The sequence below is a fragment of the Emergencia sp. JLR.KK010 genome, from assembly GCF_037018265.1.
In the GTDB taxonomy this organism is placed as follows: domain Bacteria; phylum Bacillota; class Clostridia; order Peptostreptococcales; family Anaerovoracaceae; genus Senimuribacter; species Senimuribacter intestinalis.
This window is the reverse complement of record NZ_CP143550.1, coordinates 2,472,725-2,530,395: the sequence shown is the minus strand read 5'-3', so window position 1 is coordinate 2,530,395 and position 57,671 is coordinate 2,472,725. Positions and strand designations below refer to the sequence as shown.

Here is a 57,671-nt window from a genome sequence, read left to right as displayed (position 1 = left end):
CGCTGATGTATAGAACGGCGCGAGGTGCATTTGAATCCTTCGATGAAAATTTGGCATATGCGGGCAGAACCTTAGGGCTGACGGATACGTATGTTTTTTGGCATATTCGTATGGCGGAATGCAGACAGGGAATTCTTGCAGGAACGGTTTTGACTTTTGCAAGAGGTCTTGGCGAATATGGAGCAACCAGTATGGTGTCAGGGTACATGCCGGGAAAAACCGCTACAATTTCAACGACAGTTTACCAACTGTGGCAGACCGGACAGGACGGGCTAGCGGGCAGGTGGGTACTTGTCAATTTGGGTATTTCCTTTATTGTACTTTTAGCTGTGAATCTGCTGGAAAGAAAGCAGGAAAGGGGAAAGAAAAGTGGCCGTAGAAGTAGATATTGAAAAGAGACTTGGGAATTTTCAGCTGTCAGTACAATTTCAGGCAGGTGAAGAAACGTTGGCAATATTAGGCTCTTCAGGGTGCGGAAAGACTATGACGCTGAAATGCATTGCAGGAATTGAAAAACCGGATTGTGGCCGGATTGTACTGAATCAAAAGGTGCTATTTGATTCGGCAAAGGGTATCGACTTGCCGCCGCAGCAGAGGCATACGGGGCTTTTGTTTCAGGATTATGCCTTGTTTTCCTCAATGACGGTACTGGAAAATATTATGGCAGGCGCTTATCGCAGAAAAAAATCCCTTCGGAAAAGCTTAGCTTTGGATATGATTGAACGAATGGGATTAAAGAATTTGATGAATCACTATCCTGCGCAGCTTTCCGGTGGACAAAGACAGCGAACTTCCCTCGCCCGAATGTTGCTTTCAGCTCCGGAAATACTGCTTTTGGACGAACCCTTTTCGGCGCTTGATTCTCATCTTCGTCAGAGGATGGAGCAGGAGATTAAGCTGCTTTTGAAAGACTTTGGAAAAACTGCCATTTTGGTTTCCCACGATATAGAGGAGAGTTATCGTATGGCAAGTCGTATTGCAGTTATGGGTGAAGGCGTTATAGAGAACATCGGAGAAAAGACAGAGCTTTATCGCAATCCCAAAACGAAAAAAGGCGCACAGCTTTTAGGCTGCAGAAATTTTTCTCGGGCAATATGTCAATCGGGCGGATGGGTATATGCGCAGGACTGGAATCTAAAGCTTTGGGCGAAGAAGGCGCAGGACAGAGCCGGCGCAGCCTGCTATGTTGGAATCAGAGAAGGGGATCTCAGACTGGCAAGACCAGAGGATCCAAGGGAAAATCGTTGCAAATGTACAGTAGAAGGGTATTTGGAAAATCCGGACTGCTTCATTCTTTTGCTTAGACCCCATGGGGCAAAAGCAGAAACGATTCTGCGCTGCCAGCTGCCTTTTGGACTAGATGGGATGCAGAAGAAGGACTGTACAGAGGTCGAGCTTTATTTGCCGCCTGCTGCCATCATGCTGCTGACAGAGTAAATAAGGAAGGAAAATGGAAAATGAAAAAAATCAGAGTAGAAGATGCCGTCGGACAAAGATTATGTCACGATATTACCGCCATGAGAGACGGATTTAAAGGTGCGGCATTTCGCCGCGGACATGTGATTTCTAAGAAGGATATAGAAGCTTTATTGGCAATCGGTAAGAAACATATTTTTATTTGGGAAGATAAGGCTGGGGAAATACATGAAGAGGAGGCGGCACAGCGCCTTGCTGCTATGGCATCGTTGCAGGATGCACATTACGAGGGACCATCTGAAGGAAAAATGGTATTGAAAGCAGATACCTCCGGAATGTTTCGGGTAAACCGCAGACTTCTTTCGGAAATAAATCGAATAGGTGACATTACTATAACGACTTTGCCGGATCATTATCCCGTTCAGAAAGGAGACAGACTGGCTTCTATGAGAATCATACCGCTGGTGACAACGGAAGAGCAAATTGAACAGGCAGAGAAACTATGTCAGAATGAAAACCTGTTGGCTCTTTTGCCCTATAAAAAGAAAAAGGTCGGTATTATCATCACCGGGTCGGAAATATATGAGGGACGAATTGCCGACAAATTTGAAATGGTAGCGAAAAAGAAGCTGACAGCTTTTCCTTGTGAAGTGCTTGGCGCAACAATTTGCGATGACAGACAGGAGCAGATTGTCAAAGCGGCGCAGTCATATTTGAATCAGGGTGCAGAACTTTTACTTTTCTCAGGCGGTATGTCGGTAGATCCTGATGATTTGACACCAGCGGCAATCAAAGCGTGTGGTGCTGAGATTATCACATATGGTGTGCCAAGTCAGCCGGGCAATATGACCTTGGTTTCTTATTTGGGCAAAGCTGCGCTGGTCGGCGTACCGGGAGCGGCTATCAGTCTGCCGGTTACAGTTTTAGACGTATTGCTGCCCCAGCTGTTTACTGATGTGAAAATAACAAAAGAAGATATGCTGGCCTTAGCAGAAGGGGGACTGTGTCAACTGTGCGAGGTTTGTCATTTTCCCAATTGTACATTTGGGAGGTACTGAGCGATGAAGAAAAAAACCTTTGCTGCTGTGATACCGGCGGCAGGACTGTCTTCACGTATGGGCAATTTTAAGCCTTTGATGCCTTTTGGAGAAACTACAGTATTGCAATCTATTCTGCATCTGCTCAAAGCAAAGCAGGTGACGGAAATTGCAGTGGTAACAGGATATCGGGCTGAAGAGATGAACTATGCTTTGCAGCAGGAAGATATTACTATTTTATATAACGGCGCATACAGGAAAAGTCATATGTTCGACTCCATCTGCATGGGATTTGACTATATGAAAGACAGGGCGGAGCACGTGATTCTGTGGCCGGTAGACATTCCCGCGGTGACAGAAGAAACCGTGGAGAAGCTCCTTTGCGCAGCGGAAAAAAGTGAAGGCGTCGTATATCCTGTGCATAACGGTATCAGCGGACATCCTGTGATTTTTTCGGAGGCTGCTTATGAGAAAATTCTTTCCCATGACGGACGGGAAGGGCTTTACGGGGCGTTAAAAAAAATCCAGGCTGTCACAGAGATAGCGGTGGAGGATCCCTTTGTACTTATGGACATGGATACGAAGGAAGATTATCGTCTTTTAGTGGAGAAGAAACAGGCTTGGGAGAGGGAAACGCTTATGGGAAGCAGGGTGACACCTTTTACCTTTACATGTCAGGTGTCTTTGCAGTATGGAGAGATATTTTTTGACGAAAAATTGGTTTACTTGCTGAATTTTGTGGATCGCTTAGGTTCATTAAAAAAAGCATGTGAGGAAATGGGCATTGCCTATAGCTACGGGTGGAAGCTTATTAAAAATGCAGAGCGACGAGCCGGATTTTCCATGCTTTGCAAAAATTCGGGCGGGATAGGAGGCGGAGGATCCACCTTAACGCCATCTTGCAGGCAGTTAATCGGTTCCTATGAGCTGTTTTGCAAACAGCTTAAAACTTGCGGTCAGGAAATATTTTCGGGCTGTTTTGACTGGTACAGACGTTAACAGGAGGTAGAAATGAAGCAGATTTGTCGATTTATTAAGGAAAACTTGGAGGAAGGAAAGGCGTGTACGCTGATTACGATTATCTCAAGCGAAGGCTCGGCGCCCAGAGGCGCAGGTACTAGTATGGCAGTCAGTCAAAGTGGACAGTGCTTTGGAACAATCGGCGGAGGAGCTGTGGAGCATAGGGTTTCCAAGATGGCGGCGGATGTGATGAAAAAAGGCCGCTCTAAAACGGATTTTTTCATGCTGCACCCCAATGATGTACAGGATTTGGGAATGATTTGCGGCGGCGATATCAGAGTATATTTGCAGTATATCGCACCATCAGATGAAAACTGCGCTCTTTATGAAACTATCTGCAAGGAGGCAGAAAGCAACCAAAACCGCTGGATTGTATTTGAGGTGGATGAAAGGCAGCACAGCACTGTCAGCGTCCTTTCAGAGACGGAAGTGGTAGCAGGGGCAAAGTCTGCAATTCAGTACTTAAACTGTTTGAGCACGGCGGCTGCAGCTTCTTGGAGGGAGACGGGAAGCTACTACATTCAGCCGCTGGCAGTGAAAGGAAAGGTCTACATTTTCGGAGGAGGTCATATTGCCAGAAAATTGGTGCCGCTGCTGAGCGGAATAGATTTTTCTTGTGTCGTATATGACAGCTTGGAGGAGTTTTCAGATCCGGCAGATTTTCCTTTGGCAAAAGAAGTTATTTGCGGATCCTTTGATTGTGTTAATGATCGTTTGCGGCTGGACGAAGCAGACTTTGCGGTGATTATGACCCGCGGTCATGCCTTTGATTATACGGTGCTGCGTCAAGTTTTGGAAAAGCACACAGCTTATACGGGGATGATCGGCAGTAGAAGCAAAGTGCAGACAACACGTACACGGCTTCTTGGTGATGGCTTTTCAGAAGCGGATATTGCAAGAATTCATTCGCCCATCGGTCTTTCCATCGGTGCACAGACACCGGCGGAAATTTCTGTCAGCATTGCAGCTGAGATGATTGCAGTGCGGGCTGCCCTAAGGAAAGGTGAAAAAACGGAGAATTAAAATGAGTGACAGAACTTTTTATTTGGTGCGCCATGGAGTTTCAATTTTACAGGAAAACGGTAGAGTCTGTCTGGGAAAAGGCAGCGACCCACCCTTAGCGCCTTCCGGATTTGAACAGGTTGAGAAACTGATGGAAACCTCCTTTTTTCGCAGAGTCAAAAGTGTAAAAGCAGTTTATTGCAGCCCGCTTCTAAGAAGCAAACAGACAGCTGTGGTATTAGCTGAAGGCACGCGAGAAATTCGAGTGGAAAGCGGGCTTTCTGAAATGGACATGGGGCTGTGGGAAGGTATGTATTTCAAACAGATTGAAAAGGAATTTCCGTTGCAGTATGCACTGCGGGGCTTGCACCCGTCAGTGCCACCGCCAGCAGGGGAAACCTTTGCAGAGGCAGCAAGCCGGATGGAGGAAACCCTTTTTCGAATGATGGAGGCACATCCCAAGGAGAAAAAATTCTTAGTTGTGGTACATACCGGCATTGCCAGCGCCTTTTTATGCCACATTGCTAATAAAGATTTTGACGAAAACAGAGGGTGCAGATTGACTCACTGTGGTCATGCAGTGGTAAAGTACAGGGATGGAGGCTTTGAGAAAAAATGAAAGATCAATTTGAACGAAATATAGACTATCTGCGCCTTTCAGTGACAGATCGATGTAATTTGCGGTGCAGATACTGTATGCCGCCTGAAGGAATCGACCCATGTGCGCATGGAGAGATTTTATCCCTTGAGGAAATTCTTCGTTTGGCCGGCTTGTTTGCAAAATGCGGCGTTCGCAAAATAAAGCTGACAGGCGGAGAACCTTTGGTGCGAAAAAATATCTCCCACCTCGTCAGAGGCCTTAAGGGGATTTCTGAAATCCAAGAAGTAACTCTGACAACCAACGGTCTGTTACTCAAGGAGCAGCTGCCGGACTTGTTAGATGCAGGAATTGACGGTATTAACATCAGTATAGATACGCTGAAGGAGGATTGCTATCGAACTCTCACAAGAGGAGGAGAATTAAAGCAGGTCATTGAGGCTCTGGACGCCTGTTGTAAACAAGAAAATCTTGCGGTCAAGGTCAATACAGTGACTTTGGCAGAATATAACCTGAATGAAATTGCATCGTTGGCAGCCCTGGCAAAGGACTATCCTATGGATGTGCGTTTTATTGAAATGATGCCTATGGGACCTGGAAAGAATTTTGCAGGATATACACAAGAGACGGTGCTGAAAGTATTGGAGGAGGTTTACGGCACCCCGCAGCTGACACTTGAGCAGCGGGGTAACGGTCCAGCAGTTTATTACAAGCTGGACGGATTCTGTGGAAGAATCGGCATGATTAGTCCAATGTCCCATAGTTTTTGTGAAGAATGTAATCGAATTCGATTGACTGCCGGAGGCTTCTTAAAACCCTGTTTGCATCATAGTATGGGGATTGATCTGCGAAAGCTTTTGCGGTCAAAGGCGACGGATACAGAGATTTTGTCGGCAATTACAGATGGAATTTTCAGCAAGCCCAGCCGGCATATGTTTTGCACATCAGATACAGGCAACAGTGAAACGCGCAGTATGTACCAGATAGGAGGATGACAATGATAGGAATTGTAAAAGCAGTGTGTACCAGTGAAAAAAAGGGGACTGTAAAGAAAAACGTGGGAAAGGCAGTTTTTTTGGAAAACCATGGTCTTGTAGGCGATGCTCATGCAGGAACGTGGCATAGGCAGGTTTCCCTTCTTTCCTGGGAAAAGATAGAGGCTTTTAAGGCGCTGGGAGTTTCAGTGGATGATGGGGATTTTGGTGAAAATTTGGTGGTAAGCGGCGTGGATTTTGCACGACTTCCCCTTGGCAGTATATTTCAGATTGGAGATGCGAAACTGGTCCTTACGCAAATCGGAAAAGAATGTCATCACGGATGCGCCATTGCACAGGCTGTCGGCAAATGTATTATGCCGACAGAAGGCGTATTTGCAAAGGTAATCAAGGGTGGAAAAGTAAAAGTCGGAGATAGGCTGGAAGTGATAACGGAGGATGAACATGAAGCTGACACACTTTGATGAAAAGGGTAATGCGCGGATGGTAGATGTGGCAGAAAAGGATGTAACAGAGCGGCGCGCTGTAGCAAGAGGCTGTATCAAGATGTCACAGCAGGCTTATGCTGCGGTGATAGAGGGTTGCGTTGCAAAGGGCGATGTGCTGACAGTTGCAACCACAGCGGGGATTATGGCGGCTAAAAAGACGTGGGAGCTGATTCCTATGTGTCATCTGCTGCCATTGGCAGGGCTTTCTGTGGACTGGATGCTGGATGATATCCATTGCATTATTACCTGTATCTGTACTGCGAAGTCCAGCGGAAAAACCGGCGTGGAAATGGAGGCACTAACGGGAGTCAGCGTGGCGCTGTTAACTGTCTACGACATGTGTAAAGCCATGGATAAATTCATGGAGATCGGAGAAATTCACCTTGAAGAAAAAGAAGGAGGCAAAAGCGGTCATGTCATTTTCAGAGAAAAAAAATTACATCAGTAATCAGACGTACAGAACGGCAGTAATGACCCTTAGCGATAAAGGCGCTAAAGGCGAGAGAAAAGATGAAAGCGGGCCTCTCATCATAAAGCTGCTGGAGGACGTTGAAGAAGACAGTTATCAGGTTGTTTGCAGTGTATTACTTCCCGATGAGCAGTCTGTAATCGAACAGACCCTGCGTAATCTCTGCGATGTAGAGAAGCTGGATTTAATTTTGACGACCGGAGGCACAGGTCTTTCACCTAGAGATGTAACACCGGAAGCAACCCTTGCAGTGGCAGAGCGAAATGTGCCGGGAATTGCAGAGTATATGCGCGCTAAATCTTTTGAAATTACGCCAAAAGCGATGCTTTCTCGCGGAGTCGCAGTCCTCCGTGGAAAGACGCTGATTATCAATCTGCCGGGAAGCCCTAAGGCGGTAAAAGAGCAGCTGGAATTTATTCTGCCGGCACTGCCTCACGGTCTTGATATTCTCCTTGGTAGAGATGGGGAATGTGGCGGTAGATGAATGTAATACCGTTATCCACATATATTGAAAAAGTAAAAAATAATGGTATAATAACCTTGGGACGAATAACTAGAAAAAGAACTGGCATAAAAAGTACAACGGACTGTTGCACAATAATACAGCAGACAAGGAGGCAGGTCATGTATCTGACCGTAGGAGAAATTTCAAAAGCCCTCGGTATATCTACAGAAGCGAACTGCTTCTTCTTGGAAAATTTCAGATTGGCTCTATGCCGGCGGAGTTCAGAAGACCGGGATGTTTTGAGGAAGCAAGCCATATGGTGTGGTATTTGCAGGAGTGTTTTGATTTTGATAAAGAGGACTGGGGCAGTGTATCTATGTCTTTTTACTATGATTTAAATGAGGAAGCGCCAAAGCTCAAGAGATATCTTTCCGTTGCAGGCATACAGAAGTTGAGCCCGTCCAATTTAAGTGAAAGTGCAATTTTGGAGCAGGAGGACTACTGCTTGATTACAGAGGTGCATTATAGCAGCCAGCCACTTGAACAGTGGGGATTTTAGCGCATGTAGATGTCGTTCCGGCGGGGAATCTAGCAGCTTGGCAGACGCCTCCTTTTGTTCTCGTACAAAAGGAAAGCAAACTGTACGGAAGAGGCACTTTGGACGATAAAGGCGCAATTATTGCTTCTCTTTACGCAATGAAAGCGATGAAAGACAGTGGAATGCCAGTGCATAAAAAAATTCAACTGATTTTGGGTACGCAGGAGGAAGGGGAGTGGTCGGACATAGATGCTTACGTGAAACAGTATCCTCTGGAGGTCATATCTGTCTGTATTCGGACACAGTTATCTTGACTTCTGCTTCCACACAAATTACCAATGCAGAGTATTTCCGTACTTCGGGACCGCTTGTAGCACTTCCCTTTGCTATTGCGACAGTTGGATTTATCGCGCTGGGCTTTGTGACGGCATAACAGAAACAATGAGAACAAATCACGTAAAACGCACGAAAACGTTTAATGATTTTCTGGAACTGACAAAGCTGACAGCTTTTTAGATTTTTGTCAGTTTTGTCTGTGTTTTTATCAAAAAAACCTGACAGGACTGACAATTATTTTTGATTCTGTCAGTACTGTCAGGTTTTCAGGCGTATTAAGACGGGGTCTTTACGATTTGCTGACAAAATCCTACACGCTGCTATCATTTTGTCAGTATTGATGGCTAATGATACTTTTTATAGAACAGGTTGGCAACTATTGTCAGCCTGTTGTTTTTATATTATAATGAACCATAGCATGTTAAAAAAGGAGATATGGCATGGCGGATTTAGCACTATACCTGTCGATGGCGGTAATTGGTTATTTCTTTGGGAGCAAACTGCGCAATCACGAGACTTTGATTCGATGGACTGGAAGACTGCAGACCTTTGCGATTATCATATTGATTTTTTCCATGGGCATGCGAATGGGTGCTAACCGAGAGGTGGTGGAGAATCTCAATTCAATTGGACTCTATGCACTGATTATGTCGATTTCCATCATTTTGTTTTCCATCATAACCATGACGGCAGTTCGTAAACTGATGAGGATTGACCGTTTTGGAAATCTTCAAAGTAAGGCAGACCGCGGCGGGATGGTGCAAGAAATGACGTCGGAAACGGAAATAAAAACCGAAGGAGACGCAGACGAAGCATCTTCGGACAACAAGATGAACTTCATGACTGCTATCATCGTTCTTTGTGTGGCGGGCGGACTGCTCTTTGGACATTTTTGTATACCACATATTTTTTCGGATATGGAAGTTTTTTCAAATCTAATTAACGTGATGATAAATGCAGGACTCTGCGTACTGCTGTTTTTTGTCGGCTTTGATATGGGCGTGGACGGTACAGCGATGCAGCATTTTAGACAGGTGGGCGTGCGTGTATTTCTCTTTCCAGTGGCAGTGATGGCAGGAACCCTGATTGGGGCGGTGGTCTGTGTGCCGATTCTTTCCGAAATCTCGCTGCAGGAAGCCCTTGCAGTGGGCGGCGGTTTTGGCTGGTATACCTTTGCACCGGGACTGATTATGGAAGCAGGACTTGTGACCGCAAGTGCTATTTGCTTTATGCACAACGTTATGCGGGAGTTTATATCAATTTTGATTGTACCGCTGGTGGCAAAAAAGATAGGATATCTGGAGGCAATGGCGGTGCCGGCATGTTCGTCTATGGATGTTTGCCTGCCGATTATCGAACGTTCCACGAGAAGCGACATTGCCATATATTCTTTTATCAGCGGGGTTGTGCAAAGCGCAGCAGTGCCGATTGTAGTGCCGCTGATTTTGAGACTAGGCTGAAGGAAAGGGACCAGCACGGGCAGAATGTTTGTACTCGGGCAAAAAATGTAAAAAAAGATTTTTAATTTTAGACTTGCCTATCGCCGCCAAAAATAGTATAATAGTTCCGTTATAGGCAAAAGACTGTTCACAGCTAATTATTTTCAAGTTAGTCAGGAGGTGAATTGGAATATGGCACAGGTAATCGTTAGAGAAAACGAGAGTTTGGAAAGCGCTCTGAAGAGATTCAAGAGATCATGCGCTAGAGACGGCGTTATGAGCGAACTCAGAAAGAGAGAGCATTACGAAAAACCAAGCGTAAAGAGAAAGAAAAAGTCTGAAGCTGCTAGAAAAAAGGCTAAGAAATACTAGTCATTTAGGATCGAGGTGATAGTAAATGACTTTAAAAGAACAATTAATGGCTGATTTTAAAGAGGCAATGAAAGCCCATGATGAAACAGCTAAGAGTACAATCAGTTTAGCTCGTGCTGCCATTAAGCAGTATGAGGTGGATAACAGAGAAGAACTGGACGACGCAGGCATTATTGCAATTTTATCCAAGCAGGTAAAAATGCGTAAGGATGCCCTCGCTGATTTTGAAAGAGCTGGAAGAGCAGATCTGGCAGAAGCATATAACGCGGAGATAGAAATTCTGAACAGATACTTACCGGAACAATTATCCAAGGAAAAAGTCATGGAGATTGTCAAGGAAACTGCAGACGCACTGGGAATTGAAGGCGGCAAGCAGAACATGGGTAAGCTGATGGGGCCTGTTATGGGCAAGGTCAAGGGTCTTGCGGACGGCTCCTTGGTAAAAGAAGTTGTGATGGAATTTCTGTCATAAAGCACAAAATACGAAAACAGGACAACCTGACAAAATGTCAGGTTGTTTTTTCTATTTGGAAGAGATAAATTTTTGCAACTTTAGCCGTTGGCAGCTTCTTAAAGAGATACTTGTCCGCAAGGCTGCGATATTGTAAAATAGAAATCAATTGACAAAGGAGGAGACGGAACATGAGGAAAGTGTTAAAGAAAGTGATTCAATTTGAAATTTTATACAAACTGTTTATCATTTGTCTGGCAAACCCGCTGATGAATGAGATTTATCAGACTTATGTAGCCTCCAGAGGTCTTAACTTTAACAAGGATATTATTGCAACTTTTTCCAGCGTAAATGGATTCCTCATCTTTACAGCATTATTTTTATGTGCTGGTATGTTGGTGTTTTACGAATATGCAGTAGTTATTCATATCGTAAAGTTATGCAGGGATGGAGAGGAATTTAAACTGCCACAGGTTCTCAAAGGCTCTGTTTGGAATTTTAACTCGCTGAAAGGCTGGAACCTGATTCTGTCGGCTTTCGTTTTTGTTTTAGTAATTCCTTTTACTAATATACTTTGGACCAGCACCATGGTACCTGTGGTTGAGATTCCGTGGTTTATTCAGGGAGAAATGATTCGAAGTTTTATTGGCATTGTCGGCGTACTGGCAATCTATGCTGCGCATTTTATTCTGTATTTGCTGACTATGTTTGTTCCGATTTATATGGTGATGGGACAGCAAACATTGCTTACAGCCGTAAGCAGTAATTTGAAGCTTTTGAAAAAGATGGCGTGGAAGTATAAGGTGACAGCAACAGGCGGGGCGATTTTTTACTTCTTTGCAACGCCGTATATTACGTGGATTACCAGTAGGAAACGATTGGAATATAAGGACTTCGATCTGGATTTTGCCAAGTATTTGGTACATACCCAGGGATTTTGGCTGGATTTTCTCATTTGGCTTGCCTTCACAGCGGTCTCCGTCATAGTTTTGGCAGGCAGTGTTTATCTGCTTGTTGTTGTTTGGGAGAATTATGAGGGTAGAGAGAGGAACCATTATCCGGTGTGGGAAAGTGATTGGGCTGTTGTATTGCAGATTTTAGGTCGCCACGGCAGAGCCTTTAGCGTAAAGATGAAAAAGAAACGGAATATGGTTTTGGCAGCTACAGTGTTTTTTGGCGTTGCAGTTTATGTTGCAGCAGGTGCATTATCACCTGTTACAGATGTTCACAGGCCTTGGATTATCGGACATCGGGGAAGCAGTGCAGGTATTGAAAATACGATGGAAGCGGTAAAGGGAGCTTCTGATTTGAACTGCGCATTTGCAGAAGTGGATGTGCAGTTAACGAAAGACGGTGTTCCGGTGCTGATTCACGACACTAATCTTTGGCGTCTTTCCGGGGAGCGGGTTAATGTGGCAGATTTGACTTTGAAAGAATTGCAGGCGCGAAAGATTCGAGATAGAAATCATCCGGGGGAGGAAGGACGGATTCCGACTTTGGAGGAAGCCATCCGGTTTGCAAAGAATGCGAAAAGTGGTATGGGTCTTCTCATTGAACTGAAACCGTCGGGCGGTAATGAGAAGGAACTGGCGGCGGCTGTTATTAAATTAGTGGAAAAATTTGATTTTGGTGATCGGACGATTTTTATGTCCTTATATTATGACTGCATTTATCCTATTACAACAGCACATCCTGAATGGTGGGTGGGATATTGCATCTTTGGCACTTCTGGAGATATTGATGACTCCATTTGGAAGTATGATATAGATTTTCTTGCACCGGAAGAAAATCAAATCAGTTATTCGCTGGTGTATCAGGCGAGAACTCACGGGTTGCCTGTATATGTCTGGACGGTATATGACTTTGAGAAAGCCAGACAGTATTTGCAGATGGGCGTTAGCGGGATTATTACTGACTATCCGGAACTGATGAGACCTGAAATGGAAAAATTTCTGAGAGGTAGCAGTGAAAAACAGTACCAATGGAGAGGGGAAAGTTATCCGAAATCGGGGGTATTTCTGCAACAATAAAAATGGGAGCCTCTTCCCTTTTCTTTTATTCCCAAATCTTTGTCATATGTGAGCTGTTGATGTCATATGCTTTTTTTATGAAACTGCTAAATGAGATTACATATGATTTTGATATAAGAGGACCGAAGATTACAGCTTCTGCGAAAACTGCCATCATCGAAAATGTGAAACAGGTGGTGCTAATAAGCGACACGCAGGTGACGGTAGATACGGGGCGTTTCTATGTAACGGTGACGGGCGACCGTTTTATCATCAGTGAAATTTGGGAAGGGCGAATGGAACTTGAGGGCGAAATCACAGGAATCGAATTTTATAAAACATCGGGTAAACGTTAAACTAGAGGGATTTAAGCCGGAGAGGATTCTCTCGCAGGCAGCAGCAAAGGGCATTCTGCTGCGTCAAGTCCGCTATAAAGACGAAACTGAAGTTTATTTTACAGTCAGCAAGGAAGGTCTGCGCACTTTAAAAAAACTGGCAGGGAGCAAATACAAAATCACGCAGATTGGTGAAGGCGGTACAGTCTGCCTTTTTAAAAAATTGAAGGCAGGAAAGATGATGATTGCAGGAATCTGCGTGTTTCTGTTATTTTTCTTTGCACAGACACTCTTTGTACGGGAAATTAATATTATTGGGTGTGAAACCATTACGGAAACCAGTATCAGGGAACTGATTGCAGAAGAGGGGCTTTACGAGGGAGCACTGCGCCGTTTTGACTGTGATGATATAGAGAAAAAACTATTTCAAAACTTTGATACTATCGTCTGGAGCAGGGTGGCTTATGAAGGCGGCTATGTAGAAGTGCAGATTTCGGAAAGTAAACAGGCACCAGCTGCCGCCGCAAATAGTAAAAAGCCCTGTGATATTGTCAGCGATCAAGACTGCTATATCGAGCGAATTTACACCTATAAAGGAAGGGCGCTTGTAGCCGAGAACGATTTTGTGAAAAAAGGAGATATTCTTATCGCAGGTACCGTGCCGATAGAGCATCCCTCCTATCCGGTGGAGGAGGACGCAAAACTGGAGCACTATACTCATGCAGACGGCAAAATTGTGGCAAGAGTACCGTACTATTTTTCCTTCTATATGGATGCCGGGGAGTCAAAAAAGCGGGCGGAAGCCCTTTTACGGGATTGGATAAAAGAAAATACACCTAAAAACGCTGAAATTTTAAATAAAGACTTTTACTTTGACGAAAAAAAAGGTAAAATTAGAGTGTATGGAACTGTAGAAACTCGCCAGAGAGTTGGCGTAGAAAAGGAGATTGTAATTGACAAAGGCAAGCGAGGAACTAAAGAGAATTCAGATAGAGGATGATATAGATCGGATTGAGCTTTTTGGCAATATGGATGCCAATTTGAATTTGATTCAGGATAACACAGGTGTTGAGATTTTCCAAAGAGATGATAGTCTTCTTCTTCGAGGAGAGGAAATCGGGCTGGCGGAGAATATCCTAAAGGAACTGATGGCGGTACAAAGAAGCGGAGAACACCTGGATGTTCAGAAAGTAAACTATATCATAGGTCTTGAGAAGCAGGGACTTTCTTATAGAGAAAATAATGTCAGCAAGGATATTATCTGCTTTACTAGCAAGGGAAAACCTCTGCGTCCAAAGACCATCGGACAGAAAGAGTATGTAAACAGCATTCGCAAGAAGGATATTGTGTTTGGAATTGGTCCTGCGGGAACGGGAAAGACTTATATTGCAGTTGCTATGGCGGTAAGTGCTTTTAAAAATAAGGAAGTTCAGAAAATCATTCTGGCAAGACCGGCAGTAGAGGCAGGAGAACGTCTAGGATTTTTGCCGGGAGATTTACAGGAAAAAGTGGATCCGTATTTAAGACCGCTTTACGATGCTCTTTATGATGTATTGGGCAGAGAAAATGCGCTGAGGCTCAAGGAAAAAGAAGCAATCGAAGTGGTGCCCCTGGCCTATATGAGAGGCAGAACTTTGGACAACGCTTTCATTATTTTGGACGAGGCGCAGAACACCACAAGGGAGCAGATGAAAATGTTTCTGACCAGAATGGGCTTTGGCTCTAAGGTCGTTGTGACTGGTGACGTGACCCAGATAGACTTGCCAAGAGGCAGGAAAAGCGGTCTGGTGGAAGCTGAGCGAGTGCTAAAGCATGTAAAGGACATCGACTTTTGTTATCTGAAAGATGTCGATGTAGTGCGTCACGAGTTAGTAAAGAAAATTATTAACGCTTATGATATCTATTATAAAAAACACCCGGAAGAAATACAGGAATAATTGAGGTTTACCAGATGAAAATATTTTTTGAAGAAGAACAGCAGGTCAGTAAGGAAATTTTAGAGACCATGGAAAAGGCGTTCGGACGCTGTCTTACTCTTTTAGGTATCGACGAAGGTCGCAGCGAAATCAGTGTTACCTTTGTAGGAGAAGAGGAGATTCGCTGCCTGAACAGGGATTACAGAAAGACGGACAAGGTTACTGACGTGCTCTCGTTCCCACAGTTTGATGACCTCGATGAGCTTCCGGAAGTTGGAGAAATTTGTCTGGGTGATGTGGTAATTTGTAAAGAACAGGCACAGCGTCAGGCAGAGGAATTTGGACATGCCTTTGAACGGGAAATCATTTATCTGTTTACACACAGTGTGCTGCATCTTCTGGGTTATGACCATATGAAGGAGGCAGACAAGAACGAAATGCGGGAGAAAGAAGAGCAGGTAATGGCGTATCTGGGAATCGGAAGATAAATTACCTTAGCAAAAAAGGAGATGAACATGGAAGATAGGGAGTTATTTCAAAAAGCACAATCAGTCCTAAAAAACGCCTATGTGCCTTTTTCGGGATTTCGGGTTGGCGCAGCGCTTTTAACAGCAGAGGGGAAAGTGTTTACTGGTGTCAATGTAGAAAATTCATCTTATGGCGGCACTATCTGCGCAGAGCGCACCGCTTGCGTGAAAGCGATTTCTGAAGGTGCTGCAGATTTCGTGACCATTGCCATCGCAGCAGAACAGGGGTGTGCGTTTCCCTGCGGTATTTGCAGACAGTTTCTCTATGAGTTTGCGCCGGCGCTGCGGGTGATTGTAGGAGAAGACGAGGAACATTTGAAAGAATATACATTGCAGGAATTATTGCCGGAAGGATTTAGAATATGATGAAATCAGGATTTATCGGTATTATCGGCCGTCCCAATGTGGGAAAATCGACACTTTTAAACAGCATATTAGGAGAGAAGGTTGCAATTACAACGGACAAGCCTCAGACGACCAGAAACAGCATTCGTGGTATTTATACCAGATTTGATGATGAGGCAGTGACCGGTACAGACGGTGTGCAGATGGTGTTCATCGATACGCCGGGCATACACAAGGCGAGAAACAAGCTGGGTGAGGCTATGACGGAAATGGCGGTCAACACTTATAAAGAAGTAGATGTGGTTCTATTCCTTGTTGACGGCAGCATGAAAAAAGGTCCGGGAGACAAGTATATTCTGGATATGATCAGAGATTTGGATACGCCCAAAATTCTGGTTATCAACAAAATTGATAAAATGGAACCGGAAGAATACAAAGAAATTTTTGACGAGTACGAAGAGACCGGCGTCTTTGACGCAATCTACGGTACTTCTGCCCTTGAGGGAAAAAATGTACCGCAGCTGCTTGCAAAGATTGAAACCTATTTGGAAGAGGGGCCGATGTTTTTCCCCGAAGACATGGTAACAGACCATCCGGAACGGTTTATTGTCAGCGAAATCATCAGAGAGAAGGTGCTCAATTACCTGGAAGAGGAAGTGCCGCACGGTGTTGCCATAGAAATTGAGTCCTATAAGGAAGAGCCGAACATTACTAGAATCGGCGCGGTAATTTACTGCGAAAGAAAATCCCATAAGGGTATTATCATCGGCAAGCAGGGCAAGAAACTGAAGGGTATCGGCAAAAGTGCCCGTCTTGAAATGGAAGCACTTCTTGGAACTAAAGTGTTTTTGCAGCTGTGGGTCAAAGTAAAAGAAAACTGGCGTGACAGCGACTTTGCACTGTCTAATTTTGGTTATAAGGAATAAGAGATGTACACAAGCACGGAGGGGATCGTCTTTCGGCAGATAAAAGCTGCTGGCGGCAGGCGAATGATTCTTTTATTTACAAAAAAATATGGAAAAATCAGTGCGGGCAGCAGTCTAAGCGAGAAAGGCAGGAATAAAGCTGCGCTGGCGCTGCGCCCGTTTACTTATGGAAATTATGAGTTATATAAGGGAAGAGAGTACTATAATCTTAACAGTGGAGAGGTAAGGCGCAGCTTTTTTAGAATCGGCGAAGATGTAGATAAATATATGGAATCCGCGTTTGTGCTGGAACTTACGGAAAAGATGATGCCGGAGGATTTGCCGCAGCCAAAACTTTTCAATCTTCTCGTGGAATTTCTAACTGCCATGGAGAAGCGGGAGAAGAAGCATCGGACACTGGTTTTGGCCTATGAAGTCAAGGCGATGGGCATTTTAGGCGTCTTTCCTGTTTTGGACTGCTGTGCCTGCTGCGGAGAGAAAGAGCAGTTGCAGTACTTTAGTGTTCGGGACGGCGGTATGGTTTGCGGAAAATGCAGAAATAACAGCAATGATACATTGATTTATGCGCCGAAATTTGATATAGTTAATATATTAAAGTTTTTTTCAAAAACGCCTATGAGCGGCTTTGAAAAAATTGCGCTTGCAGATAGTGTAGGCGAGCTGCTGCAGTGCATTTTACGCGAATATATGTCATATTATTTAGAGATTGGCACGTTAAACAGCGAGAATATGTTTAGAGGAGAATTTTAGGAGGTATCAACATGGAAATCACATTAGAAAAGATTGAACTGGTGAAAGACAGAACCGGCGTGACCTATAAGGAAGCCAAGGAAGCTCTTGAAGCCGCAGAGGGGAATGTGGTAGACGCGATTATTGCAATAGAGGAAACCATTGACCAGAAGCCGGCGGCAAAACTGGGAGAACAGAAGGAAGCATTGATTGCCAAGATGAAAGAGGCGGTGAAGAAAGGAAATATTTCTAAGATTTTAGTTACTCGTGACGGAGATACACTGGTGAATATTCCTCTGACTGTTGGGGTTTTAGGGACTGTTGTTGCACCATGGGGGATGATTGCAGGTATCGTTGCAGCATTTGGCTTCAAATGCAAGATTGAATTTGTAAAAGATGACGGCTCTGTTATTGATATTACAGAAAAGGCTGAAGACCTTTACGAAGATGCCAAAGAAAAAGGTTCCGATATCTATGGAGATATTAAAGAAAAGGCGCCTGGCGTTTATGAAGATATCAAAGAAAAAAGCGGCATTGCATTTGCAAAGGCAAAGGATGCAGCGATGGAAGCAAAAGATAAGCTGAAAAAAGACAAAGGCTATGATGATGAAGATGATTTTGACTGCTGCGTCAACATTTGCGATAAGGAATGCGAGGTTTGTGTAGAGCCTTGTGAAGAAAGATGTGATGACTGTCAGTATGATGAAATTCACGAAGAATTTCAGAAAGAAGACTAAAATATATAGTGAGAAAGGTCAGGAATTTAATACTAATGAGCAAAGAAGTTACTATGGAAAAAATCGTTGCACTGGCGAAAAACAGAGGTTTTGTGTTTCCGGGATCGGAGATTTACGGAGGACTTGCAAATACTTGGGATTACGGTCCTTTAGGTGTGGAATTTAAAAATAACGTCAAGAAAGCCTGGTGGAAAAAGTTTGTACAGGAATCGAAATACAATGTGGGCCTTGATGCTGCTATTTTGATGAATCCGAGAACGTGGGAAGCATCCGGTCATGTAGGCGGCTTTGCGGACCCGCTAATCGACTGTAAGGAATGTAAATCCAGATTCAGGGCTGACAAGTTGATTGAAGAGTACATGCAGGAAAACGGCATGGAAGTTCTTCCTGTTGACGGCTGGTCCAATGAAAAACTGGAAGGATATATTGCCGAAAAAGGGATTAAATGCCCAGATTGTGGAAAGAGTAATTTTACAGGCATCAGACAGTTTAACCTGATGTTTAAGACTTTTCAGGGAGTTACAGAAGATTCCAAGGCGGAGATTTACCTGAGGCCTGAAACAGCGCAGGGTATTTTCGTAAACTTTAAGAATGTACAGAGAACGGCAAGAAAGAAAATTCCGTTTGGTATCGCCCAGATTGGTAAATCCTTCCGTAACGAGATTACGCCGGGTAACTTTACATTCAGGACCAGAGAGTTTGAGCAGATGGAACTGGAATTCTTCTGTAAGCCGGGAACCGATTTGGAGTGGTTTGACTATTGGAAGCAATACTGCATTAACTTCCTCAAATCTCTGAATATGAATATGGAAAATATCAGAACCAGAGATCACGAGAAAGAAGAACTTTCTCACTACAGCAATGCAACCACTGACCTGGAATACTTATTCCCGTTTGGCTGGGGTGAACTTTGGGGGATTGCAGACAGAACTGACTTTGACCTGAGACAGCACAGTGAGTTCTCCGGACAGGAAATGAACTATGTAGATTCAGAAACGGGCGAAAAGTATATTCCGTACTGTATTGAGCCGTCTCTGGGTGCAGACAGAGTTGCACTGGCATTCCTCGTTGACGCATACTGTGAAGAAACTTTGACTGATGGAAACGGAAAGGAAGACACCAGAGTTGTGATGAAATTCCATCCGGCGCTTGCGCCATTTAAGGCTGCGGTACTTCCTCTTGCAAAGAAGCTGGCGCCGGTTGCCGAACCTGTTTATGAAGAACTTGCGAAGTATTTCAGCGTGGACTACGATGCAGCTGGATCTATCGGAAAGAGATACAGAAGAGAAGATGAAATTGGTACACCGTTCTGCATCTGTGTAGATTTTGATACGGAAGCTGACGGATGTGTGACCATTCGTGACAGAGATACAATGGAGCAGGTTAGACTGCCGATTGGGGAAGTAAAGGGATACATCGAAGAAAAGCTAATCTTTTAATCGGTGGAAGAAGGAGATTAGAGCATGAGCAAATTTGTATATGCGTTTAACGAAGGCTCAAAGGACCTCGTAGGTCTTCTCGGCGTAAAGGGGGCAAATCTGGCTGAAATGACCAGAATTGGACTGCCGGTACCTTTTGGATTTACTGTGACAACGCAGGCGTGCAATCAATATGTTGAACAGGATTGCACGATTGGCGAGGATATCGCTGCTGAAATATTTGTGAAGCTTGAGGAACTGGAAGAAGTCACCGGAAAAAGATTTGCTGATAAAGAGAATCCTTTGTTGGTGGCGGTTCGCCCTAGTGCAGCGTGTGCTGATGTTCAGACGCCGGATACTATCTTGAACCTTGGATTAAACGATGATATAGCAGAATGTTTGAGTCAGCAGACTGCAAATTCCGGATTTGCTTATGACTGTTACAGAAGACTGCAGCAGATGTATGAAGCGACAGTGGGATGCGGAAGTTTTCCGCAAAATCCAAAGGAGCAGCTCCTTGCTGCAATTTCCGCTATATTTTCTGCATGGCATAGCACAGATACACAGGGTGCAGGTATTGCAGTCTGCGTGCAGGCTATGGTGTTTGGAAATCTGGGAGAGGATTCCTGCACCGGAATTGCCCATTCCAGAAACCCAGAAAATGGTGAGAACTTGCTCTTAGGAGAATTCTTGCAAAACGCGCAGGGAAAACTGAAGGCGGCAGAATCGGGGCGATGTGCAGTAAAATCTTTGAAAGAAATGCCAATGATTTTCCCTGCTGCTTATGAAGAACTTATGCGGATTTCTGCGGTATTGGAAAAGTATTTTTTGGACATGCAGGACATGGAATTTGTCGTTGAGCGCGGCAAGCTATGCATGGTGCAGACTGGCGCTGCGAAGCGAACTGCGGAAGCGGCAGTAAAAGCGGCGGCAGATATGGCTAGCGAAGGACTGATTACCAAGGAAACGGCGGTTTTGAGAATTGATCCAAGCAGGACCTCCTGCTTAAACGGTGGCTGTGCTGAAGAATTGGAAAAAATTCTGTCTTGGGCTGACGAAATTAGGACACTGAAAATCAGAGCCAATGTGGACAGACTGGAGGAACTGCAGACAGCAGCAGCCCTTGGTGCAGAAGGAATTGGACTTTGCCGAACGGAGCAGATTCTTCTTAAAAGAGAAAATTTGCCAATAATCTGTCAGGCGATGATGGCAGATAGTCAGCAGCAAAGAGCCCATGCTCTGGAAAAACTGTTTCAGTATCAAAAAGAGTGTTTTAAGACAATCTATGAAGTGATGGAGGATAGACCTGTCGCCATTCGGCTGCTGGATGCGCCTCTTTCTGCGTACCTGCCTCATACAGAGGAGGATATTAGATGGGTTTCAGCATGTACAGGCATTTCCTGTACGCAGATTGAAGAAACATATAAGCGGCTTCAGGAAATGAATCCTATGTTGGGGCATAGAGGCTGCAGGCTGGCTGTTACTTATCCGGAAATGGCGGAAATGCAGACTCGTGCTATTATGGAAGCCGCTATCGAGGTGCAGCAGCAAAAAGGTATTGAAATTTTACCAGAGATTATGGTGCCGCTCATTGGAATTGATAAAGAGATGGAATTTGTTAAGGAAATCGTGGTCAGAACGGCACAGCAGTGCAGCGAAAAGAGTGGCTGTGAAGTGCGCTTTTATGTGGGCACTATGATTGAAGTACCCAGAGCAGCACTGATTGCGGATAAAGTAGCGAAAGAGGTGGATTTTTTCTCCTTTGGTGCCAGCGATTTGACGCAAATGACCTTTGGATTTTCTAGAAACGACACGGAACTAATGATTGCAGAATATATCCGAAAAGGAATTTTAACGGAGGACCCGTTTCAGACCATCGACAGAGACGGAATTGGAAGCCTGATGGATACAGCTGTTAAGGCAGGCAGACAGGTGAAGCCAACCTTAAAAATCGGGCTTTGCGGTGAACACGGGGGAGATCCTGCCAGCATTGCGTTCTGTCACCAGCTTGGACTGAACTATGTGTCCTGCAGACCGCAGCTTTTATCTGCTGCAAGAATTGCGGCAGCGCAGGCGGTGCTAAACGATAAGTAATAGCAAGATAATAGGCGGACCTCCTGTGGATTTTGCAGCGAGGTCTGTTTTGTAAAAGGTAGCTTCAGAAATTGACAAAATTTTGTCAAAAATTCTGAAAGAGTATTTACATTGGCGCAAAAATATTATATAATTTAATAAAGTAGGAGTAATTGAGATTTAAATGATGAGTTTTTGGGGAACACATACTGGCAATTTAATGATGACAATGCTGATTTCCATGGTTCCCGTTCTCGAACTGCGAGGAGCAATCCCCGCAGGTGTAGCAGCGGGACTTTCTGTAAAAGAAGCGCTTGTCGTTTCGATTATAGGTAATCTGCTGCCAGTACCGATTATTATTCTCTTTGTCAGAAAAGTTTTTGACTGGATGAGAAAAAAAAGCGAGAGACTGGATTTTCTTGTGTGCCGCTTTGAAGAGAAAGCGAAGAAACAGTCTGTCATGATTGATAAATACGAATGGTTTGGTCTAGTGCTTTTAGTAGCAGTGCCACTTCCAGGCACCGGCGCTTGGACCGGCGCACTGGTAGCAGCTATGTTGAATATGCGACTGAAGAGAGCACTGCCGGCTGTCTTTATCGGCGTAGTAATTGCCGGAATTGTTGTCTCTTATATCACATACGGGGCAAGTATGCTGATTTAAGAATATAGAAAGTAAGCCTTTGATTAAGAAAGAAACGCAAGGAGGAGGTAAGATTGTTGACGATTTTAGGACTGACAGTTAGCATGTCGGTATTCTGGCTTGTTGCGACGATTGTCTTTGTCGTAGTAGAGGGCTTGACTATGGGACTGACCACCATCTGGTTTGCAGGCGGCGCAGTGATTGCACTTGCGGCTTCGCTTTTAGGTGCAGGCATTGCTGTGCAGGTAGTACTTTTCTTTGTTGTATCCGTTGTTCTGCTGGTTTCAACGAGGAAACTCTTCGTCAAGAAGCTGCAAACCGGTGTAGAGAAGACCAATGTTGATGCACTGATTGGAAAAGAAGCCGTTGTTATTTCAGCGATTAAACCTTTTGAACCGGGTATCATCAAGCTTTCTGGTCAGGATTGGACTGCAGTCAGCCAGAACAGCGAGGATTCTCTGGATGAAGGAAGCAAGGTTAAAGTGATTAGGATAGAAGGGGTCAAAGCAGTTGTAGCCCCTTGGATTCAGTAAGGAGATTAATATGGAAGCTATTATTAATGTAATTATTATCGCAATCGTGATTGTTATTCTGATTTCTCTGGTTGTAACCAATATCAGAATCGTGCCGCAGGCAAGAGCCTATGTCATCGAAAGGCTGGGTGCATATAAAGGAACCTGGCAGGTGGGTCTCCACTTCAAAATTCCTCTCATCGATAAAATTTCAAGAAAAGTATCTTTGAAGGAAAAAGTCATCGATTTTCCGCCTCAGCCGGTCATCACCAAGGATAACGTAACCATGGAAATTGATACAGTTGTATATTTCCAGATTACTGATCCGAAGCTCTATACTTACGGTGTAGAAAGCCCGATGGACGCTATCGAAAATCTGACAGCAACAACCCTTCGAAATATCATCGGTGAGCTGGAGCTGGACGAATCCCTGACAAGCCGTGAGCACATCAACACTAAAATTAGAATGGTGCTGGATGAGGCGACTGACCCATGGGGTATAAAAATCAACCGTGTAGAAGTAAAGAACATTACACCGCCGAGAGATATTCAGATGGCTATGGAAAAACAGATGCGTGCGGAACGTGAAAGAAGAGAGGCAATCCTCAGAGCTGAAGGTGAAAAGAAATCCGCAGTGCTGATTGCAGAGGGTAATAAAGAGGCTATGATTCTGGAAGCACAGGCAAGCAAAGAGTCTAAAATTTTGGAAGCTGAGGCCAGAAAGGAAGCTGCAATCAGAGAAGCAGAAGGTGAAGCAGAAGCCATCAGAATGGTACAGCAGGCGACCGCTGACGGTATTAGGATGTTGGTAGAATCTCAGCCGAATAAAGAGGTTATTGCACTGCAGAGTCTGAACTCCTTTGAGAAGGCAGCAGACGGGCAGGCGACCAAGATTATCATTCCGTCCGAAATTTCTGGTCTTGCAGGCCTTGCAACTTCTCTGAAGGAATTGGTAAAAGAAGACTAATCGGATCTGACTAATTGATAAGTAAATAATGTAACGCAGGAATTTTAGATAGTTCCTGCGTTATTTTTTCTGAGAAAGGTATGCGCCTAAAGATTATACCAATTTTTCTGTCAGTCGTGCGTGCAGCGATTCAGCTGATGTGTTACAATAAAGGCAATATGAAAGAAAGAAGGAACTCGCCATGATCGGAATTGGAATTGATACTGGGGGAACCTGCACCGATGCAGTGGTATTCGATACCAGGAGCCATCAGGTGCTTTCTCAGAGTAAGACACTGACAACGAAGCGGGATTTAAAGGCTGGTATTCTAACGGCGCTGAAAGGACTGGAGAAAGAAGCTGTTTCCAGGGCACAGTATATTTCTTTGTCTACGACTTTGGCGACCAATGCCTGTGTAGAGCATAAGGGAGGCAGAGCTAAGCTGGTGTTGATCGGTGTAAATCCTGTGCAGATTGAAAAGACCAGGGAGGCTTACGGACTGCCGCCTCTTTCTGAAATCTATTTTATGGCAGGGGATGCGAAGAAGGATGACAGTCCGGAAAACACACCGGACTGGGGAAAACTAAAAGCGGATTTACAAAGTCAGTTTGCAGAGTATGACAGCGCAGCTATTGTGCAGGTCAATCCCAAATACGATGATGGAGCCTACGAGATAGAAGCGGCGCGTATCATCGGCGAAAGTCTGGGAATCCCCTGTGTGAGAGGATATGAGCTTTATCAGGAACTGAACGTGCTTCGCAGAGGTGCGACAGCTTTGCTCAATGCAAGATTGCTTCCGGTAATGGAGGAATTTTTCGCTTCCATCGATGCATCGCTGGCAGAGATGAATTTGCATCTGCCTATCGTCATCGTCAGGAGTGACGGTACCATTATGAGCAAGGAGTTTGCTGCACAGAGGCCGGTAGAAACCTTGCTTTGCGGTCCAGCTGCCAGTATTATCGGTGCTATGGAGCTTTCCAGCTATGAGGACGCATTGATTGTAGACATCGGCGGAACTACCAGCGATGTAGCATTTGTCAAAAATGGTGTGCCCGTTTCTACAGAGGGAGGCATTACGATTGGCGAGTGGAAAACAATGGTAAAGGGCGTTTCTATTGATACTTTCGCGCTTGGCGGCGACAGTGCGGTCAAGTATAAGGGACGGAATCTTTACCTGGAAAAACGCCGCTATATTCCGCTCTGTATGCTGGCAAGTCAGTATCCGGAAGTGATAAAAAAGCTGAAAACGCTGGTACATATGGATCAGCCTTTCAGCTATCCGGCTCATGAGTTTTTCGTGTTGATGGGAATGCCGGAGAATCTAGCTAGATATACGATCGCAGAACAGCGTTTTATTAAGGCGCTGGCTTTAGGACCGTTGATTTTTAAGGACGCTGCAGATGCGGCAAGAATCAGTCCGCATGTTTTGCATATGAAGCGTCTTGAGGACGAAGGGATTGTTATGCGTGCGGGGATGACACCCACTGATGCAATGCACGTGTTTGGCGACTATACGGAGTTTGACTGCGAAGCCAGCAGGCTGGGTGCGGCATACCTTTCTAGCGTAACAAAGCTACCTGCTGAGGAGGTTTGCAAGGAGATTTACAATCTGACAAAGTCCAGATTATACAGTAATCTGGTGCGGATTCTGATGAAATATAAGACGGGAAAAGATCTTACGGAAGAGGAAACAGAGCAGTTGGAAAAGCTGACGACAATGATTTTTTCAGATCAAGTTTCTGGAAGTGGATCCTGCCTGATTCCATCATTTGTGACACCGTCCAGGCTCATTGGAATCGGTGCCCCGACAAAGATTTTTATGGAAGATGTGGCAAGGCTTCTTGGCACTGAGGCAGATTTCCCGGAAGCAGGCAAGGTTGCAAACGCTATCGGTGCGGCTATGGGGAATATCAGCACAGAAAGTACGATTATCATCGAACCGTACAAAGGCATCAAGAGTTCCTATTTGACCTACGTGATTACCGGCGGTGAGAAAACTTTCTCTATTCCTGAATATAGCGAAGCAGTAGAGGCAGCAAAGCGACTGGCAAAACAGGCGGCAGAGAAGCGCGCAAGGCAGCAGGGAGCCTTAGGAGCCATTGAAGTGGAGCTCACGGTTAAAGAAAATACTTATCAGAGAAATAAATATGCACATCCGGAACTTTTGGATACGAAGGTTACCGCCAAAGCTCTTTGGGAGCGGGAATAAATAAAAACTGCGAGAAAAACGCTGTGGCCTGTGGGCTACAGCGTTTTTACTTCTATTATAGTCAGCGTATCATCTGCTACCTGAAACCGCACATCAAAACCTGCGAAATGGATTCCGTAAATCCGCTGCGTGTCGCTTTGGTATGCGGGGCGTGGATCCTGTGAGAGCACTTCTAAAAGTCCTTTTTGCAGTTTCTCTGGAATCGCAGAACGCAGCGGTGCGGGAAAATTCACCTTTAGCTGATAATTTCTGGTTTCTTCCTGAAAGCCGCAGACGGCATCCGAATGGCAGTCTGTTGTGATATACGGTTTTATGTCATAAATCGGTGTGCGATCCATTAAATCTGCGCCGGAAACGATAATCACTGGACCCAGTTTCGGATCCTGCTTGATTTCTTCTATGCGAACTGATGAGAGAGCAAGACCGTTGGGTCTGAAGGAAGAGCGGGTTGCAAAGACCCCAACTCGTTTGTTTCCTCCAAGGCGCGGCGGGCGCACCGTAGGCGACCAGTTTTTTTCGGTAATCTGAGGGTTTTCTGAAAATCCCCAGATAAGCCAGATGTGTGAAAAGCCTTCCAGACCTCGAAGAGAATCCATGCTGCGGTAGGGCTTTTCAAAGATAATCCTGGATTCTATGCCCTGGGCAAGGCCGCTCTGACGGGGAATCCCGAATTTATCAGGAAATACGCTCTCCATGTGAGCGATAGGCGAAATCAGCAGATTCATTTATCTGTCTTCCCAGGCTTTTTTTACAGCGGCAGCGAGAGCATTGGCAGCATCTTTGTTAAATACGGTCGGCAGAATATTTTCTGGGCAAAGTTCGTCTGCAGGAATGCTGTCAGCCAGTGCATAAACTGCAGCGATGAGCATGTCCTCGGTGATGGTTGTAGCCTTTGCATCGAGAGCGCCGCGGAACAGCGAAGGGAATACCAATACATTGTTAATCTGGTTTGGATAGTCGGAACGACCTGTACCGACTACTGCAGCACCGGCAGCCTTTGCATCATCCGGGAAAATTTCTGGAACAGGATTTGCCATAGCGAAGATGATTGGATTTTTTGCCATGGTTTTTACCATATCAGAAGAGAGGACGCCTGGTGCGGAAACACCGATGAATACATCAGCATCAACAACAGCTTCTTTTAGACTGCCCTCTATATTGTCAGGATTGGTGAAGTCAAGAAGTTCTTTCTTGGCGCTGCTCAGCTGTCTGTGAGCGGAAACAATGCCTTTGCTGTCGCAAATTAAGATATCTCGGCACCCTAGATTATATGCCATTTGAGCGATTGCGCTGCCTGCTGCACCAGCGCCATTAATGACAATTTTGCAGTTCTCCATGGCGCGACCTGTGATACGCAGCGCATTGATCAGAGCAGCACAGGTAACGATGGCGGTACCGTGCTGATCATCGTGAAATACCGGGATATTCAGTTCCTTTTTCAGTCGTCTTTCTACCTCGAAGCAGGCAGGAGCAGCGATATCTTCCAGATTGATACCGCCAAAGCCAGGGGCAATATTCTTGACAGTTGCAATAATTTCTTCAGGATCTTGTGATGCCAGGCAAATTGGGAAGGCATCTATACCTGCAAAATGTTTAAAGAGAATTGCTTTTCCCTCCATAACCGGCATGCCGGCAAGGGCACCGATATTGCCAAGTCCCAAAATGGCAGAACCGTCAGTTACGATGGCAACCAGCCTATCTCTCGATGTGTATTTTGAAGCAGCTTCTGGGTCATCTTTAATAGCAAGACAAGGCGTTGCAACTCCAGGCGTATAGTAGACCGCTAGATCTTCTGCCTCTTTCAGTTCTACTCGAGAGGTAATTTCAATTTTGCCGCCAGCCTTTTCATGACGTTCCAGTGCTAATTTTCCGTAATCCATGTGAATCAGTCCTTTCCTTATATGTAGCTTATAAAATGGGGATGTAAAACCATTATTATTAAATCTTCTGTCCAAATACTTTGGCGTTACCAGTATACAATAAATAGCATGGAAAATCAAATCTCATAGAGTTTTTTTTATATTTTCTTCCAGCAGGTAGTTTTACCGTTTAATCCTTAATGCTGTGATTAAAAGTTTACACTTTCCTTTTTATGGAAGATTTGGTATACTATTTATAAATTGCGGATATGCTATGTGATTTATAAAGATAATAAAAATGGAAGGGATGTTATAATAAGAAATGACAAGAGAATATGCCTATGCAGGAATCACAATTTTTCTGTGGGGGTCATCTTTTGCAGTCATAGGACTAATGGTAAAGGAACTGCATCCTATGGTTATGCTCTTTTTCAATAGTTTGGTCGCTTTTTTGTTTTTATTTGCTTTAAATACTGCTCAGGGAAAGTTGAAAAAAGGTCGTAGCGGAATTAAAAAGAAGGAGCTGCACGTTCTAGTGTTGCTGAACTGCTACCCGTCAAGTAGACAATTAAAAAAATAAAATTTTCTGACCAGTCGGAAGTGTTTTCCGACTGGTATTTTTATGCGGCCTGCAGATATAACCGATGTTTTTCCATTGGGGTTAAAACTCCCAGGTTTCTCTGCAAACGCTTGTTGTTGTAGTACTCAATATAGTTTTCTATCATTCCCACCAGACTCTCTCTATTAGTAAATTTTCTCCCATAATACCGCTCACGTTTCAAAATGCCCCAGAATCCTTCCATTGGACCATTATCAATACACTTTGCCACTCTGGACATACTTTGCTTCATTCCCGCCGCTTCCAGTTTTGCATGGAAGACTCGATTCGTATATTGAAATCCTCTGTCACTGTGAAACAGTGGGTGGGTACTAGGATTTTTGCTTACCGCCTCATTAAAGGTGTCAAAAACTAAAGCATTGTTATTGGAATCACTGATGACATAGGCTACAATGCGCCGGTCATACAGATCTAAGATTGCGCTGAGATACACTTTCTTTTTTGTAATTCCTTCATAGTATTTAAATTCTGTAACATCAGTCAGCCATTTTTGATTTGGCATTTCTGCCTTGAACTGCCTGTTCAAAAGGTTTTCTGCAATATATTGTGGGTTCTTTGCCTGTCTGGTGCCGCCTTGATTCGTATACTTGATGGTTGACTTGATATTCAGCTTGCGGCAGATTCGCAGGACTCGCTTATCGTTTACATCAATCCGGTGGTAACGCTGAAGCTCATCTCTGATTCTTCGATATCCTTTGTCGGGACTTTCCGTATGGATTTGTTCTATCGTTTCCGCAATCTGCCTGTTTCGTAGTTCCTCTTTTGGTATCTGTCTGTTCAGCCACTTGTATTATCCTGCATGGGATACCTGACCAATTTCGCATAATGCTCTTACCGGATAATGATGGGCTTTGTGTTCTTCTTCGATTGCCTGATATATGGTCTGGTGCCGCACCAGGCTTAGCCCCGCCTCCTCTCTATTTCCTCGAGTTTTTTTAAGAATGATATCTCCATTTCAGCACGCTTCTTCTCTGCTCTTAAAAGCCGGTTTTCTGCACGCAGCTTTTCCAGTTCGCTTAGTTCATCTTCGGATTTGCGATGACCGCGACCATCCCGAAGTCCTTCTACGCCCCGCTCTTCATATTTGATGATGTAGCTGCGAGCCTGCTGATAGGATATTTTGTACTTTTCAGCGGTTTGTGCATAATTTCGCTTGTGCGCAATACAATACTGCACGATTTCAATGCGTTCATCAAATGTTGTTTTTCGTCCTTTTGTCATGATGACAAAGCCTCCTGTTCCGGGTAACTTTAGAATCCCACCACTATTATACAGCTTTATCCACTTTTGGAGTTTACTTTTTGAACGAATCTCATATTTTTTACAGATATCATCCTGTGAACCTTTCCCAGACAGATAATCCTCAACTGCCCGCTGTTTAAGTTCCTTGGAATATTTTTTATATCCTTTTGTTAAAAATGCTGCAGTACCCATCGCCTCATAGTTACGAATCCATTGTTGAATAGAGCTCTGCGCAACCCCATACATTTTAGCCAGCTGTCTTTGACTTGATTTGCCATCAAGATAGATTCTTACGGCTGTAATTTTCTCTTCTGCTGATATTTTTCTAGACATACTAATGCTCCCTTCCAGATAACAAGTTTTTATTTTTTCACTTGTCTACCTAGAAGGGAGCATATCATGCTGGGACTGATGACCTTTTTCTATAATGCGATGATTAACAGCAGTCTCGGATACTTAAAAGCGCAGCAGTCCAGTGTCATTAATTATTTATGGCCGTTTTTTCTGGTGATTTTTTCCTGTATCCTTTTAAAGGAGAAAATGACTGTTTGGAAAGGGCTGGCACTTTTAATTTCTTTCCTTGGTGTAGCTATCGTAGTGACAGAAGGAAATCTTGATAATTTGAGTGGTATCAGTCTTCCCGGGGTATGCCTTGCTGGTGGAGCAGCAGTATGTTATGGTCTGTTCTGCGTGATAAATAAAGGCGTTTCCGCCGATAATTTTGTAGGAATGATGTTGTATTATTTGATTTCTACCGTTGCATCGCTGATTGCATTACTGACACAGCAAATCGAAATTCCGGTGCTAACACTGCCGCAGTGGGGCGGTGTCTTATGGACAGGGGTGTTGGTTTACGGACTGAGCTATGCCCTTTGGGCAAAAGCCTTACAGACCGGAAACATAGCGATTATTTCCAATTTGGCGTATATTACTCCGGTGGCTTCCCTTGTTTGGATTTACTTCCTCATGGGAGAGAAAATCGAACTGTTTGCAATCGCAGGATTGTTGTTTATTTTAATTGGTATCGCAGTGCAAATCTTCGGGGAGTATAAAAAACTTCCGGGCAAAGTGCGTGCGACTGAATGACTTGCACCATTTTCCTTATAAATAGCTTGTATGGTGCGCTTTTCAGCAGGTTACTGCTGCCACCTGCACCATTTTTCGAAGAAACACAGTCAATGGTGCGGGATTTGTTGTACGCCACTTAAATTCATGTATTTAAAGGAATATAAAGGAAAAAGCTGGAAATTTTATTTTCCAGCTTTTTCTAATTTATAGCCTTTGTACTATTTTACTTGCCTATTTTCGCACCATTGTCCTCATTTTAGAACCATTTGGTGCAGGAAACAAAATAAGTCTGCTGATTTTTGCACCATAGGCTTCATATTTGGACTGAATGGTGCAGGAAACTTACAGTTCTACCGAAGGCAGGCTGTCGAATCCGATTTGCAAATCTTCATCGGTCGGCACGTAGTCATTCATGGTACCGTCATTGAACTGCTCGTATGCTTTCAGGTCAAAGTAGCCGGTTCCAGTCAGACCAAAGAGAATGGTCTTTTCTTCACCTGTTTCCTTGCAGCGGAGCGCTTCGTCGATAGCAGCTTTGATAGCGTGGCTGCTTTCCGGTGCAGGCAGAATGCCTTCCACTCTGGCAAAATCGCTTGCAGCTTTGAAGACTTCGGTTTGTTCGTAGCTTCTTGCTTCCATCATGCCCTGATCATAAAGTTCAGAAAGAATTGGACTCATGCCGTGGTATCTAAGACCGCCTGCATGGTTTGGAGAAGGAATAAAGCCACTGCCCAGGGTATACATTTTAGCCATCGGCGTTACTTTTCCAGTGTCGCAGAAGTCATAAGCGTATTTACCTCTGGTCAGACTCGGGCAGGAGGCAGGCTCTACTGCGATGAATCTGTAGTCTTTTTCTCCGCGGAGCTTTTCACCCATGAATGGGGAAATCAGTCCGCCCAGATTGGAGCCGCCGCCGGCGCAGCCGATGATAATATCAGGGAAAATTCCATATTTGTCCATGGCAGCCTTTGCTTCCAGACCGATGACACTCTGATGAAGGACAACCTGAGAAAGTACGCTTCCCAGCACATATCTGTATCCATCTTTCGATAAAGCTGCTTCAACAGCTTCAGAAATAGCGCAGCCCAGACTTCCTGTAGTTCCCGGATGCTCTGCAAGGATTTTCTTGCCGATTTCAGTTGTATTGGAAGGGGAGGCAGTTACGTTAGCGCCGTAGGTTCTCATCACTTCTCGTCTGAACGGTTTCTGTTCGTAGGATACCTTTACCATGTATACGTTACAGTCAAGACCGAGATAAGCGCATGCCATGGAAAGGGCAGTACCCCATTGACCGGCACCGGTTTCTGTGGTGACGCCTTTTAGACCTTGTTTCTTAGCATAGTATGCCTGGGTAATTGCGGAGTTCAGCTTATGACTGCCGCTGGTATTGTTTCCCTCGAATTTATAATAAATCTTTGCCGGGGTTTGCAGCTTTTCTTCGAGGCAGTAAGCGCGAACCAGCGGGGAAGGACGATACATCTTGTAGAAGTCCTGAATTTCCTGCGGAATATCGAAGTAAGGGGTATCGTTGTCTAGCTCCTGCTTTACAAGCTCTTCGCAGAATACCGGCGTCAGGTCAGCTTCAGTTACAGGCTGCAGCGTTGCAGGATTCAGCATTGGCGCAGGCTTTTTCTTCATATCTGCCCGAACGTTGTAATACTGCGTTGGCATCTCGTTTTCTTCCAGATAAATTTTGTAAGGGATTTTCTTTTCGTTGTTCATGTCTTCTTTCTCCTTTCAATTGTGCGCGGGAGAGGGGTGTATTTTAGCTCAAAAAGCAGAAAACTCCTGTCCCAGACGATATCTGCTGGGACAAGAGTATAAATTTCTCTTGCGGTGCCACCCGGCTTGACGATAGGATTACCCTGTCATCCACTCTGCGCATACTATCATATGCCGACTTTGGTTACGAAGCGTCCTTCTCCGTCGCCCCTACTGCGGTATCGTGAAAAAGATAGCCGGTTCGGTTTGCCCTCAGGAGTCCATTCGGTTCTGTCTTTGCCTGCTGTAATCTCACCATCTACAGCTCTCTCAAAGGTAAGTCTCAAAACTTACTACTCTCCATCAAAGGTTTAGCTCATATTTAATTCTTCCCTATCATAACACCGGAATTGGTAGTTGTCAATAAGTTTTTGTGAAAAAAACAAAATTATTTTTCTGAATATGTGAAAGTTACACAAATTCGGAGAACTTGTAAAGGTGATGTACAAAACAATATAAATAAAATACAAAATTAAATAAAGTAATTGTTGACTTCTAGTTATGAATATAGTAACATTGAATAAACGGTGGATGGTTTTAAGGAAATAGGATTTAAAAGGAGGTTAACCATGTATAAAGGATTTGAAAAGAAATCAAACAGGATGGTAACATGTGTTTGTATCGCTACATTGGTGATACTGCAATTAGGACTATGTTTTGATAAGAACACAGTTTATGCAGAGGAAGAGAAGGAATCATACATTGTTATTACAAACGAGGGTAGTAATATTGAGCAATTAAAAAAAGACTACAATGTGATAGCTGAAAATGGAGATGCACTAACTGTTGAAATTTCTGATTCTGAAGCAGCTCGTATAGAAACAGATAAGGACATTATCTGCGTGGAAAAGGATTTTACCATAGACACTGAAGTTGAAACTGGTGAGGATATGGTTAAACCACTTAGTGAGATATGGAATCAAGATGCACTGAACATGGAAGACTCACCTTCCGACCAAATTGTAAAAGTAGCAGTGATTGATTCTGGTATTGATGTAACAGATAATATCTCAGTGAAGGAGAGAAAAAATTTCATAAAAGAAACTCCAGTAACAACACCTTTGTATGAGGATTTTACAGGTCACGGTACCAGTGTAGCGAGCATGCTTGCGGGCAGTGGAACTGGTAGTGACGTAATAGGTACAGGCGGTAATATTGAACTGTATTCAGCAAGGGTTTTGGATGAAAATAAGCAAGCACCTATCAGTAGCGTAGTTGAAGCAATCTATTGGGCAATAGAGAAGGATGTAAAGGTTATTAACATCAGTTTTGGTACGCAGATTTATTCAGAGGCACTAAAGACGGCAATAGATGCGGCAACGGATAAGGGAATACTTGTTGTAGCAGCAGCAGGAAATCGTGGAACAGAGGGAGTTGACTATCCGGCGGCTTTTGAAAATGTACTGGCTGTGGGATCTGTGAATGCGGCAGGAAGTGTCAGTGATTTTAGTGCAAAGGGTGAAGAAGTTGATGTCATTGCTCCTGGAGAAGCTGTATTGGCACAGGCAAACTTTGGAGAAGATTTAGTTCTATCCGGGACTAGTCTTGCAGCACCGCAGGCAGCTATCAAAAGTAGGTAGGAGTTCTCTTTCCTTTGAATTACTGCTGTCTTTCGAGCAGGCAGCAGCCTACCGAAAGGCTAACGGACAATATGTAAGGAAAAATCAATGGAGAGAAACTACTATAACGGTGTATATCGACCTTGATTAAGAACTGAATTACAATAAGCGTATCATTAGAAATAGTGGTACGCTTATTTTTTTGACCTAATTTGCACCGTTGAATAGTTTAGGACTTTCCTATATAATAAAGCCAGAAACGGAGGTGCTGTTTATGAGAGAGAAAACATATCATATATATCTGGATAGCCACGAAAAGACAACCTTATTACATAGCCTTGTGGAGCTGAAAAATCAGCTCATACAGCAAGGCAGATATACGGACTGTGTTGACGAGCTTATATTCAAGGTCGTCAACGCACCCATCAAGAAGCTGAGAATTGAATATGTTTAACCTCAAAGGTTGAGCCACTTATTCTTATTTAGGGTAAGTGGCTTTTTATAAAGAATTTGGGTTACTAAAAATCCATGCCTTAAAATCTGCTCGTTAGACAAATGGATTTATTTTTGACATTTCACTTGACAAATCGAAATAAATATGTAAAATTATAATATGCAAATAAAACTTGGAGGTAAATTGAATGAACGAAATCATTCTTGACGAAAATATTGTCCGCAGGATTGTTCGTGCAATCGACAAAGCGATTGCTGATGACATTCCCCAATATTTACAGGAGCATCATAAAGAAACCAACAATGCCATTATACAACTTCGTGGTGATTGTATCAATGAAAACTTGCGTAGTTTTGTTGTTACTGATGAAGTGAAGTTAGTACCGTTCAAGCGGTATTCTTGGCATGGTAGACTTCTGGTTGACCATCGAAACAAAATTACTTACAGTATAACAACTCAAAATAATCTTCACGCAATTCCAAAAAAGAAAGACCGCACACGCCCACATTTTCTTCAATCCGTGCTTGCACAAGAGAATGGTAGTTATGAAGGTCAATATGTTCAGGAATCATTCTTTCCAATGGAAATGTTTGACGAAGAAACGCTTGAAAATGATTACAACGACATCATTGCGGGTATGTTGAATCCATCCGAAGGGTATCGCCATTATGTGATTTCCTATAATGCAGTAAATGACGAATTGCTGGATGTGAAATTAGAGTTTATTGATAAACATTTTTCGACGATTGCGGAAGCCTCATTAAACAGCTACATAAACCCAGATTTCGCAAGACTGACAAATTCGGGAGTGGAAGACGTAGATATCAGTACGGACTCAAACGAAAGTGTGCGTGATATTTTGGGGCTTAAAGCAGGGCTTCGTCCATCATTAAAAGAAATTGAGAAAGAAGCCTAAAAATAGATTAGGAGATATTGCCTTATGGAGAAAAAGGAATTTAGAGGCGAAAGACTTAAAAACGCAAGATTATTTCGCGGGAAAACACTTACGGAATTATCTGCAATAACAGGAATCAGTAAGCAATCCCTCTCACTATATGAAAACAATCATAACAAACCAGACTATGAAAAATGTGGCATAATAGCTTCTGTTTTAGATTTTCCATATGAGTTTTTTTGGCAAGAAGATGAGTGTAAAACAACAACAGAAGTAACCTACTTTCGTTCACTTGCCAGTGCTACAAAAATGAGTCGTACTACGCAAAGCCTTAAATTAGAATTTGTTGCAAAAATGTATGAAATGCTTTTAGAGTATATAGATTTTCCTATTCTGAATCTTCCGATAGTTGAGTTTAATGGTAGTGATGACGAATTTGACGATGAAAAAAATGCAAAAATGATATATGAGATTGAACAGATAGCAACCGATGTTAGAAATCATTGGGGGCTTGGCGATGCTCCAATTCAAAATCTTCAACTTGTTTTAGAAAAAAATGGGATTATTGTTACTGGATTTGATACAAACGAAGATAAAATTGATGCTTTTAGTCAACGAACAATTTTGAATAACGGTGAAGTCTTTTTTATATGTGTTGACCAAGGGTCAAAACCCGAAGGTCGCATACGTTTCGATATGGCACATGAGTTGGGACATATCATCCTACATCCTTGGAGCGAAAGTCTTGAGCTGATTACAAAAGAAGAATTTAAATTACGTGAGAGGCAGGCAAATATTTTTGCCAGTGCTTTTTTGCTACCGAGAAATAGTTTTGGTAATGATGTGCAAACTTACCCTACAGATTTAAAATATTATCAGTGGCTCAAAAAGAAGTGGAAAGCTTCCATTCAATCAATGGCATATCGTAGTAATCAATTACATATCATCTCAGATAATCAGTTCCAATATATGATGCGTCAAATTTCCAAGAATGGTTGGCGTCAAAAAGAACCTGACGATGTTCCTTTTTATTTAAATGAAAACATCTTTCAAGGTGCAATTGATCTGCTTATTGATGAGCACATTTTATCGGTATCAAGTCTTTTGCGACAATCAAAACAATATGGTGTTACTTTGTACCCATCTGACATTGAAGAATTGCTTCATTTAAAAAAAGGGACGCTTCACGTAGAAGAAAAAATTCCACGTATAATTCAGCTACGGCAAAACACCGAAGATGATTCCTAATTTTTCACTAATTAAATAAACTGTTACAAAAAGCCGCTTATTCTTAACTCCTTTAAGAGTAGGCGGCTTTTTTGCGTTCTCCGCTAAAATCTACATAGCCGCCTTGACAAAGCGGCTAAATTTATGCGAAAGGAGGACGCACAAATGTCAAATTGCAAAGTGATTGCTCTAACCAATCAAAAAGGCGGTGTCGGTAAGACCACCACAGCGGTCAATCTGGGTATCGGTCTGATAAAGCAGGGCAACAAAGTCCTGCTGATAGACGCAAATGCACAGGCTAATTTAACAATGGCTCTGGGATACAGAAAAACAGACGATATACCTGTTACGCTTTCCACTCTCATGCAGAAAATCATTGAGAATGAGCCTGTTGATATTCAGAGCGGTATTCTGCGTACAGATGAGGGCATTGATTTAATTCCATCTTGTGTGGAATTGGCAGGTATGGAAGCGACCTTGATAGATACAAAAAATCGGGATAGCATTTTGAAAACCTGCATCAACAAAGTCAAGCAGAGCTATGACTATGTGTTGATTGACTGTATGCCTTCACTTGGTATGCTGACGATTAACGCATTGGCGGCGGCTGACAGCGTGGTTATCCCAAATCAACCGCACTACTTTTCTATTAAAGGCTTAGAACAGTTACTGCGCTCCGTGTCTATGGTCAAACGGCAAATCAATCCTAAACTGCGGATAGACGGTATCTTAATGACTATGGTAATGCCACGCACGAAGATTACGCAAACCGTAATCTCAACCGTTAAAAATGCCTATGGTCGTAATATCAAGGTATTTGATACGCAGATACCATTTTCTATACGTGCGGTAGAAGCAACCGCAGAGGGCAAGAGTATTTTTGCCTATGACAAAAGCGGCAAGGTAGCCGCAGCCTATGAGCAGTTCGCAAAGGAGGTGGCAGAGATTGGCGAAAAGCAACGCACCCAAAATCGAGCTAACCGCATATGATGACCTGTTCCAGACGGACGAGAGCCGTGCAGAAGCAAGGTTAAGTAAGATAAGGGATATTCCCATTTCTGAAATCGACGAGTTTCCAGACCACCCGTTCAAGGTTTTAATGGACGAGGATATGGAACAGCTTGTCGAGAGCATTAAGCGAAACGGCGTAATGACCCCTGCTACTGTTCGGCTTAAAGACCTTGAACAACGGCAGGGGCGTATCGAAAGACAGGGCAATATGTTCCCAGAGGTTGAGGTTTACCGCTATGTGACGGAGCAGACCTTTGATGCGTACCTTTATCAGCTTGTAGAGAGCAAGCAGAAATTTATCAGCCAGATAATGACGAGCAAAAGTCCTGTCCGTTCCGCAGAAGATGTGGACGAGGTTGCTTTATCCTTTGCGGAGGTAAAAATGCTTGCCACAGGCGACGAGCGTTTCAAGGAAAAATGGATTTGGATATACAGGTATCAAAGCTCCGAGTGCTGAAGCAAAGCTATCTGTCCGAGCATTACGACCTTGAGGACAGGATTTTACAGCAGTTTCCAAAGCTGATTAAGGAGTATGAGGAACGCATTACAGGCTATGAAGCGGACACCGCACTTGCCGAACAGCACAAGCCGCAGGGCGATGACAAGTTCTGCCCGATGACCTTGCAGGGCATAACCTACACCGAAAAAGCCGACGCAGGTCAAATGCTTCTTGCACTCTGCAAGGAATATCCGCAGTCAAAGCCTGCCGAAATCGGCAGCTACCGTGGCTTTAAGTTGGAGGTTTATTACGACTCTGTTAATTCAAGCTACTGCCTAAACCTCTGCGGAAAGAGCAGGCACAAGGTAGAGTTAGGCACGGATGCTCTCGGTAATATGACCCGAATTGAAAACGAGCTGTCAAAGCTCCCTGCAAAATTGGAAGCCGCCAAGACCAGAAAGGAGGAAACCGTCGCACAGCTTGAAAATGCAAAGGTTGAGGTCAAGAAGCCGTTTGCCTTTGAGGAAGAACTGAAAAAGAAATCCGACAGGCTGAACACTCTCAACATTGAGTTGAATCTGAACGAAAAAGACCCCTCTGCCATTGACACCGAGCCAGAGCAAGGCGACGAGCCGTCCGAAAGAAAAAATAAGGATTTGGAACGATAACGCCGTTTGCACATTTGTATTGTGGAAATCTGGGCATTATAATAGGTGTAGATTAGCAAACAGCGGAGGTGGTAAAGGTGTCTGGCGAGTTCAGATTTGAAACATTTGTAGATGCCCACAGCAATATTTTTAATGAGTATCTCAGTTCTGTCATAGCGAAACTCTCAAAAGAAAACGAGGAATACCGTGCCGTGCAAGCCGAGATTAAGGACTTGTATGAGAAATATCCAAAGGTTTTAGGCGTGTTTGATACGGAAAAATCTGCGGAACTGACTAAGGAAGAATGTGCGGCTCTCATTGAGGTAATGGAGCTGAAAAGCAAGCTCACTGACTTGGAAATGCAGTCCGTTTATTTCCGTGGCTGCTATGACAGCGTAGGGTATCTGAAAAAAGCAGGGATTTTGTAACGGACTGACCGAATAAAAGACGGCGTTAGCGTGAAGCTGATGCCGCTTTTTACATAGCCAAGAGGTGGAAAATTTCACACTTATGTGGTATACTTCATAGTAGAAATGGAGAGTGTGGATTATGATGGATTACAAATGGATACGCCCAGATATGGATTTATATTATATAGGCGAAAATGAGGAACATATTATTACCGTTACTAATAGTGGTATCTTAGAGGTAGACTTTTATAAGTATGCACAAAGTTTTTATGAGGCAGCTGAGACTGTGATTCACTACTTAGGAGAAGAAGCGGCTGAAAATCACGATATAGCAAAACTTGACTTATGGTATTTCGCCACAGTTTATTTGTATCGTCAAAGTTTAGAATTACTGTTGAAAGCAAGTATTTTTCAAACTGTTATGGATGTAGGCGACAGAAAGGATATTGTCGCAGAAATCCGCCATGACCTCAAACAATCTTTTGAAAAACTAATTGAAATAAAGGGATTAGCAATAGACGAAAATGAAAATGCTAAATGGGTAATGGATTACTTATCTGATATCTCTCGTATTGACAAAGAATCAGATATGTTTCGATATCCATTTGGAAGTAATTTTAAGGCGTTATTTGATAAACAGACGCATATTTCGTTGGTAGCGACACATGACAATATGAATAAAGCCTATACAGTTATCAAAGAGACTTACGATACAGGGGCTTTTCCCACACAGGATTATGAATCGTATTCTCCACAGTTAATAATTGAGGGCGGGCATTATTATCAACAAAGTGTGGTAGGTTACAAGTATTCCAGAAACTCTTTTTATCCTTATTTTTCATCATATTCAGAAGTTGGAAATTTCCTAAAAGACAAAATCATTATGCAGAAAAAATGCGATTTATTTATGCCAATGTGTTATCTTTATAGAAATGCTGTTGAGCTTGGATTAAAAAGAGTAATTGTTGAAGATAGTCATATAGATAATTCTAAGATAATGAAGATAACACGCAGGAAAAAGCACAGCATTCTCGGTCTTTGGAACAGCATCGCAGACGAAATTAGGGAGTATGCAAATGCCCCAGACGATGACACAACCTTAGAGGATACTCAACAATATATCCAGACATTCCATGATTTTGACCAGAGTTCTGATTTGTTTCGGTATCCCTGTAATAAAAATATGGATTCGTATTTTCTTGATTCAAAGAAATTTGCTGTTGAGAATGTGGCTTCTTGCTTTGAAGAACTATGCAATTTCTTAGATGCTGTTGATAGTATGCTGAGTGAAATTAAGGATTATGAAGCAGAAATGGCATCATATTACGATTACTATTAAACTGAAAACTCAGACAAAAATGATTGTCAATGTGATTTTAACAATAAAGATTTTGGAGATAGCTTATGGAGAACATTGTACAAATTCAATCTATCATTAGTGCATTTATAGGATTTGGAAGTGCTGTTATTGTGGCAATATTAGCAGGCATATTTCAATTAAGAATAGCAAAAAGAAATAGAGAAATTCAAGAAAAGCAACTTGAACAATCAAGAGAAGAATTTATTGTACGAATGGAACAATCTCAAAAAGAATATGCCGATAAAATAGAGCAATTACGAGAAGAACAGAGAAAAGCCAATTTAGAAAAAGCTAATGTTAAACTACAGGCAGAAACGAATAGATTTTATGAAGAACTTATGAAAGAAATGATATTCTATGACCGCCTGCTGAATGAATTGCACTACCTCAACAATATTGCAAATCCAAAGGACAAGGAATTTCGTATTAAAGGAGCGTATCCACACATTGATAATAATATAAAGGATTTGATTGGAGATGTTTCATTGCATCAAGACATAGCAAAGCTATTAGGGGCTTTAAGAGCTAAAATCTCTTTATATAATATTACATTGGAACAAAGAGCGGATTCCGAAGTGTTGGAAGAGGCATTAAAAAGAGTATATGACTTAATTGACCCTATTAACACAGAAAGATTTGAAAACTATTCTAATGCTCAAACCAATTTAAGAAAACACGAAATAGATATAGCTAAACGGATTATGCAAGAATGATAAAGTAATGATTTGCGATTAAGGAGATGAAAATAGTGTTGTTATATAAATATAGAACTGATTCTGAAAGAACAGAAGAAATAATAAAAGAGAATGAAGTCTGGTTTGCCAAACCAGAAACATTAAATGACCCCCTTGAGTGTTCTATTCAAGAAATTGCTGAAAAAAGCATAATAAAATGTTGTGAGCAAGAAAAAAAGGAACAACTTGAAGGTTTTGTGTTGGCATATGTTATGACTAATGAGCATGATTTAATGTGGGGATTACCGAAAAATAAGATTAAACAGGTCTTATCGAAAATTGGTAACATTAAAGACTTTGATGGGAAGTATCGTATTTTTGCCGATTTTATTAAATCAAGAACGGGCAATTATCCATCAAATCCAGCGTCAAAATATATGTATATTACTGATATTTTAAGAAATGTTGGTATTTTTAGCCTATCAGAAACGTGCGATAATGAACTGATGTGGGGGCATTATGCAGATGGTGGAAAGGGGATTGCGATTGGATTTGATATACAAGATAAGAGTAGCATTACACCCAATAGTCTTTGTCTAAAAGTAAATTATACTAATGAAGCCCTCATACTAAAAGATAGAATCAAGCCTACTTTGGCATTTACCGTTGATGAGAATGGCAACCAACTTTTCTTCCAAGCAGCGGCATTTGACGACCCGTTTCTAAAAACTGTAATGTCAACTAAAAATACGACATGGGCATATGAAAAAGAATGGCGTTGTGTGGAGCAAATGCAAGGATTAAAAACAATAATCTCCCCGATTACTGAAATTGTGTTTGGATTGAAGTGTCCATTAGAAACAAGAAAAAAATACATAGCCCTTGCCAATAAACGCTATGGCGAGTCAATCCGTTTTTTTGAGATAGTTCTTAGAGGAAGGACATTAGAAAAGCAACCTTTGATTATGAGCTGACAATGAGCTATAGAAAAATAGTTGCGTTATTATAAAAAGATATAGACAAATAAATTACATAGCCGAGAGGTTTTCACCCTGATATGCTCCCTTCTAGGTAGACAAGTGAAAAAATAAAAACTTGTTATCTGGAAGGGAGCATTAGTATGTCTAGAAAAATATCAGCAGAAGAGAAAATTACAGCCGTAAAGTGCTATCTTGATGGCAAATCAAGTCAAAGACAGCTGGCTAAAATGTATGGGGTTACGCAGAGCTCTATTCAACAATGGATTCGTAACTATGAGGCGATGGGTACTGCAGCATTTTTAACAAAAGGATATAAAAAATATTCCAAGGAACTTAAACAGCGGGCAGTTGAGGATTATCTTGATGGGAAAGGTTCACAGGATGATATCTGTAAAAAATATGAGATTCGTTCAAAAAGTAAACTCCAAAAGTGGATAAAGCTGTATAATAGTGGTGGGATTCTAAAGTTACCCGGAACAGGAGGCTTTGTCATCATGACAAAAGGACGAAAAACAACATTTGATGAACGCATTGAAATCGTGCAGTATTGTATTGCGCACAAGCGAAATTATGCACAAACCGCTGAAAAGTACAAAATATCCTATCAGCAGGCTCGCAGCTACATCATCAAATATGAAGAGCGGGGCGTAGAAGGACTTCGGGATGGTCGCGGTCATCGCAAATCCGAAGATGAACTAAGCGAACTGGAAAAACTGCGTGCAGAAAACCGGCTTTTAAGAGCAGAGAAAAGCGTGCTGAAATGGAGATATCATTCTTAAAAAAACTCGAGGAAATAGAGAGGAGGCGGGGCTAAGCCTGGTGCGGCACCAGGCCATATATCAGGCAATCGAAGAAGAACACAAAGCCCATCATTATCCGGTAAGAGCATTATGCGAAATTGGTCAGGTATCCCATGCAGGATACTACAAGTGGCTGAACAGACAGATACCAAAAGAGGAACTAGGAAACAGGCAGATTGCGGAAACGATAGAACAAATCCATACGGAAAGTCCCGACAAAGGATATCGAAGAATCAGAGATGAGCTTCAGCGTTACCACCAGATTGATGTAAACGATAAGCGAGTCCTGCGAATCTGCCGCAAGCTGAATATCAAGTCAACCATCAAGTATACGAATCAAGGCTGCACCAGACAGGCAAAGAACCCACAATATATTGCAGAAAACCTTTTGAACAGGCAGTTCAAGGCAGAAATGCCAAATCAAAAATGGCTGACTGATGTTACAGAATTTAAATACTATGAAGGAATTACAAAAAAGAAAGTGTATCTCAGCGCAATCTTAGATCTGTATGACCGGCGCATTGTAGCCTATGTCATCAGTGATTCCAATAACAATGCTTTAGTTTTTGACACCTTTAATGAGGCGGTAAGCAAAAATCCTAGTGCCCACCCACTGTTTCACAGTGACAGAGGATTTCAATATACGAATCGAGTCTTCCATGCAAAACTGGAAGCGGCGGGAATGAAGCAAAGTATGTCCAGAGTGGCAAAGTGTATTGATAATGGTCCAATGGAAGGATTCTGGGGCATTTTGAAACGTGAGCGGTATTATGGGAGAAAATTTACTAATAGAGAGAGTCTGGTGGGAATAATAGAAAACTATATTGAGTACTACAACAACAAGCGTTTGCAGAGAAACCTGGGAGTTTTAACCCCAATGGAAAAACATCGGTTATATCTGCAGGCCGCATAAAAATACCAGTCGGAAAACACTTCCGACTGGTCAGAAAATTTTATTTTTTTAATTGTCTACTTGACGGGTAGCAGTTCATTCCTCAAAAACCCCCTTGTTTTTGCCTTTCTGCACAGGTAGCGGGCATTGCAGCGCGACTTTGGAGTAAAGATGTGACTAAGCCAGCAACTTTTATTAAGACTTTAATTAAGCTTAGTGCAAAAAATATTGAATCCGAAGGAAGTGAATATGGACTGGTGGATTATGGATATGCTTTAGAGATATATGATGAAGTTTATGCACAGTTTGAAGAACTTACTAGTGAAAAAAAGAATGGGCATGTTGAAGAAACGAATATTCCACAGGAAGTAGATTTAGCCGAATCGTCTATTTCAGAGGTGAAAGAGGTTGCGTCAACTGAGAGTATTCAAGAAGATGAAATAGAGGTGGAGAGTGTAGAGAAACTCTCGGGAGAAGAAAGTGTTGGTGATGAAACTCACAAAGAAACCAGCCAAGAGGTGTCATTGGAGCCTCCGGTAAAGTCGGAGGATGAAATAAAGATTTTACCTGATGTTGAGAGTATCGCATTTGAGAAAATCGCAATGGAGCAAATTGAGGTTGCAGAGAACTTTGAACCAGTAGAGGATTTGAGTGACCCAGTAGTGGATGGGAGTTGGGGATCTGATGTGCATGAGATGAACTATGCGAATTCACAGATGAAAGATGGAGCAACTTTTCCTGATAAAAAAGACTATTTGAAGGGCATGACATCGCATCCTGAGTTTCATGGTTATTCGTGGCACAGCACCGCAGGTGCGTTAGGCACGGGAGATTGTAACTATATGGCAAATTACAAATTTCTTGTGAAAATAGCGACTGCTTATGGAAATGGGGAAGGATACACATCTGTTTCAAGAGCAGATGTTCCAGGACTGAGTACAACTTGCTATAATGCAATCCGAGCGGGTATTCAAGGAATTCTTGATGAGGATAAAGGTATAGCAGACAAGTCAAAACAAAAGATTTTAAACCAAACAGATGCAAACCAGAGAGCCTTTGTTTTAGGTTTGGCTATGCATACTGCAACAGATACATTTGCACATTCTTCTTTTTATAAATCGATTACAGGATCGTTAATTACATGGAAGAGGATTACTCATCCGCAAGCGGATGATCCCACATATTATAACAAGAGATATCGTATGGCGATTGTAACAGAATTGCATGTAGTGAGTCGTTATCGATATGAGAGGACGGGGTATGATACCTGTAGTGACTTTCATAATACTGATTCAGGGGCATATAGCAATCTGACATTAGAATTACTAAAATTAAAACTTTTGCAGAGGCAGCTGGATATACAAATTCATCAGTGCTAAGTGATTTCGGAAAACTACAATCACAGTAAATTCAATATAAATGAGGATGATTGTTCATCCTCATTTATACCTTTATTTAGAAAGAGATATATTATGAAGAGAAGTAAAAAAATTAGAAGATATGTTTTTATCACTGGTTTAGTTATGATGCTTATAGCTGTTTTTTCTATTTTCAATAATCATGCAATACAGCAAATAGCGTCGAACTCAGTTACAAATTGTGACAAAATGATACCGAAGGATATTCAGACATGGGAGAGCTCCTATATTGAGGGAACTGAAAGATTATCCTTCACAAGAAAAGAAACTTTTCTGCATGATAAAAAAAAAGTATATGGTTTCATGACAGAATTAGAAATTGATGAACCGACTATGGTCACCCAATATGTCGCAGATAATATCGGAATGGAGCATGTGAAATTTGGAATCTATCGCGATCGAAACTTGGAAAAACCCATTGATGAAGCTGATATCGGATATAATTTAAAGGCATGGTGGGATTTTGAAGAAGGTGGAAATTTAGAGGATTATCCAGACTATAAACCTTATCTGAGAATGGCATTAGATCCCGGAACATACTATGCAGCAGTGTTTACTACGGAAAAAAGATGACATATTCCCTTTAACATATACAAGCTGGAGCTGCGCAATAAAAGATGAAATAGCATTGCATGATGGAAAACCAGAGGAATTTTTGGGAGATGCAAATACAGAAACCTATTTTCGTTTAGAAATAGATAGTACAGGAAAAATCTATATGTCTCATCTTGGTTTTGCAGGAAAGCTAACCCTTTGTAACAGTGAGAAGAAAGCTATTTCAGAAGAAATTATGGTACCGGTAGGACATAGGAACATGGATATAGCGTTTGATGTTAAAAAGAAAGGTGTTTATTATTTGAGAGTATCAGATTATTCAGAGGAGTATTCAAAAAAATATACGGATACAGCAACTCTTTTTCTAAACGCAATTGGATATGAGTTCGAAGAAAACAAATAAAATTTAATTTGTTTAGGGGATTATATGAAGCACATTACAAGAAACATCACAATATGCGCAGCGGCACTCAGTATTATTGCTGTAATTTATGCCACCTACGAACCGCCGCAGTCATCAGGGGAAATTCCTGACTGTGGAGCATTATCATCGGTTTTGGCAGAAGTGGATTTTAATGGATGGGGTATCGATGAGAATAAAATCAGCTTATTAGATAAGCAGAAAATATCTTATCATAAATATGGTTTTCGGAAAAAGCTGGTTGAAAAAGAACCTACGGTTTTAACTCAACATATTTGAGAAGATGGCAGTGAAAAGAATCTGCATTATGGTATTTAACTTGATGCACAGCTTACAAAGTCTTTGAATGAAGTCGATTTAGGATATAACAGGATAGCAAGTGGTTCTTTTGAAGAGGGTGCTGATTTAGAAGACTATCCAAGGTATCAGGAGATAATTATTGGGTTCGTATAGCCTCTGGAACTTACTATATTGGAGTTTATGCCACAAATGCAAGGGAGAATTTTGATTTTACTTACCGCAGTCAATACTGCACGATGCAAGAGGAGTATCAGCTCAAGGAAAACGAAGAACAGTATTTCTTTATTTGTAAATCTGTTCAGGAAACATATTTTCGAATTGATGTTGTACAAAATCAAAAAATAGAAGTCACAAGTACTGGCGAAGTAGAAAATCTGCAGCTGTGTCAGGAGGATTTTTCTCCTATTGAACCTTTGGAAAAGAAGAGGTCCGAAAAAGGGAAACTTTATACTGTACAGTTTTCAAAAGAGGGTAGATATTATTTAAAACACACCGGCAAGCTAGATTTGTATCCATCTAATAAGGTCTTGAACCCATGTAAAATATCTTATCGCACGATAAGTGATTTTTGAAAGCTCTAGGTACAATAATGCTTTATCCCAGGGATATTATAGAAGCAAGCTGACGGGAGAGTGGTTATGAAGAGGCGTATAGTGAATAATTAAAAGTGTTTTATAATTTGCACAGCAAGTATTATTACTATTATAATGATACTCTGCAGCAACAGTCTTTTCTCGCACGCAAAAAGCCAGGTTTACTATTTCTGAGCCGGGAAGCTACTATTTGCAAGTTGTTTCTGGTGATCCCAAGCCTTCATGCTGGGCTAATGAAGTCAGGTATAGATTTATGCCGGAATAGTCGACTTTCTTTTTTGGGAATCTGCACCATTTTCCTCTAAATATGAATAAATGGTGCGTGTTCTTCAGCCGGTGAATCTTGATTCCGCACCAAATTATGTCAAATAGGAGGCAATGGTGCAGGTATGGAGCAGTAAATGCCGGGAAATTAAAGATTATCCTTTCTTTCTGGAAATTATATACATCAGCAGGAAAGTGGATTTACCATTATTTTCCACAGCTTTCCAAAAAGCACATTAGATTCAATACTATCACAGAATAATCCGCACCATGCCATCGCATTTCGGCGAAAATGGTGCGGATTATTGGTTTTGCATGTTGAAGGGCTGCACCATTTAGTTCATATCAACACAAAATGGTGCAGAATCTCCGTCAGCCCAGGCTCACATCGAGAATCATCATAATCAGGAATCCTGCGATAAATCCCAGAGTGGCGGTTTTGTCGCCTTCACACATCTGGGCTTCCGGCAGCAGTTCCTGAACGACAACATAAATCATCGTGCCAGCCGCAAAAGCTAGAAGCAGCGGCATTAACGGCGTAATGAGGGTTGCAACAACTGCTGCCAGTACGCCGAAAATCGGCTCTACGATGGCAGACATACTGCCGATGAAAAAGGCTTTTTTCTTGCTCATTCCGTCTTTAATCAGAGGCAGGGCAACAGCAGTGCCTTCTGGATAATTTTGAATACCGATACCAAGGGCAAGCGCAGCTGCACCGGAGAAAAGGGCAGGATCAGCATCGCCTGCAAAGGCGAGAGAAAATGCGAGACCTACCGCCATGCCTTCCGGAATATTGTGGATGGTGATGGCAAGCACCAGCATCAACGTGCTTTGTTTCAGACTGACCAGTTTTCCGCTGGAGAGTCTGCGCATGTAAGTGCGCTTCATATAAGCGTCAGCAATCAGAAGAACCATGACGCCAAGCAGGAAGCCGCCAGTGATAATCAGCCAGCTGATTTGTCCGTTTTCCTCCGCTCTGTCTATGCCTGGAAGGAGCAGCGACCAGACGGAAGCTGCCACCATAACACCGCCTGCAAAGCCGAGGAAGACGCACTGTACACTGCTGCTGACCTCTTTCTTAACCCAAAAAACATTAAGGGCACCCAGCGAAGTTACCGAGAAGGTGAACAGGGTGCCCAGTAAAGCCCATATGATTCCGTTCATATCATTCTATCACTCCAAACTCATAAAAATATTTCCATTGCTATATGTTATTCTTATGAATCGGCAGCGGATTTGGTACGTCGTCCACTAACGAATTTGACCGTTTCCTGTGATGATGTATTTATAAGATACCAGTTGACCTACGCCCATAGGACCTCTGGCATGAAGTTTCTGGGTGGAAATGCCGATTTCCGCGCCCAGCCCCATTTCGCCGCCATCAGTAAAGCGGGTGGAAGCATTGTGATAAACAGCTGCAGAGTCGACAGAGATAAGAAATTTATCTGCTGCCTCTTGATCGCCGGTCACAATGCAGTCGCTGTGGTGGGTGGAGTACTGCTCGATGTGAGCAATGGCTTCTTCTATAGAGTCGACCACCTTTATGCCGAGAATGAAATCGAGATATTCCTGCCCCCATTCTTCAGAAGCGGCAGGGGTTGCGGACGGCAGGATTGCAAGAGCTGCACTGTCTCCGTGAAGGGCAACATTTTTTTCGGAAAGGCGCTCAGCCATGGCAGGCAGAAAACGCTCTGCGATATCTTTGTGCACCAGCACCTTTTCAGCAGCGTTACAGACGGAAGGTCGGGAAGTTTTCGCATTGAAGACAATGTCCAGAGCCATATTGATATCAGCAGCTTTATCTACATAAATGTGGCAGTTGCCGGCGCCGGTTTCTATTACAGGCACTTTTGCGTTATCTACGACGGAACGAATCAGTCCAGCGCCACCTCTGGGAATCAGCACATCCAGGTATTCGGTCAGGGTCATCATTTCGGAAGCCGACTGTCTGGAAGTATCGGAAACCAGCTGTACGCAGTTGATATCCAGGGCTGATGCAGAAAGGGCGCTTCGCATAATTTCGGTAATCGCCTGGTTGGAATGAAATGCTTCTTTTCCGCCGCGGAGAATACAAGCGTTACCTGCTTTGATACAGAGGGCTGCGCAGTCGCTGGTGACGTTAGGGCGAGCTTCAAAGATAATACCACAAACGCCGAGAGGCACTGCAGTTTTTTGAATATGTAAGCCGTTTGGCAAATCTCTTTCTTCTAAAATTTCTCCCACAGGGTCTTTCCATTTGGAAACTGCGATAACCGCATCAGCCATGGAAGCGATACGCTCTGCAGTCAAAGTCAGCCTGTCTATCATAGAAGGAGAAAGAACACCGCGGGCAGCCTGAAGGTCTTTTTCGTTGGCTGCCAGGATATCTTCTGTGTGATTGACAAGGGCGTCAGCAATCAGCTCAAGCGCTTCGGTCTTGTCTTTCTCTTGGGCAGTGCGAAGTGCGCGTTCAGCCTGCTTGGCGCGCTGACCCATGGTTTCTAAAGTAGTCAAGCAGTGTTCCATAATTTAGTCCTCCAAATTTCCAAAAATCGTTCCAATGTCTTTTCCGTCAAATAAGTCGTACAGATTTTCCGGACGGTCACCAGCAATGACGCAACACGGGATTTTCGCGCCTGTAGAAATCTGTGCCGCACTGACTTTTGTTGCCATACCGCCGGTACCAAATTTGGAACCGGCGCCGCCTGCGAGGGTGGTGATTGCATCATCGATGACAGGTACGTGGGAGATGCGTTTTGCGTCGGGGTACTTTCTCGGATCTTTGTCGTAAAGTCCATCAATATCGGTTAAGATGACCAGAAGGTCAGCGTCCGTCAATGTAGCAACGATGGCAGACAGGGTGTCATTGTCGCCGATACTGAGTCCCTCTAGTTCGTCAGTGGCAACGGTGTCGTTTTCGTTGACGATAGGAATAATACCGAGGGCAATCAGTTCAGAAAAGGTATTCTGAACGTTTTCTCGGCTTCGGTCGTTGTCTACGATATCTGCGGTGAGCAGAATCTGGGCTACAGTCTGACTGAACTCACCGAAAAACTTATCGTACATAAACATCAACTCGCACTGTCCAATGGCAGCCAGCGCCTGTTTTTTGCTGGTTTCTTCGGGCCGAGTTGAAAGTCCCAGCTTGCCGATGCCGACACCGATAGCGCCGGAGGAAACTAGAATGATTTCTTTTCCGGCATTCTGCAGATCGCATAAGACTTTGCAGAGGTTTTCGATGTGGCGCAGGTGCATTTTGCCGCCAGCGTGAGTCAGAGTAGAGGTGCCTACCTTGACGACGACTCTTCGACTATTTGTAATTTTATCTTTATTCATGAAAAATCTCCAAGCTTCTATCTAAAATCCCATTGATATGGGCGATGAGTGTACCGTAATTGGTGAAAGCAACACCAGATTCTTTTGCCAGTTCCATGCGAGAAAGCATTTCCCGCTCGTTTAGCATGCAGCCGCCGCAGTGGACGACCAGGGCGTAGGGGGATAAATCCTGCGGAAACTGCCCACCGCTGGTGAAGTGAAAATCCAGCTTTTTTCCCGTAAACTTCTCAATCCAGCCGGGCAGTTTCACGGTGCCGATGTCTTCGCACTGCCTGTGGTGTGTACAGCCTTCTGAAATGAGCACCCGGTCGCCGTCAGAAAGTGACGGTAGATGATGGGCGCCTTTTGACGCCGTTTCCAGAATACCTTTAAATCTTGCCATCAAAATGGAAAAGGAAGTCAAAGGTACGTTGCGGGGAACGATTTCCTTCACCTGATGAAATGCCTGACTGTCAGTAACTACCAGAGCAGGGGGGGCTTTCAGCGCGGAAAGACAGGCGGAAAGTTCCGATACCTGAGTTACCATAGAAATAGCGTGGGTGTCCAGAATATCGCGAAGGGTCTGCACCTGAGGCAGAATCAGTCTGCCCTTTGGGGCGGATTCGTCGATTGGCGTAACTAAAATCACCACATCATTTTTACTTAGCTTATCTCCGATGAGCTGCTTGACAGGTGCAGTAGATTTTCCCAGCTGTGCTAGTTTTTCTTTTAATTCTGTAATGCCGCTGCCGGCTTTTGCACTGACTGCAAGGAACGGAAAATCAAAATCCTTTGTGCCGGGGACAGCTGCAAGGAGGTCAGTTTTGTTCAGTACGATGATGTAAGGAATCTGTTTTTTCTTCAGTAGTTCCATCAGAGAAAAATCCTCTGAAGACGGTTTTTCTGCAGCATCGATGACCAGCACTGCAACATCAGTCTTTGCCAGTATCTGATAGGTTTTTTCTACCCGCTTTTCACCGAGGATGCCTTCATCATCAAGGCCTGGCGTATCGATAATTACTACAGGTCCCAGAGGCAGCAGCTCCATGGCTTTGCTGACCGGGTCGGTGGTGGTGCCTTTTACGTCAGATACGATGGAAAGGGACTGATCGGTCACTGCATTGACCAGACTGGACTTTCCGGCGTTGCGCCTGCCGAAAAAGCTGATATGGACTCTGTTTGCGCTTGGTGTCTGGTTCAGCCCGGACAGATTAGAATCTGAAGTCTCTCTTGCCATGTTCTATCTCCTTGATGTATTCTTCTGCAATTTGACGCACTTTTTCTTTCGGAATGTTGCAAAGCTCCTTTTCAATTAGGGCTTCGCCGACTTTACGGGTATCTGCGGAAGCGTAGTCCACCAGATATTCTTTCAGGGTCATCAGCGCGTTTGGATGGCAACAGTTTAGAATTTGTCCGTTTTTGCAGAGGGTCATGAAGCGGTCTCCAGTTCTGCCTTCTCTGTAGCAAGCGGTACAAAAACTTGGAATATAGTCCATATCCATGAGCCATTTTACTACTTCGTCCAGCGTTCTTTTGTCGTCGGTTTCAAACTGTGCGGAGTTTTCTTCTTCCGGCTCTTCTTCGTCGTAGCCGCCGACGCTGGTTCTGGAAGCACCGCTGATCTGGGAAATGCCCAGGTGCAGCGCGCGGGCGCGCATTTCCTGACTTTCTCTGGTAGACATGATCATGCCGGTATACGGAACAGCGATTCTGATGATGGCGATAATTTTTGCGAAGAGGTCGTCGGTAATACCGCCGTCTACGCCGCCGTCAAAGTCGGAAGGGTCTACATCGTCTGCAGGTCTGATCCTCGGCACGCTGATGGTGTGCGGCCCGACGCCGTGTACTGCTTCCAGATGTTCTGCATGCATGAGAAGACCGGCAAGCTCGTAGCGGTAGAGATCAAGACCGAACAGTACGCCAAGACCGACATCGTCGATGCCAGCTTCCATGGCTCTGTCCATAGCTTCTGTATGCCAGTTGTAGTTGTGCTTCGGTCCGGTCGGATGCAGCTGTTCGTAGCTTTCTTTGTGGTAGGTTTCCTGGAACAGAATATAGGTACCGATGCCGGCATCTTTGAGCATTTTGTACTCTTCTACAGTAGTTGCGGCAATGTTCACATTGACACGGCGGATATCGCCGTTTTTATGGTGAATGGAATATACGGTTTTAATACATTCCAAAATGTATTCGATTGGGTTGTTGACAGGGTCCTCTCCGGCTTCCAGGGCAAGACGTTTGTGTCCCATATCCTGCAGGGCGATGACCTCTTTTTTGATTTCTTCCTGGGTCAGTTTTTTTCTTGCGATATGCTTGTTCTGATGGTGGTACGGACAGTAGACACAGCCGTTGACGCAGTAATTGGAAAGATACAGCGGCGCGAACATGACGATACGGTTGCCGTAAAAGTCTTTCTTAATCTGTTCTGCCAGTGCGTACATTTCCTCGGTAATCTCTGGGTCTTCGCAGGAAAGCAGAACGGAGGCTTCTCTGTGGCTTAAGCCTTTGCGAAGGGCAGCCTTATCTAAAATGGAGCGAACCAGTTCTTTGTTGTACTTATTTGCGTCGGCATAAGCGAGGGTGTCTAGAATTTCCTCGTGACTGATAAATTCTTCTGCGTGTAATGATTTTGGATTGTACATGATATTTTTACTTCCTTTCTTTCGGGTCAGAATCTCTTTCCCGTTAGGTTTTAGTTCATTTTATGTCAGGATAGTCGCCGCGTGCGGTCACTATCTCATAACCAATTCTTTCAACTTGTTTCTTTAATTGTAAAATACCCTCAGCACTTTCTGCGCCGGTGGCGATTTTATTGTCGTAGAGCCGATAGTTTTTCCGGACAGAAGCCGGAGAAAGGTTGGGCATGATGACGTTGGCGCCTGCACAGATGCCGCGAAGCCTGCCGTCTTCCGATGCCGTTCCGAGGGCTGTGGTTGCTGGGAGCAACGCTTTTGGCAAAAGGAGCCTAATGATGGAAAGAAGCTTTACGGTCAGGTCAGCAGAGCCGGCATACTCCTTTTCAAAGGGCGTGCCTGCAGCCGGAATGAAAGGTCCGATTCCAATCATATGAGGCTGAAATTCTACTAGAAACCGCAGGTCTTTCAGGATATGTTCTATGGTCTGACCTGGAGAGCCGACCATAAAGCCGCAGCCTACCTGATAGCCAATTTCTTTTAGGTGCTGCAGACATTCCATGCGGTTTTCAAAGGAAAGGTCCTGCGGGTGCAGTTTTTGATAATGTGCTTTGTCTGCGGTCTCGTGACGCAGCAGATATCTGTCTGCGCCGGCATCAAAAAGTCTCTGATAGCTTTCCTGGGAGCGTTCACCTGCAGACAAGGTGATGGCACAGTCTGGGTGGGCAGCGCGAATTGCTTCGACCAGTGACGCCAGTCTGTCATCATTCCAATAAGGGTCTTCACCGCCTTGCAGAACAAAGGTGCGAAAGCCAAGTTCGTAGCCGTTTTCGCAGCACTGCAGAATTTCTTCCGGTGTTAGCCGGTAACGAGTCACGGACTTGCAGCCTTTGCGGATACCGCAATAATAGCAGTCATTTTTGCAGTAGTTGGTAAATTCGATGAGACCTCTGATATAGACATGGTTTCCGAAGGTTTGTCGACGCAGGATATCTGCTTTTTCCTGCAGATACTGGTTTTTCTCAGGGGAATCACAGGCAAGCAGTGCAAGGAGTGCGTCATCTTCCGGTACAGTGCCTTTCGCCAAGGCGTCGATGGTGCGCGTTACTGGATTATTCGTTGGCATAGGCGACCTTGCTGCTGATACCCGGCAGCTTTCCAATCTTACCGGACAGCGCGTTGATGATATCTGACGGCGCATCGATGGCTACGCTGATAATATGCATTTCTTTTTCCCTGTAGGGCAGTCCCATTCTGCCGATAATGTAACTGCTGTACTGATGCAGCATATCGTTAAGCTCTTCTACGACATTTAAGTCTTTTACAATAATTGAAATTAATGCAACTCTGTTTTCCATTATAAGCCTCCTTGTCATTATTTCTATGATAACATAAAAGTTGTAATATTTATACACAAAGTTTGATAAAATCAAACTTTTCGTGTGAAAAAGAGCCGTGCTTACAAAGGAATGTAATGACGACTCTTTTTCTGAAAGATTTATGAAATATAGTTACTTGCTTTTTTCATCCACAGCGCCAGAAGCAGCATGATCACAGCGCAAATCCAGACGGCTTTTTCGGAAAGCCAGAGACAAAACAAGGTGCCGGGAACTGCGCCTAAAGCAAAAGAAAAGGTCAGTGCCACGAAGGTGCAGACGGTTTTTAAGGATTCTGCGTCTTTTACTGTGAGAAATTTATATAATTTCTGACCGACGTTTCTGATGTTGCCGGTGCAGCTGCTATGTGATTTCAGGAAGAGATGTACGTTTATTAGTGGAAGATAATGCTTCATTTGTAAAGAACGCGCTGCGCATTTCTGACATGCAGGGTGATTTATATTTCAACAGGATTACATTGCTTGCGATTCCGCAGTCACAAAGCAGACTGCTGACGCTGCTTCTTGGATTTGCGGCGGTATGCGGCAGAAGGAGGGCAGATGATACTGTGACTATTGAACTGGATTTAACCCATCAGATACTCAGCGAAATTCTTCATTTAAATCGAGTTACTGTTTCCAGGTTGATGAGTAATTTTGCCAATGCAGGGGCAGTGGAGAAAATAGGAAGATACTATGTGCTGAATCTTTCGGTAGTTGAGATATTATTGGATGGAGGGACAAACTGCACGGAATGAATAAAATTTACAATAAAAGGAAAAAATAAAAATATTTTCCTTTTATGATATAGTGTGATATAATACAGATGTTGTCATAACCAATCCGGCAACGGAAGGGAGGGACACATTTGTTAACTACTTTTGTTCTTTCTGTAATGGAAAGTATAATCGCCTACTATATTTGCAAATGGTTAGACAGAAAAGATGACAACAACTAGCCTCGAGTGTCTCCTGTCGAAAAAGGAGAAAAGAAAACCCGGCAGCTGCAACTCAATGGCATTAAGTTAAGAAAATCTCACATCACAGAAAATGTGGTGTGGGATTTTTTTGAGAATAAGTATTGACATATGAACAAAAAAATGCGGCCGCTTTAGCTGCTGAATATTTTAGAGGCAGCTAAAGCGGCCCTTGTAATTAGATAACATCTTTTTACAAGGAGGATACCGCATGAATAGGACTTCACTGGAACTAAAAAATTTGATTATGGACATTATTAATAAGCAGAAACAGGATTTAACAGGCCTTGTTTCTAACCCCAAAACAGATTTTTCCAGAAACAGAAAAATACCATATGAGAAAATGATTCTTTCGTTATTGACAATGGAGGGAGCATCTTTATCAAATGAACTTTTACGGCAGTTTGGCTATGGCTTAAATACAGCAACATCATCTGCTTTTGTCCAGCAGCGTAAGAAAATACTTCCTAAAGCATTTGCGTCGCTTTTCCACGATTTTACAGCAGCAACTTATAGTAATGATAATTATAAAGGATATAAACTCTTGGCTGTTGATGGTTCAGATATTCAAATCGCAACTAATCTAAACGATAAAGACTCACTTTTTCAAATAGCAGAAGGTGTAAAACCTTATAATCTGCTGCATTTGAATGCTTTATATAATCTGAAATCTCACACTTATGAGGATGCAGTCGTTTTCAAACGCAAAGAAGCCGGTGAAAACAAAGCGTTGACTGAAATGGTGGACAGATCCGCTCTGCAGGGAAATGTAATTGTGATTGCAGACAGAGGATATGAGGCATATAACAACATGGCTCATATCCAAGAAAAAGGATGGTTTTATCTAATACGGGTGAAAGATTTTAATCAATATTCATCCGGTATTCTGCATGGCTTGGAGCTGCCGGATACTGAGGAATTCGATGAGTATATCGATTTAAAATTAACTCGGAAACAGACTAATGAAATGAAAAAGCTTTTTGAGCAGAGAAATCACTATCGGAGAATCGCGCATAATAAACCATTTGACTATCTGCCTGTTAAGAGCAGAAAATCTGATCCTGCAGTACTTTATAATTTGCCATTTCGCATTGTACGCTTTCCAATATCAGAGGATTATTACGAAGTTGTAGTAACTAATCTGGATACTGATGAATTCCCTGCGGATACTCTGAAACAACTGTATGGCATGCGGTGGGGAATTGAAACTTCATTTAGAGATTTGAAATATACAGTAGGACTGCTTCATTTTCATTCAAAAAAGGTGGAATACATACTTCAAGAAATCTTTGCACGGTTAATCATGTATAACTTTTCAGAATTGATTACCTCGCACGTAGTCATTGAAAAGAAAGACAGAAAGTATGAATATAAAGTCAATTTTTCTGTCGCAGTACATATATGCCGTGAATTCCTGCTTAGTATAAATATCCCACCTAATATTGAATCACTTATTGCAAGATATATAACGCCCATTCGGCCTGGACGTTCAAGGCCTCGTGAAATGAAAGCCAAACAGGCAATAAGTTTCATGTATAGAATAGCATAGATTTTTGAAATATACATTATTTTTTTGACAAGGGAACGCTCTTGTCTATTTGTTGCGTTTTTAAATCTACAAAAAAACAATTTATCAGCTTGAATCAAAGGAAAAAAAGAGAAGTTAATATCGCGAACAATACTAACTTCTCTTTAAATCCCTTAACTTAATGCCATTGAGCTGCAACTGCCGGGTTTTCTTTTGCACACATTTCGTGTTAACTACTTTTTGCCTACTGGCATTATACATCATATCCGACACGAATGTCAACTATACATCGCGTTTTATTTTTATATAGAATTTCGCAGCCGACTTTCTTATAATCCACGAAAATGACGCGGATTGATTTATTACGGGAGGGGAAGTATAATAGGATTACAAGTATTAACCTAAGTAAAAATATGGAGATAAAGATGAAACGAATCATATGGCGGATTTGGAAATGGCTGCGGGGAGAAAATACAGGAAGACCTGCAG

66 protein-coding genes (2 of these 66 running past the window's edge) are annotated in these 57,671 nt (G+C 43.1%); 53 read left to right on the top strand and 13 right to left on the bottom strand.

The features are described from left to right. From modB to V1225_RS12085, 31 genes are all read left to right on the top strand, one after another. Positions 1-392 carry the 3' portion of a molybdate ABC transporter permease subunit gene (modB, locus tag V1225_RS12230; RefSeq protein WP_251616005.1) on the top strand. 298 nt of this gene lie to the left of the window's left edge, so the window shows 392 of its 690 coding nt (coding positions 299-690); its start codon lies beyond the left edge, outside the window; it ends in the stop codon at positions 390-392. Then, on the top strand, positions 370-1,437 hold the full coding sequence (locus V1225_RS12225) for an ABC transporter ATP-binding protein (RefSeq protein ID WP_251615998.1): 1,068 nt from the start codon (positions 370-372) through the stop codon (positions 1,435-1,437). The genes modB and V1225_RS12225 overlap by 23 nt, the downstream gene beginning before the upstream one ends. A gap of 20 nt (positions 1,438-1,457) precedes the next feature. Next, the gene (locus tag V1225_RS12220; protein ID WP_338546616.1) at positions 1,458-2,474 is read left to right on the top strand and encodes a molybdopterin-binding protein; all 1,017 of its coding nucleotides are present in this window, start codon (positions 1,458-1,460) and stop codon (positions 2,472-2,474) included. A 3-nt stretch (positions 2,475-2,477) separates the two neighbouring features. After that, entirely contained in the window at positions 2,478-3,452 is a 975-nt protein-coding gene (locus V1225_RS12215; protein ID WP_251615994.1) for an NTP transferase domain-containing protein, read from the top strand. A gap of 12 nt (positions 3,453-3,464) precedes the next feature. Further along, complete coding sequence (locus V1225_RS12210) at positions 3,465-4,496, top strand: XdhC/CoxI family protein (protein WP_251615992.1); 1,032 nt, start codon at positions 3,465-3,467, stop codon at positions 4,494-4,496. 1 nt (position 4,497) lies between these two features. Next, positions 4,498-5,094, top strand: a complete 597-nt coding sequence (locus V1225_RS12205; protein ID WP_251615990.1) for a histidine phosphatase family protein — start codon at positions 4,498-4,500, stop codon at positions 5,092-5,094. After that, complete coding sequence (moaA, locus tag V1225_RS12200) at positions 5,091-6,068, top strand: GTP 3',8-cyclase MoaA (protein ID WP_251615987.1); 978 nt, start codon at positions 5,091-5,093, stop codon at positions 6,066-6,068. The genes V1225_RS12205 and moaA overlap by 4 nt, the downstream gene beginning before the upstream one ends. A 2-nt stretch (positions 6,069-6,070) precedes the next feature. Beyond that, positions 6,071-6,532 carry an MOSC domain-containing protein gene (locus V1225_RS12195; protein ID WP_330588358.1) on the top strand — a complete coding sequence of 154 codons (462 nt, stop codon included), beginning with the start codon at positions 6,071-6,073 and terminating at the stop codon, positions 6,530-6,532. Next, positions 6,513-7,004, top strand: a complete 492-nt coding sequence (gene moaC, locus V1225_RS12190) for a cyclic pyranopterin monophosphate synthase MoaC (protein WP_251615985.1) — start codon at positions 6,513-6,515, stop codon at positions 7,002-7,004. Before V1225_RS12195 ends, moaC begins: the two co-directional genes overlap by 20 nt. Continuing rightward, positions 6,940-7,509 (top strand): molybdopterin adenylyltransferase, encoded by a 570-nt coding sequence (gene mog, locus V1225_RS12185; protein ID WP_307726238.1) that lies wholly within the window; start codon positions 6,940-6,942, stop codon positions 7,507-7,509. The genes moaC and mog overlap by 65 nt, the downstream gene beginning before the upstream one ends. Before the next feature lie 106 nt (positions 7,510-7,615). Further along, the gene (locus V1225_RS12180) at positions 7,616-8,029 is read left to right on the top strand and encodes a hypothetical protein (RefSeq protein ID WP_251615982.1); all 414 of its coding nucleotides are present in this window, start codon (positions 7,616-7,618) and stop codon (positions 8,027-8,029) included. Continuing rightward, positions 8,017-8,322, top strand: coding sequence for a M20/M25/M40 family metallo-hydrolase (locus V1225_RS14750; RefSeq protein WP_350339724.1), 306 nt, complete (start codon positions 8,017-8,019; stop codon positions 8,320-8,322). Before V1225_RS12180 ends, V1225_RS14750 begins: the two co-directional genes overlap by 13 nt. After that, entirely contained in the window at positions 8,244-8,441 is a 198-nt protein-coding gene (locus V1225_RS12175; protein WP_251630526.1) for a hypothetical protein, read from the top strand. Before V1225_RS14750 ends, V1225_RS12175 begins: the two co-directional genes overlap by 79 nt. Before the next feature lie 343 nt (positions 8,442-8,784). Continuing rightward, positions 8,785-9,804, top strand: a complete 1,020-nt coding sequence (locus tag V1225_RS12170; protein WP_251630525.1) for a lysine exporter LysO family protein — start codon at positions 8,785-8,787, stop codon at positions 9,802-9,804. Positions 9,805-9,975: 171 nt separating this feature from the next. Then, the gene (gene rpsU / locus V1225_RS12165; RefSeq protein WP_022146591.1) at positions 9,976-10,155 is read left to right on the top strand and encodes a 30S ribosomal protein S21; all 180 of its coding nucleotides are present in this window, start codon (positions 9,976-9,978) and stop codon (positions 10,153-10,155) included. Between the two features lie 25 nt (positions 10,156-10,180). Beyond that, positions 10,181-10,627 (top strand): GatB/YqeY domain-containing protein, encoded by a 447-nt coding sequence (locus tag V1225_RS12160; protein ID WP_160200430.1) that lies wholly within the window; start codon positions 10,181-10,183, stop codon positions 10,625-10,627. 170 nt (positions 10,628-10,797) lie between these two features. After that, positions 10,798-12,636, top strand: a complete 1,839-nt coding sequence (locus tag V1225_RS12155; RefSeq protein ID WP_160200429.1) for a glycerophosphodiester phosphodiesterase family protein — start codon at positions 10,798-10,800, stop codon at positions 12,634-12,636. A 77-nt stretch (positions 12,637-12,713) separates the two neighbouring features. Next, on the top strand, positions 12,714-12,971 hold the full coding sequence (locus V1225_RS12150; RefSeq protein ID WP_160200428.1) for a YabP/YqfC family sporulation protein: 258 nt from the start codon (positions 12,714-12,716) through the stop codon (positions 12,969-12,971). After that, entirely contained in the window at positions 12,919-13,950 is a 1,032-nt protein-coding gene (locus V1225_RS12145; protein ID WP_160200427.1) for a sporulation protein YqfD, read from the top strand. Before V1225_RS12150 ends, V1225_RS12145 begins: the two co-directional genes overlap by 53 nt. Further along, the gene (locus V1225_RS12140; RefSeq protein WP_338546607.1) at positions 13,904-14,887 is read left to right on the top strand and encodes a PhoH family protein; all 984 of its coding nucleotides are present in this window, start codon (positions 13,904-13,906) and stop codon (positions 14,885-14,887) included. Before V1225_RS12145 ends, V1225_RS12140 begins: the two co-directional genes overlap by 47 nt. 14 nt (positions 14,888-14,901) lie before the next feature. After that, positions 14,902-15,354 carry an rRNA maturation RNase YbeY gene (gene ybeY, locus V1225_RS12135; protein WP_160200426.1) on the top strand — a complete coding sequence of 151 codons (453 nt, stop codon included), beginning with the start codon at positions 14,902-14,904 and terminating at the stop codon, positions 15,352-15,354. Continuing rightward, positions 15,355-15,759, top strand: a complete 405-nt coding sequence (gene cdd, locus V1225_RS12130) for a cytidine deaminase (RefSeq protein ID WP_338548181.1) — start codon at positions 15,355-15,357, stop codon at positions 15,757-15,759. It begins immediately after the preceding gene. Beyond that, positions 15,756-16,664, top strand: a complete 909-nt coding sequence (era, locus tag V1225_RS12125) for a GTPase Era (RefSeq protein ID WP_161880223.1) — start codon at positions 15,756-15,758, stop codon at positions 16,662-16,664. Before cdd ends, era begins: the two co-directional genes overlap by 4 nt. A 3-nt stretch (positions 16,665-16,667) precedes the next feature. Beyond that, positions 16,668-17,414, top strand: coding sequence for a DNA repair protein RecO (recO, locus tag V1225_RS12120; protein ID WP_338546604.1), 747 nt, complete (start codon positions 16,668-16,670; stop codon positions 17,412-17,414). 11 nt (positions 17,415-17,425) lie between these two features. Continuing rightward, positions 17,426-18,130, top strand: coding sequence for a DUF4342 domain-containing protein (locus V1225_RS12115; RefSeq protein ID WP_160200423.1), 705 nt, complete (start codon positions 17,426-17,428; stop codon positions 18,128-18,130). A gap of 35 nt (positions 18,131-18,165) precedes the next feature. Beyond that, complete coding sequence (locus V1225_RS12110; protein ID WP_160200422.1) at positions 18,166-19,569, top strand: glycine--tRNA ligase; 1,404 nt, start codon at positions 18,166-18,168, stop codon at positions 19,567-19,569. Between the two features lie 24 nt (positions 19,570-19,593). Continuing rightward, complete coding sequence (locus V1225_RS12105; protein ID WP_338546602.1) at positions 19,594-21,642, top strand: putative PEP-binding protein; 2,049 nt, start codon at positions 19,594-19,596, stop codon at positions 21,640-21,642. Positions 21,643-21,805: 163 nt separating this feature from the next. After that, positions 21,806-22,282: a small multi-drug export protein gene (locus tag V1225_RS12100; RefSeq protein WP_306770900.1), complete on the top strand. Its 477-nt coding sequence runs from the start codon at positions 21,806-21,808 to the stop codon at positions 22,280-22,282. Positions 22,283-22,338: 56 nt separating this feature from the next. Then, positions 22,339-22,794, top strand: coding sequence for an NfeD family protein (locus V1225_RS12095; RefSeq protein ID WP_160200420.1), 456 nt, complete (start codon positions 22,339-22,341; stop codon positions 22,792-22,794). A 10-nt stretch (positions 22,795-22,804) separates the two neighbouring features. Further along, positions 22,805-23,740, top strand: coding sequence for an SPFH domain-containing protein (locus tag V1225_RS12090; RefSeq protein WP_201759494.1), 936 nt, complete (start codon positions 22,805-22,807; stop codon positions 23,738-23,740). A 181-nt stretch (positions 23,741-23,921) separates the two neighbouring features. Next, on the top strand, positions 23,922-25,928 hold the full coding sequence (locus V1225_RS12085) for a hydantoinase/oxoprolinase family protein (protein WP_338546597.1): 2,007 nt from the start codon (positions 23,922-23,924) through the stop codon (positions 25,926-25,928). A gap of 35 nt (positions 25,929-25,963) precedes the next feature. On the opposite strand, the gene tsaA is transcribed toward V1225_RS12085, so the two are convergent. Continuing rightward, the gene (gene tsaA / locus V1225_RS12080; RefSeq protein WP_338546595.1) at positions 25,964-26,653 is read right to left on the bottom strand and encodes a tRNA (N6-threonylcarbamoyladenosine(37)-N6)-methyltransferase TrmO; all 690 of its coding nucleotides are present in this window, start codon (positions 26,651-26,653) and stop codon (positions 25,964-25,966) included. Continuing rightward, entirely contained in the window at positions 26,654-27,808 is a 1,155-nt protein-coding gene (locus V1225_RS12075; protein ID WP_338546594.1) for an NADP-dependent malic enzyme, read from the bottom strand. Positions 27,809-28,109: 301 nt separating this feature from the next. Here V1225_RS12075 and V1225_RS12070 point away from each other — a divergent pair, with 301 nt between their 5' ends. After that, positions 28,110-28,367, top strand: coding sequence for an EamA family transporter (locus V1225_RS12070; RefSeq protein ID WP_338546593.1), 258 nt, complete (start codon positions 28,110-28,112; stop codon positions 28,365-28,367). 40 nt (positions 28,368-28,407) lie between these two features. Here the strand turns inward: V1225_RS12070 and V1225_RS12065 are convergent, their stop codons facing one another. Both V1225_RS12065 and V1225_RS12060 read right to left on the bottom strand, forming a co-directional pair. Beyond that, on the bottom strand, positions 28,408-29,187 hold the full coding sequence (locus tag V1225_RS12065) for an IS3 family transposase (RefSeq protein ID WP_338548179.1): 780 nt from the start codon (positions 29,185-29,187) through the stop codon (positions 28,408-28,410). Positions 29,188-29,306: 119 nt separating this feature from the next. Beyond that, entirely contained in the window at positions 29,307-29,981 is a 675-nt protein-coding gene (locus V1225_RS12060) for a helix-turn-helix domain-containing protein (RefSeq protein WP_201759609.1), read from the bottom strand. A 66-nt stretch (positions 29,982-30,047) separates the two neighbouring features. Between V1225_RS12060 and V1225_RS12055 the strand changes: the two genes are divergently transcribed. After that, positions 30,048-30,734, top strand: a complete 687-nt coding sequence (locus V1225_RS12055) for a DMT family transporter (RefSeq protein WP_338546590.1) — start codon at positions 30,048-30,050, stop codon at positions 30,732-30,734. A 324-nt stretch (positions 30,735-31,058) separates the two neighbouring features. On the opposite strand, the gene V1225_RS12050 is transcribed toward V1225_RS12055, so the two are convergent. Continuing rightward, positions 31,059-32,438 carry a TrpB-like pyridoxal phosphate-dependent enzyme gene (locus V1225_RS12050; RefSeq protein ID WP_338546588.1) on the bottom strand — a complete coding sequence of 460 codons (1,380 nt, stop codon included), beginning with the start codon at positions 32,436-32,438 and terminating at the stop codon, positions 31,059-31,061. A gap of 608 nt (positions 32,439-33,046) precedes the next feature. Here V1225_RS12050 and V1225_RS12045 point away from each other — a divergent pair. The 17 genes from V1225_RS12045 to V1225_RS11965 all read left to right on the top strand — a co-directional run bounded on the left by V1225_RS12045 (position 33,047) and on the right by V1225_RS11965 (position 46,498). After that, entirely contained in the window at positions 33,047-34,057 is a 1,011-nt protein-coding gene (locus V1225_RS12045; RefSeq protein ID WP_338546587.1) for a S8 family serine peptidase, read from the top strand. A 253-nt stretch (positions 34,058-34,310) separates the two neighbouring features. After that, entirely contained in the window at positions 34,311-34,490 is a 180-nt protein-coding gene (locus V1225_RS12040) for a hypothetical protein (RefSeq protein ID WP_338546586.1), read from the top strand. 187 nt (positions 34,491-34,677) lie between these two features. Continuing rightward, on the top strand, positions 34,678-35,406 hold the full coding sequence (locus V1225_RS12035; protein ID WP_338546585.1) for a DUF5986 family protein: 729 nt from the start codon (positions 34,678-34,680) through the stop codon (positions 35,404-35,406). A gap of 24 nt (positions 35,407-35,430) precedes the next feature. Further along, positions 35,431-36,633 carry an XRE family transcriptional regulator gene (locus V1225_RS12030; protein ID WP_338546584.1) on the top strand — a complete coding sequence of 401 codons (1,203 nt, stop codon included), beginning with the start codon at positions 35,431-35,433 and terminating at the stop codon, positions 36,631-36,633. A 144-nt stretch (positions 36,634-36,777) separates the two neighbouring features. Then, positions 36,778-37,602 carry a ParA family protein gene (locus V1225_RS12025; protein WP_338546582.1) on the top strand — a complete coding sequence of 275 codons (825 nt, stop codon included), beginning with the start codon at positions 36,778-36,780 and terminating at the stop codon, positions 37,600-37,602. After that, on the top strand, positions 37,559-38,080 hold the full coding sequence (locus V1225_RS12020) for a ParB N-terminal domain-containing protein (RefSeq protein ID WP_338546580.1): 522 nt from the start codon (positions 37,559-37,561) through the stop codon (positions 38,078-38,080). Before V1225_RS12025 ends, V1225_RS12020 begins: the two co-directional genes overlap by 44 nt. Then, positions 38,047-38,730 carry a hypothetical protein gene (locus tag V1225_RS12015; protein ID WP_338546578.1) on the top strand — a complete coding sequence of 228 codons (684 nt, stop codon included), beginning with the start codon at positions 38,047-38,049 and terminating at the stop codon, positions 38,728-38,730. The genes V1225_RS12020 and V1225_RS12015 overlap by 34 nt, the downstream gene beginning before the upstream one ends. Positions 38,731-38,807: 77 nt before the next feature. Next, positions 38,808-39,137: a DUF6664 family protein gene (locus tag V1225_RS12010; RefSeq protein WP_338546577.1), complete on the top strand. Its 330-nt coding sequence runs from the start codon at positions 38,808-38,810 to the stop codon at positions 39,135-39,137. A gap of 121 nt (positions 39,138-39,258) precedes the next feature. Continuing rightward, positions 39,259-40,458 carry a hypothetical protein gene (locus V1225_RS12005; protein ID WP_338546576.1) on the top strand — a complete coding sequence of 400 codons (1,200 nt, stop codon included), beginning with the start codon at positions 39,259-39,261 and terminating at the stop codon, positions 40,456-40,458. Between the two features lie 65 nt (positions 40,459-40,523). Continuing rightward, on the top strand, positions 40,524-41,192 hold the full coding sequence (locus V1225_RS12000) for a hypothetical protein (protein WP_338546575.1): 669 nt from the start codon (positions 40,524-40,526) through the stop codon (positions 41,190-41,192). 38 nt (positions 41,193-41,230) lie between these two features. After that, on the top strand, positions 41,231-42,127 hold the full coding sequence (locus V1225_RS11995; protein WP_338546574.1) for a DUF2971 domain-containing protein: 897 nt from the start codon (positions 41,231-41,233) through the stop codon (positions 42,125-42,127). Positions 42,128-42,273: 146 nt separating this feature from the next. Further along, complete coding sequence (locus V1225_RS11990) at positions 42,274-42,912, top strand: helix-turn-helix domain-containing protein (protein WP_338546573.1); 639 nt, start codon at positions 42,274-42,276, stop codon at positions 42,910-42,912. A gap of 40 nt (positions 42,913-42,952) precedes the next feature. Next, positions 42,953-43,846 carry an IS3 family transposase gene (locus tag V1225_RS11985; protein ID WP_338546571.1) on the top strand — a complete coding sequence of 298 codons (894 nt, stop codon included), beginning with the start codon at positions 42,953-42,955 and terminating at the stop codon, positions 43,844-43,846. A 152-nt stretch (positions 43,847-43,998) separates the two neighbouring features. After that, positions 43,999-45,204 (top strand): hypothetical protein, encoded by a 1,206-nt coding sequence (locus V1225_RS11980; RefSeq protein ID WP_338546569.1) that lies wholly within the window; start codon positions 43,999-44,001, stop codon positions 45,202-45,204. Positions 45,205-45,297: 93 nt separating this feature from the next. Then, complete coding sequence (locus V1225_RS11975; RefSeq protein ID WP_338546567.1) at positions 45,298-45,816, top strand: hypothetical protein; 519 nt, start codon at positions 45,298-45,300, stop codon at positions 45,814-45,816. Then, positions 45,785-46,201 (top strand): hypothetical protein, encoded by a 417-nt coding sequence (locus tag V1225_RS11970; protein WP_338546565.1) that lies wholly within the window; start codon positions 45,785-45,787, stop codon positions 46,199-46,201. The genes V1225_RS11975 and V1225_RS11970 overlap by 32 nt, the downstream gene beginning before the upstream one ends. Positions 46,202-46,225: 24 nt before the next feature. Next, positions 46,226-46,498, top strand: a complete 273-nt coding sequence (locus V1225_RS11965; protein WP_338546563.1) for a hypothetical protein — start codon at positions 46,226-46,228, stop codon at positions 46,496-46,498. Between the two features lie 1,250 nt (positions 46,499-47,748). Here V1225_RS11965 and V1225_RS11960 read toward each other — a convergent pair. The 8 genes from V1225_RS11960 to V1225_RS14745 all read right to left on the bottom strand — a co-directional run bounded on the left by V1225_RS11960 (position 47,749) and on the right by V1225_RS14745 (position 55,095). Then, on the bottom strand, positions 47,749-48,540 hold the full coding sequence (locus V1225_RS11960) for a ZIP family metal transporter (RefSeq protein WP_160200411.1): 792 nt from the start codon (positions 48,538-48,540) through the stop codon (positions 47,749-47,751). A gap of 87 nt (positions 48,541-48,627) precedes the next feature. Next, on the bottom strand, positions 48,628-49,881 hold the full coding sequence (locus tag V1225_RS11955; RefSeq protein WP_161909107.1) for a glutamate-5-semialdehyde dehydrogenase: 1,254 nt from the start codon (positions 49,879-49,881) through the stop codon (positions 48,628-48,630). A 3-nt stretch (positions 49,882-49,884) separates the two neighbouring features. Then, positions 49,885-50,691 carry a glutamate 5-kinase gene (gene proB, locus V1225_RS11950; protein ID WP_161909108.1) on the bottom strand — a complete coding sequence of 269 codons (807 nt, stop codon included), beginning with the start codon at positions 50,689-50,691 and terminating at the stop codon, positions 49,885-49,887. Beyond that, positions 50,684-51,907 carry a [FeFe] hydrogenase H-cluster maturation GTPase HydF gene (gene hydF, locus V1225_RS11945; RefSeq protein ID WP_338546562.1) on the bottom strand — a complete coding sequence of 408 codons (1,224 nt, stop codon included), beginning with the start codon at positions 51,905-51,907 and terminating at the stop codon, positions 50,684-50,686. The genes proB and hydF overlap by 8 nt, the downstream gene beginning before the upstream one ends. After that, complete coding sequence (gene hydG, locus V1225_RS11940; protein WP_251615935.1) at positions 51,882-53,312, bottom strand: [FeFe] hydrogenase H-cluster radical SAM maturase HydG; 1,431 nt, start codon at positions 53,310-53,312, stop codon at positions 51,882-51,884. The genes hydF and hydG overlap by 26 nt, the downstream gene beginning before the upstream one ends. Positions 53,313-53,367: 55 nt before the next feature. Next, entirely contained in the window at positions 53,368-54,429 is a 1,062-nt protein-coding gene (gene hydE / locus V1225_RS11935) for a [FeFe] hydrogenase H-cluster radical SAM maturase HydE (protein ID WP_160200406.1), read from the bottom strand. Next, positions 54,416-54,661, bottom strand: coding sequence for a TM1266 family iron-only hydrogenase system putative regulator (locus V1225_RS11930; protein ID WP_160200405.1), 246 nt, complete (start codon positions 54,659-54,661; stop codon positions 54,416-54,418). The genes hydE and V1225_RS11930 overlap by 14 nt, the downstream gene beginning before the upstream one ends. 140 nt (positions 54,662-54,801) lie before the next feature. Continuing rightward, positions 54,802-55,095 carry a DUF1275 family protein gene (locus V1225_RS14745; RefSeq protein WP_350339723.1) on the bottom strand — a complete coding sequence of 98 codons (294 nt, stop codon included), beginning with the start codon at positions 55,093-55,095 and terminating at the stop codon, positions 54,802-54,804. Between V1225_RS14745 and V1225_RS11925 the strand changes: the two genes are divergently transcribed. The 3 genes from V1225_RS11925 to V1225_RS11915 all read left to right on the top strand — a co-directional run. After that, positions 55,077-55,436, top strand: coding sequence for a helix-turn-helix domain-containing protein (locus V1225_RS11925; RefSeq protein WP_251630515.1), 360 nt, complete (start codon positions 55,077-55,079; stop codon positions 55,434-55,436). The two genes, V1225_RS14745 and V1225_RS11925, sit on opposite strands and share 19 nt — an antisense overlap. A gap of 429 nt (positions 55,437-55,865) precedes the next feature. Beyond that, complete coding sequence (locus tag V1225_RS11920) at positions 55,866-57,203, top strand: IS4 family transposase (RefSeq protein ID WP_338546076.1); 1,338 nt, start codon at positions 55,866-55,868, stop codon at positions 57,201-57,203. Positions 57,204-57,607: 404 nt separating this feature from the next. Next, positions 57,608-57,671, top strand: the start of a protein-coding gene (locus V1225_RS11915) for a hypothetical protein (RefSeq protein WP_160200401.1). The gene runs 383 nt beyond the window's last position; 64 of the gene's 447 nt are visible here — the first part of the coding sequence; the start codon lies at positions 57,608-57,610; the stop codon falls past the right edge of the window.

Bases quoted from the DNA above. Each gene is read 5' to 3' on its own strand.
- V1225_RS12220 (WP_338546616.1), top strand. From the start codon at position 1,458: ATGAAAAAAATCAGAGTAGAAGATGCCGTCGGACAAAGATTATGTCAC.
- V1225_RS12215 (WP_251615994.1), top strand. From the start codon at position 2,478: ATGAAGAAAAAAACCTTTGCTGCTGTGATACCGGCGGCAGGACTGTCT.
- V1225_RS12210 (WP_251615992.1), top strand. From the start codon at position 3,465: ATGAAGCAGATTTGTCGATTTATTAAGGAAAACTTGGAGGAAGGAAAG.
- V1225_RS12205 (WP_251615990.1), top strand. From the start codon at position 4,498: ATGAGTGACAGAACTTTTTATTTGGTGCGCCATGGAGTTTCAATTTTA.
- moaA (WP_251615987.1), top strand. From the start codon at position 5,091: ATGAAAGATCAATTTGAACGAAATATAGACTATCTGCGCCTTTCAGTG.
- V1225_RS12195 (WP_330588358.1), top strand. From the start codon at position 6,071: ATGATAGGAATTGTAAAAGCAGTGTGTACCAGTGAAAAAAAGGGGACT.
- moaC (WP_251615985.1), top strand. From the start codon at position 6,513: ATGAAGCTGACACACTTTGATGAAAAGGGTAATGCGCGGATGGTAGAT.
- V1225_RS12170 (WP_251630525.1), top strand. From the start codon at position 8,785: ATGGCGGATTTAGCACTATACCTGTCGATGGCGGTAATTGGTTATTTC.
- rpsU (WP_022146591.1), top strand. From the start codon at position 9,976: ATGGCACAGGTAATCGTTAGAGAAAACGAGAGTTTGGAAAGCGCTCTG.
- V1225_RS12160 (WP_160200430.1), top strand. From the start codon at position 10,181: ATGACTTTAAAAGAACAATTAATGGCTGATTTTAAAGAGGCAATGAAA.
- V1225_RS12155 (WP_160200429.1), top strand. From the start codon at position 10,798: ATGAGGAAAGTGTTAAAGAAAGTGATTCAATTTGAAATTTTATACAAA.
- V1225_RS12150 (WP_160200428.1), top strand. From the start codon at position 12,714: ATGAAACTGCTAAATGAGATTACATATGATTTTGATATAAGAGGACCG.
- ybeY (WP_160200426.1), top strand. From the start codon at position 14,902: ATGAAAATATTTTTTGAAGAAGAACAGCAGGTCAGTAAGGAAATTTTA.
- era (WP_161880223.1), top strand. From the start codon at position 15,756: ATGATGAAATCAGGATTTATCGGTATTATCGGCCGTCCCAATGTGGGA.
- recO (WP_338546604.1), top strand. From the start codon at position 16,668: ATGTACACAAGCACGGAGGGGATCGTCTTTCGGCAGATAAAAGCTGCT.
- V1225_RS12115 (WP_160200423.1), top strand. From the start codon at position 17,426: ATGGAAATCACATTAGAAAAGATTGAACTGGTGAAAGACAGAACCGGC.
- V1225_RS12110 (WP_160200422.1), top strand. From the start codon at position 18,166: ATGAGCAAAGAAGTTACTATGGAAAAAATCGTTGCACTGGCGAAAAAC.
- V1225_RS12105 (WP_338546602.1), top strand. From the start codon at position 19,594: ATGAGCAAATTTGTATATGCGTTTAACGAAGGCTCAAAGGACCTCGTA.
- V1225_RS12100 (WP_306770900.1), top strand. From the start codon at position 21,806: ATGATGAGTTTTTGGGGAACACATACTGGCAATTTAATGATGACAATG.
- V1225_RS12090 (WP_201759494.1), top strand. From the start codon at position 22,805: ATGGAAGCTATTATTAATGTAATTATTATCGCAATCGTGATTGTTATT.
- V1225_RS12085 (WP_338546597.1), top strand. From the start codon at position 23,922: ATGATCGGAATTGGAATTGATACTGGGGGAACCTGCACCGATGCAGTG.
- tsaA (WP_338546595.1), bottom strand. From the start codon at position 26,653: ATGAATCTGCTGATTTCGCCTATCGCTCACATGGAGAGCGTATTTCCT.
- V1225_RS12075 (WP_338546594.1), bottom strand. From the start codon at position 27,808: ATGGATTACGGAAAATTAGCACTGGAACGTCATGAAAAGGCTGGCGGC.
- V1225_RS12070 (WP_338546593.1), top strand. From the start codon at position 28,110: ATGACAAGAGAATATGCCTATGCAGGAATCACAATTTTTCTGTGGGGG.
- V1225_RS12060 (WP_201759609.1), bottom strand. From the start codon at position 29,981: ATGTCTAGAAAAATATCAGCAGAAGAGAAAATTACAGCCGTAAGAATC.
- V1225_RS12055 (WP_338546590.1), top strand. From the start codon at position 30,048: ATGCTGGGACTGATGACCTTTTTCTATAATGCGATGATTAACAGCAGT.
- V1225_RS12050 (WP_338546588.1), bottom strand. From the start codon at position 32,438: ATGAACAACGAAAAGAAAATCCCTTACAAAATTTATCTGGAAGAAAAC.
- V1225_RS12045 (WP_338546587.1), top strand. From the start codon at position 33,047: ATGTATAAAGGATTTGAAAAGAAATCAAACAGGATGGTAACATGTGTT.
- V1225_RS12040 (WP_338546586.1), top strand. From the start codon at position 34,311: ATGAGAGAGAAAACATATCATATATATCTGGATAGCCACGAAAAGACA.
- V1225_RS12035 (WP_338546585.1), top strand. From the start codon at position 34,678: ATGAACGAAATCATTCTTGACGAAAATATTGTCCGCAGGATTGTTCGT.
- V1225_RS12030 (WP_338546584.1), top strand. From the start codon at position 35,431: ATGGAGAAAAAGGAATTTAGAGGCGAAAGACTTAAAAACGCAAGATTA.
- V1225_RS12025 (WP_338546582.1), top strand. From the start codon at position 36,778: ATGTCAAATTGCAAAGTGATTGCTCTAACCAATCAAAAAGGCGGTGTC.
- V1225_RS12005 (WP_338546576.1), top strand. From the start codon at position 39,259: ATGATGGATTACAAATGGATACGCCCAGATATGGATTTATATTATATA.
- V1225_RS12000 (WP_338546575.1), top strand. From the start codon at position 40,524: ATGGAGAACATTGTACAAATTCAATCTATCATTAGTGCATTTATAGGA.
- V1225_RS11990 (WP_338546573.1), top strand. From the start codon at position 42,274: ATGTCTAGAAAAATATCAGCAGAAGAGAAAATTACAGCCGTAAAGTGC.
- V1225_RS11975 (WP_338546567.1), top strand. From the start codon at position 45,298: ATGAAGAGAAGTAAAAAAATTAGAAGATATGTTTTTATCACTGGTTTA.
- V1225_RS11970 (WP_338546565.1), top strand. From the start codon at position 45,785: ATGCAGCAGTGTTTACTACGGAAAAAAGATGACATATTCCCTTTAACA.
- V1225_RS11965 (WP_338546563.1), top strand. From the start codon at position 46,226: ATGAAGCACATTACAAGAAACATCACAATATGCGCAGCGGCACTCAGT.
- V1225_RS11960 (WP_160200411.1), bottom strand. From the start codon at position 48,540: ATGAACGGAATCATATGGGCTTTACTGGGCACCCTGTTCACCTTCTCG.
- V1225_RS11955 (WP_161909107.1), bottom strand. From the start codon at position 49,881: ATGGAACACTGCTTGACTACTTTAGAAACCATGGGTCAGCGCGCCAAG.
- proB (WP_161909108.1), bottom strand. From the start codon at position 50,691: ATGAATAAAGATAAAATTACAAATAGTCGAAGAGTCGTCGTCAAGGTA.
- hydF (WP_338546562.1), bottom strand. From the start codon at position 51,907: ATGGCAAGAGAGACTTCAGATTCTAATCTGTCCGGGCTGAACCAGACA.
- hydG (WP_251615935.1), bottom strand. From the start codon at position 53,312: ATGTACAATCCAAAATCATTACACGCAGAAGAATTTATCAGTCACGAG.
- hydE (WP_160200406.1), bottom strand. From the start codon at position 54,429: ATGCCAACGAATAATCCAGTAACGCGCACCATCGACGCCTTGGCGAAA.
- V1225_RS11930 (WP_160200405.1), bottom strand. From the start codon at position 54,661: ATGGAAAACAGAGTTGCATTAATTTCAATTATTGTAAAAGACTTAAAT.
- V1225_RS14745 (WP_350339723.1), bottom strand. From the start codon at position 55,095: ATGAAGCATTATCTTCCACTAATAAACGTACATCTCTTCCTGAAATCA.
- V1225_RS11920 (WP_338546076.1), top strand. From the start codon at position 55,866: ATGAATAGGACTTCACTGGAACTAAAAAATTTGATTATGGACATTATT.